Here is a 57,671-nt window from a genome sequence, read left to right as displayed (position 1 = left end):
CTGATCCTCTCCATGCAGCGGCCAGACGCAAAGATATTGGACGGGGCGCTCAAGAACAACCTTACGGTTCGAATGGCTTTCCGCCAGTCTGACGAGATCAACAGCAGAATCGCCATCGGCTCCGGCGAAGCTGCCAGCATCCGAATGTCCCAGCGTGGCAGGATGTACATGAAAGGCGAAGAACTCAAAATGATTCAGATGCCATACCTGGAGCTGGCGGAAGCCAAAAAGCTCCTCATGCCGTACAAGGAGCCCCAGGTCGCGCCGAAAGGACAGAAGCGCAAGAACGTCATCGATGCCGAGTATACGGTGTGGGAGGACGATGAACCGATCATAGGAGTGCTTTAAATGAACAAGAGAGATAAGGCCATTGTAGAGGATCTGACGCGCTTCCGTTGCCTAACCCGTGATGATGTGGCGGACCTCCACTTTGGACACGTTAAACACCCCATTACGCAAGCCAACATGGTTCTCAAGCGTCTGCGCCGGGATGGTCACATCGATTGCAGCATGGAACGGCGCATGTATATCTATTTCCCGAAGCCGAGTATAAAGAAGGACAGCGCTAAGATAAATCATTTCCTCGCCATCGCGGACTTCTACAAGCAGATCCGGGCGATCGAGGAGCCTCGGACGTTCGTCGTTGAACCGAAATACGGAAAAGGGAACCCCGAGCCAGATGTCTTTGTCATATGGCAGAGGGCCCCCTTTTTTGTAGAGATCCAGCGGTCGGTCTACTCCGAAAAAGCGATGAAGGAAAAGCTGGACCGGTACGAAGCGTACTTTCACTCGGATCTCTGGAAACTCGAAGCATGGCAGCCGGAGGAAAAAAAGGTTTTCCCTCGGCTGTGGATAATCAGTGAGAAGCCTTGGCCTGTGGATAACACTCCGTTTAAACTAATTCAGTCTCGAAACGTTGAGGAGAGCTTGTCTCTCTTCAAAAGAGCCTGAATGTTGTATAATAAAACCAGCGAAACCAAGGGGTTTCAAGGACAGATAAACAGTTAGTGTAAATGAAATCACGCTCATCGATATCCTGGGTTCCGAGCATGACGATGTCGTGGAGAAGGTGCAGCTCAAGATCGAGAAGTCGAAGATCTACAAAAATCTGGACATTCTCGACGAGCGGGAGCGGGAAGTGGTGATGGCCCGGTTCGGGCTGGAGCATGGCGGCGAGGAGCGGACGCAGCGGGAGATCGCCAAGGAGCTGGGCATCAGCCGGAGCTATGTGTCGCGGATCGAGAAGCGGGCGCTCATGAAGCTGTATCATGAGTTTTACAAGGTGAAGAAATAGGCCGAGTGGATGGATTCAGACGGCTGTCTTCATGCCGCCTAAGCTCGTCTTCTGCTTCGGATCCAGGCGGCGACCGCATGAAGGAGCAGGAGCACCACGCCGGCCTCGATCGCATGATCGGCCACGTTGAGAATGCCGCCGCCAGAGCGCACCAGGAAGTCCGTTACTCGTCCGAACAGGAGGCGGTCGATCCCATTGCCCGCCGCTCCCCCGACGAGGAATCCGAAGCTGGCTTCCTGAAGCAGGGATTTCTTCTCCAGGGTGCGGCGATGATGCAGGATGACGACGATGAACAGCAGGGCGGCGAATCCGAACAGCGTTCCATATCCCTGGAACAGGCTACCGGCCATGCCGCTGTTCTCATAACGGCTAATTTGAAGCGGCCCCCACGGGAACGATTCCCCGACCTCGACATGGCTGCGGATCAGCCACTTGGTAGCTTGATCGAGCATGAATGCCAGCACCGCAATGCCATAGAACAGCATAGCCGACCTTCTTTCGTTAGGTGTTTCTTTTATTTTAAATCAATGCCGCAAGCTTTGTCTCCATCGGCATCCAAGCGTCCGGGGAGCAACCAAAGAAACCTTGAAGCCGCGGCTGGCGGCTTCAAGGTTTTTGAGTTGGACTGATGGCTGCTCGACGCAAGAGAGGCAGAGGCTTCTCTTTATTTGGTCAGATAGATGGAGGAATCCTTGGTGTCGAAATGAACGTTCCAGCCAAGCAGCTCGGAGAGGAAGCGGATCGGGAGAACGGTGCGGTTGTCGCGGAGGACGGCCGGCGATGATAGGGCTTTGCGGGTCCCGTTCAGGTCCATTTCCTTTTTGCCGATCCAGAAGGTCAGCGTGTCCTTGCCCGACTTGACGACGACCGCTTTTGTCGAGACGCTGTAGGTTGCGTTCGCTCCGAGAGATTCGCTCAGGAACCGAAGCGGAACATAGGTCGTGTTGTTCAGGATGAACGGGCTGGTATCCAGCTGCGACTGCTTCCCATTGACGGTGACCCGCTTGCTGCCGATCTGCATTTTAATCGCCGATGCTGAAGGCGAGGACGTCGGAGCCGGAGTCGGTGCCGGCGTCGAAGGCGAAGCAGACGGAGATGGAGATGGAGCCGGCGTCGAAGGCGAGGACGTCGGAGCCGGAGTCGGTGCCGGCGTCGAAGGCGAAGCAGACGGAGATGGAGATGGAGCCGGCGTCGAAGGCGAGGACGTCGGAGCCGGAGTCGGTGCCGAAGGCGAGGACGTCGGAGCCGGAGTCGGTGTCGGCGTCGCTTCTGTCGATCCGCTCGTGACCGTGATCGAGCTTGTGGCGGTGAAGCCGCCATCGGCCGTTGTCACGGTAATGGCTGCCGTGCCCGCACCAGCCGGGGTGACGATGCCGTTCGCATCAACGGATGCCACAGCCTTGTCGCTGGTGCTCCAGGTTACGGCTTGGTTCGTCGCCCCGCTCGGATGGATCGTCGCGGTCAGAGCCTGCGGCTCTCCGCCGGTCTTGAAGCTCAAGGAGCTCTTGTCCAGCGTTACGCCCGTAACGCCTACCGGGATGTCGCCTTTCACGATGCCGAACTGATCGATGATGAACGGCTGCGCGTTGTTAAGGTTCTGGTCGATCTCGTAGGTGACGGCCGTCAGCCTGTCGCCGTCGACCGTGATGCCGACGAAGTTCTGCACCTGGCTGCGCTTCGGACGCGTGGCGTCGCTCGGATCCGGGCCGTACTTGGCGGCATGGTTCTCCTCCGCGCGCTCGAAGAGGCTGTAGTAGGCTTCGCCAAGCTGCGGCTTCGCATTTTTGTAGTACACTTTAGGGCCGGCCGTAGCCGGGATGAGGTAGATGGAGCCGTCCGGGTTGACGGTGTATTCGACCGACTGGCCGTTGAGCGTCTCGGTGATCTTGTCCGTCGCCGCCGCCGTTCCGTCCTGCTTGATCGGCTTCGTGCGGGCGTAGATATGGTCATGGCCTTGGACGACAAAGTCGATGCCGAGCTGGGCCATGAGCGGCGCGATCTGGCTGCGCACGCCGTTGGCGCCCATGATGTCGGTGTCGGTCGCATGGTTGGAGGTCGTGTACGGGCCTTTGTGGATGTTCACGATGATCCATTTGGCGCCGGCCGCCTTGGCGGCGAGCGCATCCTGCTTGAGCCATTCCACCTGCGCCACGGAGAAGTTGGCGTACTGGGCGGAGGTTTCGTTGGAGTTCAGCACGATGAAGTGGGCGTTGCTGTAATCGTACGAGTAGTATGCGCCCGTCAGCGTGGCGGAGCCGGCCGGCTGCTGCAGGTTGAAATGCTCGTAGAAGGCGTTGTTCTTGTCTTCATGGTTGCCTGCCGAAGGCGCGATGGTCGTATGGAGCAGGCTCTCCTGGGAGTGGCCGAGCAGCCAGTTCCACTGTTCTTCCTTCGTGCCGGTGTCGACGATGTCGCCGTTATGGACGACGAACTGAGCCTCGGGAACGGTGGCGAGCGCCTTGGCGAGCGTCTCCGCGGACAGCTTCGCTTCCTCTTCGTCCTTGGCCTGCGTGTCGGCCAGGTCGATGAACGTGAACGCGCCGCCGGCCGGAGCCGTGCGGAAGGTGCCGGTGCCGCTCCAGGCGTTCAGCGCTTTGTCGCCCGCGCGGAAATAATAGGAAGTGTCCGGCTTGAGGCCGGTCGCCTCGGCTTTATGTACAGCCTCTTGCGGAGAATTGGACGAGACGGCCGTGCGGCCCGTAAATTCCGCCGCGCCGGAGAAGTCGGCTGCAGCGCCTGTCTTCTCCACGACCTGAAGGTCGCTGCCGGCCGACTCGAGGTAGGTGTACCAGGTTACCCCTTTCGAGGTGGTCGGATCTCCGTTGAAGGTTACCGTGACTTTGTTGACTTCGACGGCTGAAGCTGCGGCCGCCGCCGGGGAGGCGGGAGCTGCGGCGCTCAGCGCTCCTAGAACCAATGCGGAGGATAAAGCCAAGGACAACATCTTTTTGGGAAGCAAATTCATGGTAATCTCCTTTGCACAGAAATTTGTGGAGCCGCTTGCCAAATCCAATCGACTATATCAAACCAATGTAAATCTATTGCTTTAAAAATATTTAGATCTTGTAAAAATGCGGTATAATCCTAGAATCGCGCGATTGGCGGCGGATAGGGAATGGGAAAAATCGATGCCGGCTGCCGTCCATGCCGGGGCTGGAACGGATTGCATGATGCCAGGAGAGCGGTTTGAAGCTAAAATGAGGAAATGTAAGCGTCGTCATGCTTCTGCTGAACATGTTCGACGAAGAGATACACGAAGAGTTGAAGGCCATGGCGATTTTTCCATCTGCAAAACAGCGGCCGAGATGACGTTATAGCAGCCAGAGGGACAAAAGGGATGTGAATTCAAATGAAAGCCATCGATGCAGCAAGCCGCCAAAGCCGCTTCCCCCGCTGGAACACGATCCGCAACCGGGTATTCTTCTCCATCCTCTGCTTTCTGATCGCCCCCGTGCTGCTCAGCATGTATCTGCTCGACAAGCCGCTGGAGCGGACGATCGAGCAGAAAATCGGGGAATCCAACCAGGATGCCTTGTCCCTGGTCACCTACAATGTGAAGCTGCTGCTCGACGATATGGTCCAGGCGTCGGTGGAGATGACGCTTCAGGCCGACATCCGCTCGGTTCTGAAGGATCCAGGCCAATTTTCCAAATACGAAAAGCTGCGATTGTCGGATACCGCGTTCAAGCGGGTATTCAGCTCCTACTTCACGAACACGGACGTCACCTTGATCGACCGCTACGGCGGGTGGCTCAGCACAAGCTACGTGCCGGATGCCAAGCTGAGCGCCTACGCGGGCTCCGACTGGTACTCTTCGCTCATGAGCCAGCCCTATCACCAGCTCTGGATGTCCGGAGACTCCCGGATGCTGTATCTGGAGCAGAGGCCGACGGTGACGCTGGTCAAAGCGGTGTCCGACTTTCCCGAGGGCCAGAATCTCGGCTCGATCTCCTTCAGCGTGCCCGAGACGGATGTCCGCAAAATGCTGCGGGGACTGGACGGCGCCGTTTATTTGCTGGACAAGGACGATCGGGTCGTCTCCGCCAGCGGGGGCGGCATGCAGGGTCAGCAGGCTCCGGAGGAAATTCGGCTGGCCGGAATCCACGGGAGCCGGCAAGGACAAAGCATCGTCGAAAAGGACGGGCGGAAGTGGATCGTCAGCCATGATACGATCGGCTTGAACGGCTGGACGACGGTCCAGATGGTGCCTTACGACAAAGTGTTCGAGGAGATCGTAACGATCAGGCGGACCAATATGCTCGTTCTTGCCGCGATCTTCATCGTGTTCACGATCGTGACGCTGTCGATCTCCAACGGAATGTCCAAGCCGCTGAGGCTGCTGCGCAAAAAGATGACCGAGCTGGAAAGCAAGCAGTTCCATTCGACGATCCAGGTCGCGGGCCCCCGGGAAATCGCGGCGCTCAGCCAGACGTACAACGACATGGTGCGGGAGATCAGGCATCTGCTGCTGCGGGTCAAGCAGGAATACGAGCAGAAGGAAGACATGCGCTTCCGTGCGCTCCAGTCCCAGATCGACCCCCATTTCCTGCTCAATACGCTCAACAACATCAAGTGGCTCGCTTATTTGCGCAAGGACGACGAGGTGGGGGACATGCTGTCCAGCCTCGGCGGCATTCTGGAAGGGAGCATCGGGCGCGACGGCAGTCTCGCGACGCTGCGTCAGGAGCTCGATTATATCTCCAGCTATATGAACCTGATGAAAATGAGCCTCGGCGACATCTCGCTCGAGATCGACGTTCCGGATGAGCTCCTGGATCAGGAAACGCTCAAGATGATGCTGCAGCCGGTCGTCGAGAACAGCCTCATGCATGGGCTCAAGGAAAGGGCGGCAGGCGGCGTCATCCGGGTCGAAGCCCGCCGTCATGAGGGGCAGGTCATCCTGGCCTTGAGCGACAACGGGGCCGGCATGCCGGAGGAGAAGCTGCTTCAGCTGAGGAAAGGGCTGGAGACGGACGCGGATGGCGGTCCGGCACGGCGGATCGGAATCAAAAACGTGCATGACCGGATACGGCTGCAGTACGGCGATCCGTATGGCATCGGGCTGGATAGCCGGGAAGGCGGCGGCACGAAGGTGACGGTGCTGCTGCCGGCAAGGAAAGGGAGGGAAGGACATGGCGGGGAAGCTTAAAGTGATGCTGGTCGAGGATGAGCTGCTGGTCCGGCTCGGGATCAAGTCTCTGGTCGATTGGGAGAGCCATTCCTTCGACTATATCGGCGATGCGGCCGACGGGGAGAAGGCGCTGGAGCTGATGGAGCAGGACGTGCCGGATATTCTGCTGACCGATATCGTCATGCCGCGGATGGACGGGCTGGAGCTGATCGCCAGGGTGAAGGAGAAGTACCCGGATATGATGATCATCGTGCTCAGCAGCCATGACGAATACGACTATGTGCGGAGGGCGATGAAGCTCGGCATCGAGGATTACGTCCTGAAGACTTCCATCAAGCCGTCGGTGCTGCTGGAGCTGCTGGGCGAAGCCGCGGCCAAATACGGATCCCGCCGCGGGAGCGGAGTTTCCCCGGAGCCTGCGGAACGGCGGGAGAGCCAGGCTGAGCGCATGGGGCGGCAATTGCGGGCCGAGCTTCAGGAGCCCCGGCCGACCGGGCTGGAGCCGCTGCCGCTGCCGGAAGGAATGCGGCTGCTGCATGTGCGCGCGAGGGGGTTCCGCGACGAATCCCAGCGGGATTCGGCCTTCCGCCTGCTTGACCATCTCGTCCAGACGGAGCTTCGGGATTTCCTGGGATCCGGCCTCTGCATGCCCGCGCCGCTCGAGATGGCCGCGCTGATCCGGCCGGCGGAATCCACAGCAGAGGCCGCCGCAACCGGTACCGTCGCAGCCGATACAGCGGGAGCCGATGCCATCGCAGCCGATGCTGCGGCAGCCCGGATCGAGAATCTGATCCGGGCGTCAGGATCGATGCTCGGCATGGAGCTCGAAGCCGGCCTGTCGCCGCCCTGCGCGGATTGGGAGGAGCTTCGCGGCTGTTATGCCCAGGCGCGCAGGGATGCGGAGGATGCGCCCGCTAACGCCGCATCGCGCGAGGATATCCGCGGCCTCCTGGCGTACCTGGGGGAGAACTACTCGAAGTCCTTGTCGCTGAAGGATGCCGCTGTCCGTCTGAGCATGAGCGAGGCGTACTTGAGCACCTTGTTCAAGCGCGAAACCGGAATGAATTTTACCGATTGGGTGAACCGGCTGCGGATCGAGAAGGCTTCGGAGTATTTGAAGAAAACCGATATGCCCAGTTATTTGATCTCGGAGCGGGTAGGATACGAGAACATCAATTATTTCGGCAGGATATTCAAGAAGGTCAAGGGAATAAGCCCGCAGCAGTTCAGAGGGAAATATAAAAAAGGCCTGTAATGACTTTTTATGGGAGGTTACCTCGCGCGGGCGCCTCTCTTTTTATCTGAAAAAAGTGAACAATCGGCGAAAGATAGTGAACATCGGCGATGAAAATCCATACAGGGTGAACAATTCACGCAAATCCGTTCCTGTGAGCCTGCAAAAGGCCTCGATATAATAAAGGCATAAGCCGGAAAGCTGACATTCATAAAAGGGCTTACATGAATTTCGAAGGAGGGCAGGCATGATCGCAGATGCCTTGGGCGGGAGCGGCCGCGACAGCCGTCATCTCCATCCCGTATTGCGGCAAGCGCTCGCATTTCTGATTGAAACCGATTTCACGAAGGCGGAGGACGGCCGCATCGACATCGACGGCGACCTTATCCATGCGCAGGTCATGAGCATGTCGACGGCGCCGCCGGAGGAGCGGCTTGCGGAAAAGCATGAACGGTGCATCGACATCCACTTCCTGCTCGAAGGGGAGGAAGCCATCGGCTGGAAGCCCCATGACGGCAAGGAACCGATCCATCTGCCTTATGACGCCGAGCAGGATTGCACGCTCTACCGCGGGCTGGAGCGGGAGCGGCTCATCCGGATGGAGCCGGGCATGTACATGATCCTGTTCCCGTCCGATATCCATCGTCCCGGGCTGGGAGACGGGGAGCGGGCGCGCAAGGTCGTCGTCAAGCTCCGCGCTGATCTGCTGCAAGCGTAATCCCCAACGGCCCGCATAATCCGCAACGACCAACTTGAAGGAGGAAATACCCGTGTTCAAAAAAAGAGCGATGACCGTCCTGACCGCTGTTCTGGCCTTATCCGTTGCCGCCGGCTGTTCCGGCGCGAATTCGAATTCGAACTCCGCCGGTTCGGCCGACTCGGCCGGAGGGACATCCGTTGCCGGCAAAAAGGAAAAGGTGGAGCTTTCCCTATGGCTGACTCCGCAATGGAAGGGAGTCATGGACGCCACGGAGGACGGCGCCGACTACGACAGCTTTTTCCTGTATGCCGCCGACAAATTCAAGAAGCAGTACGACAAATACGACGTGAAGGTCAATGTCCAGGTCGTCGCGGGAGACCAGCGGGATGAGCTGCTGAACGTCAACCTCAACGGCGGCACTCCGCCGGATATGTTTTTCGAGAGCGTGTTCGCAATGGGCGATTATGTGCACCGTGGAGCTCTTGCTCCTCTGACCGACATCGTGGACGATGCGGCGCGAAAGGATATCGCCCAAGGGTACTGGGACAACGTCACGTTCGGCAAGGACGTCTACTTTTATCCGTTCGCCCATAATCCGGGAACGCTTGCCTACAACGCCGATATGTTCCGGGCGGCCGGCCTGGATAGCTTCATAGGCGGAGAAAACGAGATCAGGACGTGGACGCTCGACGAGTACAACCAGATTCTGGAGACGCTGAAAACGAAGCTGCCGAAGGAAAAGTACGCCAATGCGTATCCGATGGCGCTGTATGCTCTCAACAACCAGGGGGACACGTGGAACCTGGCTTACCTGAGAATGTTCGGCAACAAGTTCTTCGATGACAAGAACAATCTTGCCGTAGACGACGCCAGCGGAATCCAAGCGGCCGAATGGCTGAAGAAGGTGTACGATTCCGGCTATTCCAATCCCGGCGCCGAATCCGTCTCCTCGAACGATGCCAACGCGATGTTCCAGAACCAGCAGTTGGGCATCAGCTTCACCAACGCCGTCCTGTACAACAACGCCAAGGCGGACATGAAGGCGGGCAAGTCTCCTTCCTTCGACATGCGCCTGGCGAATATTCCATCCGCAAGCGGCAAGCCGCTGGCCTTCACGTACGTCGTCGGCACGGCGCTGTTCAACACGGGCGACAAGGCCCGGATGGAAGCCTCCAAGGACTTCATCAAGTTCTTCTCCACCGATCCGGAGCTGGTGAAGGCATCCAAGAACAGCATTCCGGTGCGCAGCTCGGTCGCTTCCGAATTCGCCTCCCAATTTCCGCTGTTCACCGCCTATGACGCCAACGCCGCCAACATGTTCTCCTTCACCGGCAATGTCGCCGGGTACAGCGAGCTGAGGCAGGTGCTCTATCCCGAGCTGCAGGCCATGTACACGGGAGAGAAGACGCCGGCGCAGGCCGTCAAGGATTATCAGTCCAAAGGAAACGCCGTTCTGGAGAAAGCGAGAGAAAGCTCGGTCATCAAGCCCTAAGCCGATCGCGAGCAAGACACAGCGCCATCCGGCATCCGGGATGTCCCGCCTGCGGGCGGGAGTTCCGGCCAAGGGAGAAAGGTAAGCAGCCATGATACGGTACAATCGCAATGTCAAAGAAGGCCTCACCGGATATCTGTTCATCGCCCCGCAATTTCTGCTGTTCCTCATCTTTGTCGTCTATCCCATTGTCGAAGGCTTGCGTCTCAGCCTGTACAAGGTCCAGTACCGGACGGAAACGTTCGTCGGATTCGACAATTACGCCGCTCTGTTCGGCGATCCGGTCTTTTTCAAGGCGGTATGGAACACCGTCATTTTCGTCGTCGCCATCGTTTTGCTGACGGTCGCCTTTTCCTTCTTCGTCGGCTCCGCCGTCTTCGACAAAAACGCCAAGTATGTCTCGTTCATCCGGGGCAGCTATTACATCCCGGTGATGGTGTCGATGGTCGTCATGAGCATGGTGTGGAGCTTCCTGCTGAATCCGGCGAACGGCCTCATCTCGTACATGGCCCGGGAAATGGAAATGAGCACGGTGAATCTGCTCGGCAACAAAAGCACGGTGCTGCCGGTCGTCATCTTCGTCACCTTCGCCACGAATGTCGGGCAGGCGATCATCCTGTACATCGCCGCGATGATCGGCGTTCCGAAGGATCTGTTCGAAGCCGCGGAGGTGGACGGAGCGGGCCGGCTGCATGTCATCCGCCATATTCTCCTGCCGCTCGTGAAGCCCACGACGATCTACATCACCATCATCAATATCATCGCCGTGCTGAAAATCTTCGTGGTCATCCAGCTGCTTACGGGCGGCGGACCGAACAACGCTTCCGTGACCTTGATGTACTACCTCTACAACAACGCCTTCAAGTACAATCAGCTCGGCGTTGCCTCCGCGGTAGGCGTCATCATGTTCCTGCTGACGCTGTTGCTGTCCGTGCCTCAGCTCAAAGCCATGTTTAACGATAAGTGAGGGTTGGCTATGCGGCAAGAAAAAGCAAAAAAACGGGAATCATTCGATATCGCCAGCAATGCGGTCGTGCTTCTCTTCGCTCTTCTGAATCTGTTCCCGCTGTACTGGCTGTTCAGCAGCTCGGTCAAGAACAGCTCCGATGTCATCAAGATGCCGCCGGACTGGTGGCCGCGCACCTTTACCTGGTCCAACTACGCCGATGTGTTCACCAATCAGCCGGCTCTGCGCTGGACGCTGAACAGCTTGTACGTGGCCGGATTCTCGACGGCGCTGCTTATCGTCACGAGCTCCATGGCGGCCTACGCCTTCTCCAAGCTTCGGTTCAAGGGCCGCAACGTCTTTTTCATCGTCTTCATCTCCAGCCTGATGATCCCGAAGGAAGTGATGATCGTGCCTCTGTTCCGGATCTCCCAGGATCTGGGCCTGGTCAACAGCGTGTACGGCATGATCTGGCCCAATGTGGCGACGGCTTTCGGCGTCTTCCTTCTCAAAGGCTTTTTCGACACGGCGCCGGATGCGCTGAGGGAGGCGGCCCGAATCGATGGAGCCGGAGAAGTCAGAACATTCCTGCAAATCATGCTGCCGATCGTCAAGCCCGGCATCGGGGCTCTGTTCATCCTGAATTTCGTGCAGGTATGGAACGATTATCTGTGGCAGCTCGTCATCGGCCAGAACAAGGAGAGCAAAACGCTGATGGTCGGCATCGCGACGCTGATGCAGGACCTCAATCCGAACTTCGCCTACAAGATGGCGGGCGCTACGGTCGCAGCGATTCCGATGCTGCTCATCTTCATCCTGTTCCAAAGGTACTTCACCCGCGGAATCTCGATCGGAGCGGTGAAGGAATGACCGGCCGCGCCGCCCTCGACGTGGGGGGCACCGACATCAAGTTCGCCGCCCTCGACGTGGGGGGCACCGACATCAAGTACGCCGTCCTGGACGGCTCGGCGGACATACTCTTCCACGGCCGCGCCGCGACGCCTCAAGGACGCGCGAATACCGCCATACCGGAAGCGGCTGCTTCCATTATGGAGGAACTGCTGGCCATGCATCCCGGCATAGCGGGAATCGGGATCAGCACCGCAGGAGTCGTCGATCCCGGCAGCGGGGAGATTCTCTACGCCGGGGGGACGATTCCGGAGTACCGGGGCAGCAATTGGAAAACCGCTCTGGGCAGCCGGTTCGGCCTCCCCGTTTCGGTCATGAACGACGTCAATGCCGCCGCTCTGGGCGAATGGTGGAAGGGCGCAGCGCGCGGCTGCCCGCATTTCGCCTGCATCACGCTCGGCACCGGCATCGGCGGCGCGCTGTTCACCGGCGGAGCCGTTATGGCCGGGCCCCGCTTCAGAGCCGGGGAAATCGGCCATTCGCTCTATGACAAGGCTGCCGGCACGACGTACGAGCAGCGGGCGTCGACTTCGGCGCTGCTGAACCGCGCAGCCGCCGAATTGCCCGGCTTCAAAGGCTCCGGCGCCGAGCTGTTCGCAGCCGCCAGATCCGGCGACGCCGCCTACGCGGCGCTCATCGACGACTGGGCCGGAGAGGTGGCGCGCGGAATCGCGGAGCTGATCCTGCTGTTCGACCCGCTGAAGGTGCTGATCGGCGGCGGCGTGTCCGCCCAAGGCGGCGAGCTGCTCCGCAGAATCGGCCCTCATGTGCGCAGCTGCCTGCCTGCCGGGTTCGCCCCCGCCGAGCTGGCCGTCGCCGAGCTCGGCAACAGGGCGGCGCTGTATGGCGCCGTTCATGCTTACTATACGAAAGAGACGGAGACGATCTAGATGAAGATAAGCAATGTGGAAACGTTCCAAGGCATGTATGTCGCCTTGTACTCGGCTTATGACGAAGCGGGCGCCGTAAGTCCGGTCCGAGCGGCCAAGCTGGCTCGCTATTATGTCGGCAAAGGCCTTGCCGGCCTCTATGTCGGAGGCAGCTCGGGCGAAGGAATCCTTCAGAGCGTCGAGGAGCGCAAGGCGATGCTGGAAGCGGTTCTGCAGGAAGTGCGAGGCGAGCTCAAGATCATCGTACATGTCGGCGCCAATGCGACGGCGGACAGCGTGGAGCTGTCCCGCCATGCCGAAGCCTGCGGCGCCGATGCGATATCGGCGGTGCCGTCGATCTACTACCGGCTCTCCGAAGCCGCGGTGGAGAACCATTGGCAGCAGATGATCGATGCGGCTTCGCTGCCGTTCATCATCTACAACATTCCGCAGACGACCGGCTTCAGCCTGTCCCCCTCCCTATGCGCCAAGCTGGCCAAGCAGGACAAGGTCATCGGCGTCAAGATGTCCGGGGAAAGCACCTACGGCTTGCAGCAGCTCAAAGCTGCGGGCGGGGAAGACTTCCTCGTCTTCAACGGTCCCGACGAGCAGTTTCTGGCGGGACGGATGATGGGGGCGGACGGCGGCATCGGCGGAACCTACGGCGTCATGCCGGAGCTGTTCGCAGCGCTTTATAAGCTCGCGGATGAAGGAAGGATGAAGGAGGCGCGGGAGCTTCAGGTCCGGATCAATTCCGTCATCTCGCAACTGCTGGAATATCCGTCTCTGTATGGAGCCTGCAAGGCGATTTTGTCCCTGCGCGGCATCGAGACCGGACAACCTAGGCTTCCGCTCCTGCCGGCAAGCGCCGCAGACGGCGATTCCTTGAAGGCTCTCAATCGGGATATCGAGGAAGCCGTCGCGGAGTATGCGACATTTCCGGGGAAATACTGACATGCTGGAGCGGATCAGAGGCGGTCTTGTCGTTTCCTGCCAAGCGCTGGAGCAGGAGCCTCTGCACAGCCCGTTCATCATGGCCAAAATGGCGCTGGCGGCGGAGCAGGGCGGAGCTGCGGGCATCCGGGCGAATTCCAAGCCCGATATTCTCGCCATCAAAAGCGAGGTCGGCCTGCCGGTCATCGGCATCGTGAAGCGGGATTACAAGGACAGCGAAGTCTTCATAACAGCCACGAGACGGGAAATCGACGAGCTGCTGGAATCCGGCTGCGAGATGATCGCGCTGGATGCCACCTCTCGCCCGCGTCCGGGCGGCGAGACGCTGAGCGGACTGGTCGGCTACTGCCGCAGCAGAAGCGCCGCCGTGCAGCTGATGGCTGACATCTCGACGCTGGAGGAGGCGGCGGAGGCCGAGCGGCTCGGCTTCGACTGCGTGTCCACGACGCTGCACGGCTACACGCCGGGCACTTCGGGACGGCATCTGTACGATGACGATTTCCGGTTTCTGCGGGATGTCGTGGAGCGTGCAGCGATTCCGGTCGTCGCCGAGGGCAATGTGCTGACGCCGGAAATGTTCGGCCGCTGCCTGGAGCTTGGGGCGGCAGCGGCCGTCGTAGGCGGCGCCATTACGCGGCCGAAGGGGATTACGGAGCGTTTTCTCTCGGCAGCGGGAGGCAAGGAAGGCATGCAGCTGAAATAGAGGAAGCCGGTCCGATGTGGGCCGGCTTTTTTGGATGTGGAGGCACTTAGCTTTCAAAGGCTCCAAGGGTTTTAATTTTGAACTACACCGCAACACTCAGCGACATCAATCGTCTATATGTAAAAAATGGAAAGAGGTGACTCGCGCCTTGCGACGAATGATGACGAAGTTATTTCTGTGCGCCGTGTTGCTTGCTTCTATGGTCCATCCGTATAAGGTCAGCTATGCTCAAGCATCGATAGCTGAACTGCCGATCATAGAAAATGACGCGGCTGTGTTTCAATTGATTCCGCACAAAATATCGTCAAAATTGAACAAGCCAGCCTTCTCGTTGGATTCGAAGTCTCTGAAAGCTTCTCCGCTGCTCATGAAAAACGGGAACCTTTATGTTCCGGTCAAGTGGCTGGAGCTGGCGCATATCGGAAAAATCATGAAAAGCACAAAAACGGATAGTTATTGGGTCCAATTCAACTCCGAACATCCGACTGCCTTTTCAACCATGCATTTCAAGCCTGACAGCTCCAGGCTATATAGGGAATGGAACGGAAAACTTACCGTGCTCGATGACGTGCAGAAGATTTTGCCGCCGTTCATGAAAAGCAATACGCTGTATGTTCCGGTTTCAATGCTCCCGCGGATGGGCATCGACGCCAACTGGAGCCAAGGGAATTTGCAGTTGACGTGGAGCGAGAAGTCAGCGGAGGTTCTGCACCCTGCCTATACGACAGAGGCGGGCCGCATCACATTCAACGCTTTGGTTCAAAAAGAGTACGGACGCGTCTATTTGATGCAAAGCATGGGATTTGGCGGAATGACCGGCTGGACCGATTCGTCAAGAGGGACAGAGAAGACGATCGACAAGTCGATTGAAATTGGAAATCGTGAATTCAGCCGAGTCCAGTTTTCCGTTGATCTCCGTCCAGGACCGAATCCGCTGCAGGTATATTCCAACGATAATCCGTCTGCGGAAATCATCGTCAGTCGGATCGTCAAGGATCCATCCTTGATTCCTATCCGATATGTTCAGGATACGTATGCGGATAATATCGTGTTCAATAAGCCGACACAAGGCTACCTGCGGGTACAGGCTGGAGAAGGCATAGAAATCAACGGATCTGTCACTACGGAAGAGGATATTCGGAGTCAGGTTGTTGGGTTTCAATTGACGAGGTTTCAGAATGGAGATTATCAGGCAAGCGGCAAAAAAACCGTCGTGCAGATGAACGGGAATAGAGAGTTCAGCGGGTCGATCTCGATCAATGAGCCCGGCAATTATTTGATCAATATCCTTAGTCCGGACGTGTTCGCAGGGGGGATGACGTCGCCGTACGCCCCGACTAAATGGGCGGAGATTGCGGTTGAAGTTCGGCCGAAAGGCAAGTAGCGGGAAAAGCGATTAAGTCTACGCTGCAGGGTTGTCCATTTCTATATCCGGTCCCGATTGGGGACCGGCTTTTTGCTTACAGGCGGCGCTCTTGGCGGAACGGAATCCGCTTCTTCTGGAGCTTTGACGGGATAAGCCTGTTGCCGAGAGAGTGATTGCGATCCTGTCGTATACTGCCTTTTCGGCTCCTGCTCGTTGTCGGCAAGCATGAATCTCTCAACGATGGCTGATTCCGGACAGGATCTGCCTCCAGTAGACGTCGTTGTCATGGAAAATATCGGCGACCTGCGGAATCTGCAAGGCGCATGCATGGGGAATCCGCCAGCCAAGCTCCTCGATTCCGGCAGCCGGTCCATGCTGCACATAGAGGATGTTGAATTCGCCGCGCACCATCCCGCTGAGCACCTGCTGAAGCTCGTACAGCTCCGGGTAACTTCCTTCCGTCCGGATGAACAGCATCCTTTCGGCTGTGCCGATCTTATGCAGCAACCTTTCGGTGCGCCGCTTCATCTTGGACTTGAACTCCGGATAAGGGAGCAGGGCGTACGGCGTATCCGGATGGCTCGCAGGAAAATCGTGATTGGAGACGATTCCGTAGGCTTGATCCTTGACAAGATAACAGCCGGCATTGGGATCGATTCCGACGATGCTCATGTTTTCGAGCTCCATGAAATGGGCGAAGCGGTCCTGCAGAGCTTTCGATACGCCGGACAAATGGGGCGAGCCCATCCAATCGATGGGACCGGAATAAAGCCGGAGCCCCGAACGGGTCATCTGCACGCCGGGCAGGCAGTTGTGGCCAAGGCTGTAGATCGCGTCATACGAGCCTCCGAGGCCGGACAATGTAAGCACTTTCCATCCCTCCCGTTTTTCCCTCTCGTATAGTAAATGCAAGACCGATAGGGCAGGGCCGGGCAAGCAGTCCTTGAAAGGGAAAATATGCTTTTGCCCCGCAGCCTCTTTTCATGGAGGGATTGGACGCATATAGTAGAGTGAAGCGGTCATGAGCGGCAGGATGGGCGAGAGCCCGCCCGGCGCAAACGCATCAAGAAGAGCGAGGGAGAATTTCGACGGAGAGAATACCGGCAAGCGGCGGATATGCGCTGTCGGCTGAACAACGGCTTGGGGGTTCCGAATGAATGCATCAATGACACAGTCCGGCAACCCGGATCGCAGAAAAGGCATCGCGCTGGCGTTGGCCGGAGCATCCCTCTGGGGGATATCGGGTACGATGGCGCAATATTTGTTCCAACAGCAAGGCTTCGGAGTGGAGTGGCTCACGGTGGTCCGGATGCTGACGGCCGGCTTGATCATGCTCGGCATCGCCTATCGCAACGATCGGAGGCAGGTGTGGGGGATATGGAAAAGCGGGAAAGATGCGGCTTCCATCATCCTGTTCGGAATATTGGGCATGCTTGCCGTCCAGTACACGTTTTTCTCCGCCATCCATCACGGCAACGCGGCGACCGCAACGGTGCTCCAGTATACCGCCCCGGTATTGATCGTATGCTTCACGGCCATCAGAAACAGGAGGTTTCCGGGGAAGGCGCTGCAAGCGGGGGTTCTTCTCGCCATTGCCGGCACCTTCCTGCTCGTGACGGGAGGAAGCGTGACGAGCCTGTCCATATCGGCTCCTGCGATAGGATGGGGACTGGCTTCGGCCTTGGCGCTCGCCTTCTATACGCTGCAGCCGCGCCGGCTGCTGGTTCGATGGGGATCGCTGCTCGTTGTCGGCTGGGGAATGGTGATCGGAGGGGGATGCCTCGCTTTTTACCATCCTCCTTGGAAATGGGAGGGAAGCGGGTCCGTTTCATCGATCGCGGCGCTTGTTGTCGTCATCCTGTTCGGAACGATTTTCGCCTTCATCTGGTATTTGGAGAGCACCACCTATATTTCCGGCTCGGAGGCGAGCCTGTTCGCCTGCATCGAGCCGCTCACGGCAACGGCCATCTCGGTCTTGTGGCTCGGGGTTCCGTTCGGCCTCTGGGAATGGGCGGGGACGTTATGTGTCGTGGGCACCGTGACGCTCATGTCTCTGGTCAAGCAGCCTCCATCTTGATGCGCTAAAAAGCAGGCGCCTATGAAAAGGCGCCTGCTTTTGCTATTTGCCCGCCGTTCATCCAAGAGCAGAGGCGGCCTCGGCCGGTCGATTCCCGGTAGATAGGCTCGGTCCAGCTGGATCTCGATCCAGCGGGCTTCGCCGGAATGCCGGTCGTTCTCCACGATGCAAGCCGAACGGTCCAGTGGAAATAGATGCAAGACCGATAGAGCAGGGCGGGGCAAGCTGTCCGCCATCGAGGCCGATATGCTTTTGTCCCGGAGAATTTTGCGCCATGGGCATGATTCGCCAATATCGTCTCACTGGCAAGCCAGTCCGCCATTGCGGCGGGGACCGCCGCCGCCTGCGTTGTCGGAACACGCGGACGGCAACATTCGCTCAGACTGATGAGGAGCGTTTCAACTTGAGGCAGCGTTTCGCTTCTCGTTCAACGTCTTCAGGCTCAAGACTCGACCGGCGTTATTTTCAAGGAAGCTTTGCCGTTGTTGAGCGTCAACACGCCCTCGTAATACCCTCTGCCGCAGCCGGTCGTATCGCATTTGCACTCGTAGTCGCCGGAACATCCGCAGACGTAGAATTGGGTTCCGTTGAAGCCGGGGTAAATATGCGATAGGTTCTGATAGAACGTATGCGCGTGATGGGTGAAGATCGCCAGCACTTTGTCTCTGACGTTGGCCGGGATAGCGTGGAAGAAATGGGCTGTCTCTTGCGCGTCCAGCACATGCGAAGGATCGACGGTGATGCCGTTCACTTTCAGCGGCCAGTGGCAATCGATGATGTAGTAGAAATTCGGATCGAGCTTGGTCAGCAGATCGATGCTCGCGAAGCTGAATTTGCCCGGAGCGTTGTCGAGCCAGACGTACTTGACCTTGCCCTGCGTGCCGGGAAAGTCCATTTTGCCCATCACGTCGCCAAGGAATTGCTTGAACTGGGCGCGCGTGTTGTCCTCCCAGTTGCCGATCGACGCTTTGAACGGAATGTGCTTGGGCCCAAGGATGCCCGTCGCGACGTTCTTGAACGCCTTGTAGTCCGTCGTGGCTTGCGTTCCGGTCGAACCATGCTTGTTGTCGCCGCCAAAAATGCAGAAGCTCTTGTGGCCGGACTTCACGGCCTGCTGAAGCAGACGCTTATAAATGCTCAGGCTGTTCCCAAATCCGACGTGGCTGTCGCCCATGACGAGGAAGTTGACGGTTTGGATGGCGTTCAGGCGCCTTTTCTTGATTGGGCAGGCGGTCGTTTTGCGTTTCGCGACGCGCTGGACGGGTTTGACGCTTTTGATTTCCTTGGCCGGTTTGGCGTTCTTGACGCGTTTGACGGTTTTGGCGGAGGGAGCAGCGACACCGGATTTCTTGTAGAAGCGATTAAGCCGCAGCTTCAGTTGGAATCATCCTTTCGTAGAATGGAATGGACTATATATATTCTCGCCCCGTTATCATTGGAAGGCGGAGGCGGCCCAATTCGTGCTGGATCTCTCGCGTCAGGCAGAACCCATTGCGAAACGAACAAAAGCAGGCACCTATATACGTACAGGTGCCTGCTTTTGGGTGTGCTCGTTGTTCAACGGGAGACCGCAGCGGCATCGTTCCGCTGGGGGTCAAAGCCCCAGCTTATGCCCCTTCTCCAGCCGGACGATCTGCTTCTCGCCGTTGTCGGCGAGCTCGCGGAACTGCAGGATGGTGTCGCGCATCTTGGGCAGAGCCTCCTGCTTGTAGGCGCTGATGGAATCGAGAGCCGACAGCACCTCGGTGAACGCCTGCTTCAGCGTGTCCACGGAGATGCTGGCCTCCAGGGACTGCTTGTGGATCGCGGCTCCCTGAGTGTTGAGCATCCGGGAGGTGTGGGAGATGATGTCGTTGGTCGTCTGGTTGAGCAGCTCGATCTTCTTGAGCACGATTTTCTGGTTGTAGAGCGCCGAGGCGACGATGACGGAGATTTTGAGCGCCGAGATCGTGACGTTCTTGGCTCTGTCGACGCCGCGGATCAATTCCTTGTTGTTGCGGATGACGACCTCGATCGCCATGATGCCCTGCTGGTTGACGACGAGCATCTGCTGCAGGTCCATCACCCGCTGTCGCATCGGGAACAGCACCTCTTCGGTGATGAAGCGGACCTTCTCGGGATCCTCGCCGCGGACCTTGGCGGCCTCGATCTGGGCTTCGATCGATTCGTCCATGAGCCCGCCGAGCTGGATTTCCTTCTGAAGCTTCTTGGTCAGCTCCCGTAGGGTCTGCTGCTCGATCTCCAGCGTCGTGTTGTCGTTCTTCAGCGTCGACCGGCCCTTGTCGAGGGAGACGACGATATCGGAGATGACGGCGTCGGCCTTCTGGAACTTCAGGAAGTAAGCCCGGAGCGGATTGAACAGCTTGCCGAGGAAGCCGCTCTTGGCGAAGTCCACGGCGCTGGGATCGAGATCCTTGAGCTGCGTGTGCAGCTCGGACAGTCCCTTGGCCACTTGGCCGCCCTCGTCTCCCGTCTTGGAGAGATTGCCGACCGAGACTTGCAGCAGCGAGTTCTTGTCCGAGGAGGCCTTCATCGTCTTCATGCCGAAGCCGTCGATCGTCTGGAGAATCTCCCTGCGTTTGTCCAGCGACTCCGTATCGAGCTCCATGATGGCGGCGACGTTGGCGTCCGCCAGCTCCTTGAGCTTCCGGACTTCCTCCGGCACAGGCTTGACTTCTTCTTCTACCGCCGCCTTGATCTCTTCCGGGCTGGCTACCTCAAGCGAAAATGTCATGGTCATCCTCCTCCACGTTACATCTGGACATTGAACAGATTGCCGATCTTGTAGACGACATCATCCGTATCCGCATTGATGCTGGCGGCCTCGTTGATGCTCGAAATGCTTTGCAGCGCCTTGATGTTGGCATTGTAGCCGATCGTATAGATCGGAACCTTGTAGGTTTCGACGAGCGCCTTGATGTCCTTGAGCGTATGCCCTTCATTCGTCTCGCCGTCGCTGAGCACGAAGATGAGCGGCTTGACGCCGGGGTTGGCCGCCATCTCGTCCTGCAGCATCTTGAGCGCGACGATGATGCCGTCGAAGGTGGCGGTGCCGCCTCCGGCCTGCAGGCCCTCCACCGCTCCGACGAACATGGACTGCTGGTTCGTGTCGTATTTCATGATCGGAAGGTTGACCGTGACCGAACTGGAGTAGGAGACGAGTCCGATGCTGTTGTCCTTGCCGAGGTATTTCTGGCCCTTGAGCAGCGATTCCTTGAGCTGGTTCAGCGGCGCGCCGTCCATGCTGCCGGATACGTCGGCGACGAACACGGCCGCGATCGGCTTGCTGCCGTTCTTCTTCTCTTTCCAGACCTTCTGAGCGGAGCCGAGCAGGCCGCCGTCGACCGCAGGGAGCTCCGACTTGTAGTCCTGCAGGCCGTTGAAGCCTTTGTCCGCCGCGGCCTTCTGGTATTTGTCCTGGGCGGCGAACTCGGCGAATTTCTTGATGATGTCGAGCTTCTCCCGGGGGAGATCGCCAAGAGCGTACAACGGGCTGTCATGCCGCGCTCCGAATGGCGTGAACACGTATCCGCTCTTCAGGTCGGCTGCATTGACGTAGGTCTGGTATTCCAGCACGAATCCGTCCAGCATGCCCGACTTGGCCGCATCGCGCATCTGGATCGTCGTCGACGCGGTGAACGGAATGTTGGCCTGGAACTTCTCGAAGCCTTGGACCGCCTTGTCGCTGAGGATGTCGGCGCTGTCGAACGTGCTCAGCGCCGTGACGAGAAAGTTGAGTCCGGTGGAGCTTGCGAACGGATCCGTGTAGCCCATGGAGAACTCGTTGTTCGCGATCGCCTCCGTCACCGTCTTGACGTTCACCGAGCCGTATGTATCCACAAGGGAATCATACTTGGCTTTGGCGATGACGATGCCGGGAACGTTGCCGGTGAGCCGCTTCGAGATCAGCTCCGTCTTGACTCCAGCCGCTTTGACCATCTCGCCCCACAGCTCGTTGGACGGGGTGAACGCATCGGGGATGTACTTGCCGGATTTGATGTAATCGGCTGCTGTGCCGGAGGCGATGTTGCGGATCTTGACCGATGCCGGCTTGCCGTCCACGACGATGCCGGCTTTGTTGAACTCGGCCGCCGTCTCGGTCAGCCAGCCGTCCACGCCGGTTCCCGATTTCTCGGTCGACGAGAAGATCTCGACGAATTGATTCGTGGAATTGTCGACCGTGACCGGAAATTTGGAGATGTCGGGAAGCGATTCGGCGATATCCGCCGGGTTCAGGTCGATCTGTCCTTTGACCGGGGCTTCCGTCGAGACCGACAGGTCGCCGTACAGCTTGTTCAGGCGCTTGCCCGCATCCTCGGACGATACCTGGGCCTTGCTCTTGCCGAGGTTGGAGGTCAGGGAGATACCCGCATAGACGCCCGCGAACACGAGCACGACCATGACGGCGGAGAGAAGGAAAAACTTGGTTGTCTTCGGCATTCTGCACCTCTTACTGTTTGTAGAATTTGGTTTGCTTGATCAGGGAGTCCAGCTCCTGCATGCCCGGCATGTCATCGATGTCATCGGGATCGATGCCGTCGAGGCGGGAGATTTCGAGGAGCAGCCGGTCGAGCTTCATCAGCAGCTCCTCGTTGGCGGACAGGGAGCTTTTGACGAAGGCGAGGTGGTCGTTGTACATGGCCGCCTTCTCCTGGATGAGCTCGCTGGAGAAGGAGCTTCTCTTGCGGCCCGACATACTGGAGAATTCCGCCTCGTCGAACACATGCAGCCGGTTCAGCAGGCTGCGCACGTTGAGATAGAACAGCTTCTCCGCCTCCTCGGTCACGGAGGCGAACTTCTTGAAGCTCAGCTCCCCGCGGTCGAAGCGCTGCTCCAGCACGTTCTCCAGGGCGAGCTTCTTTTTCTTCAGCCGGGCGATCTGCTCCAGCGCCGTCGCGATATCGTTCTCGAGCGCCTTGACGCGCTTGTAGGGAGACAGCGCTTCCGCGTAATCGTCATAGGATCTGATCTGCCTGACGGGCAGAGCTGCGGGCTCCCGGAATACGATGGCATAACTTCCGTAGAGCAGCGCCAGCGCGCTAGCCAGCAGCAGGCTGACGCCGGCAGCCGTCGACAGCGCGCTCCCGCCGATCTCGACGTTCAGCAGTCCGGGCGACAGCACCGCGATATCGACGGCAGCCACGATGACGATCAATCCAGCCAGTCTGAACAGCTTGGAACCGTTCATTTCTCTTCCCCCTTGCCCTGTGCGCGAACAGCGGCTCTCAATCTATCTACCAATCTTTTACTAGGAAAAGTATACCATAGGTTAGGCTTCCTCTCTCTTGCAAGAAGCGAAAAAATCATCAGAGTTTTAAAATATTCCCAATCTGTCCGTTATATGTTCCGGGCTGCGCCGCCGCTCCCCGAGCCGGATTCATTGCCGGCCAAAAAAGCTGTCCCGACCGTCTCAGGACGGTCGGGACAGCTTCTTGAACGTCTTGCGGTAGTCGGCCGGGCTGCAGCCGGTCTCCTGCTTGAACAGCTTGGAAAAGTGGGAGTCGTTGGCGTATCCGACCTGATCGGCGACGGCGCGGACCGGCAGGGAGGTGTCCTGCAGCAGCCGCTTGGCCTCCGAGAGCCGCGCCTGGATGATATACGTGCCGAGGGACATGCCCGTCTCCTTCTTGAATAGCCGGGCCATGTAGTCGGGATTGAGGAAGACCGTCTCCGCCAGGCTGGTGCGGGTAAGATCATGCGCGAGATGGGCATGGATATGGCTGGCGACCTCGTCCGCGATGGATTTGGGAGGCTCGGCGAAAGGCCGGGAATGCGCCGCCGTACGGACCAGATATCGAAGATAACCCTGCATGTCTTCCACGGAATGGAGGGACTGGGCATGCAGCCTGTCTCCCTCCGAGCCCGCATACAGCTGATGGGCTTGAACTTCCCTGCTCTTCAAATGGGCATAAACGATCTGGACCATATCGTGCCGGAACGGCCGGAGCACGGAAGCGCATAAGGCGTTCTCCCGCATCAGGCGCGTCAGATACGCCTCGGTCTCCTCGAGAAAAGAGCCGTATGCCCCCTCGCCGAGCAGCCGCTCGAGCAAGCCGAGGTTGGGCGGGACATAGGCCTGCTCCCGGCCGGAGCCGCCCTCGACGAAAATCGTCTCGTTGCGGTGCTTGATCCATTCCTCGTTGACATGCAGCAGCTCCTTGACGGCTTTGCGGATCTCCCCGAGTGGCAGGGACGTCGCGATATGGCAGCTGCAGTCGCATTTCAGGAATTTGCGGCTTTGGGCTATCAGGGAATCGCAGAGCCGCCTCGGGATATCCCTGTCGGGAGCGAGCGTCCATTTTAAGACGAGCATCCAGTTGCCTTCCTTGAACTCGGAGATGGCTTCAATGGATAAGGAGGGGTGCTGGAACAGCTCGTACATGACATTGAGCAGCGCGTAGTCGAACAGCGGCTTGTCTTCGCGGCCAAGGCTGGCCTCCTGCGGAAACAGAGTCACAAGCACGGGCAGGAACAGATCGCTCAGCCGGTAGGGGAGATTCTCTTCCATGATGGCGCCTGCAGCCGCAGAAGGGCTGGAGGGGAAGGCCTTGCCTGCGATGAGCCGGGTCCAGAAATCCTCCAGCACGCTCCTGCGGCTCTTTTGCCACAGCTCCCCTTCATGGATCGCCAGCTCGTTATGCATCTGCTCGCGGGCCTTGGCGATCGCCTTCCGGATAATCAGGGTCAGCTTGTCGACCTCGATCGGCTTCAGGAAGTAATCGAAGCTTTGCAGCTCGATCGCTTTCTGCGCATAGTTGAAGTCGGCGTAGTTGGTCAGGAAGATCGCCTGGACCGGGTAATTCTCCTGTCGGACCCAGGCCAGCAGCTCGAGCCCGCTGCCCTGGGGCATTTCGATGTCGCAAATGAGGATCTGCACGGTATCTTCCAGCAGAATCTCCCTTGCCTGAGCGACATTGTAGGCGGTATGGACATGCTCGACGTTCATGGCGCGCCAATCGATTTTGCTCTCAAGCGCCTTGACGACGAAGTAATCGTCGTCCACAAGAAGGACGTTCATGGCAGGCTTCCTTTCGGGATGGAATTAGTCGCTGCCGGCGGGGAGCGCGATCGTGATGCGGGCTCCGCCGTCGATTCCATTGGCGAAATCGACCGTCGCCCGCTCGCGGTACATCAGCTTCAGCCGCTGCAGCGTGTTCATGATGCCGATCCGGTTGCCTCCAGCCTGATCGAGGCTTTCTCCGCTGTGCAGCCGCTCCAGGATGGGAGACGGGAATCCGGGGCCGCTGTCCGCGATGACGATGACGGCCATATCCTCCTCCTCCTTTCTCTGCATGGACACCGTGATGGAGATGCTGAGCTCCCGTTCTCGCGAGACCGCATATTTGACGGCATTCTCGATGAACGTCTGGATGACGAGAGGAGGAATCTTCACTCCCGAAGCATGGTCCGGCCGGGAGATGGCATAGGACAAGGCGCTCCGGTAGCGGGACCGCTGGATGTCCAGATAGATTCGGGCGTGCTCGATCTCGTCTTCGAGGAGGACCAGATTGTCTCCGTTCTGGAAGATATAGCGGAAGTAGCGCGTCGTGGCCATCGACATGTTCTCGATCTCCTCGTGCATCTCCATCTGCGCCATGCTGTATATGCTCGTCAGGCAGTTCAGGAAGAAATGCGGGTTGATCTGAAGCTTCATGTAATCCAGCTGGATCCTTCTTTTTTCCAGCTCCTGCTCGTACATTTCGATCTTGTATTTCTTGAGCTGCCTGACGAGATCCCGGAACTGCGCGTTCGCCTGCTCCAGCTCGATGATGCGGCTTCCGGCGCTTGCTCCGGAATCCCCGTCCTCGTACATGCGGGCCAGGTTGTAGGAGAAGCTCTTGACGGGCCCGAGCACCTGCTTGCGGAAGAGGAACAGGAACGCGCTGAGCGTGCAGGTGACGAGAAAGAAGAGCAGCATGATCAGCAGCTGCACGATCATGATCTTCTCGAACGCCCCGTAGTGGATGACCAGCTCGGCGGTGAAGGTGGCGTTGCTGAAGCTGCTGTCCACGACGGTCGGCGCCTGGAGCAGATCCAGCCAGAACGGCTTGCGGGCATCGGGCGGGCTGCCGCTCTGGGGAGAGGACAGGCTGCCGCCCTGCCCGTCGACCAGCGACGCGTACCCGCTGGCCCCGAGATTGATCTGCCGGAGCGGCCGGATCATAGTGTCCGCCGAGACGAGCCCGATCAGGTAGCGGTCATGGTAGGGCACGATGTTGACGATGTAGGAAATTCCTCTTACCGTAAGCGGCGTCCATTTCGAGTAATAGTTCTCATAGACCCCCTTGTCTTCCGTCAGCGATGCGATCTGCTGCTTCAGCTCGAGAAACTGCCCGTAGGATATTCCCATCGGCGCGCAGTTCCGGAACAAGTCCCGGCTCTTCAAGTAATAGAAGAAGTTGTATTCCTGCTCGTAGTTTTTCGTCAGCTCGGTGAACCGCTTATAGAGCTTCTCCTGGGCCTTCAGGAATTCGGTGCTGTTGTCCGGATAATCGTTCATGTCCGTGATCGTCTCGTCATTGGCCAGCGTCCAGCCCATGTAATGGTTGATGTAGGCGAAGTCATGGTCGATCCGGTTGACATAGAGGTCGGCCGTGTCCTGGACATTGTTCGTGGATTGCTGCTTGACCAGGGACATGGAAATGACGCTGATGACAAGGTCGAGCGCCAGAGCCAGGAACGAGAGGAATACGAGCAGCCTGACATAATGGATGATCGGATAGGGCTTTTTCCGGTTGGATGGATTCATAGGCGGGAGGCTCCAGTCCTTTCCGCGCTTCCAATTTTGAATGCGCTTTATTTCTAGTATAGTGGTTTTTGCCCAGAAAATGGATCGGCTAGCGGCGGCGCGGAATGCCAAAGTCCGGATAGCGCAAAAACAAGTCCGGATAACCGCATGGCGGCGAGGGTTGACCGCGGAGAGATTCCGCCCACGCGCTTCGGAAGTCCGGATAACGGTCCTTCAGGTCCGCCGTCCGCGCCATGGACGGAGCTATACTGGAGGAGTTCGAGAGGGACAGCGACAGAGCCGCTGCAAGGGGGAATGAAGATGGCATCCGGTCAAGCCGGAACGACGGGACGGACGGTCAGGCAGATCAGAAGGGGAGCGGGGCTGTATGTGCTGCTGCTGCCCGCGTTCATCCTGACGCTGCTCTTCGCGTACAAGCCGATGTACGGCGTCGTGATCGCGTTCAAGGATTACAGTCCTGCGCTCGGAATCATGGACAGTCCATGGGCGGGATTCAAGTACTTCGAGAAATTTTTCCAATCGTACCAGTTCGACAATACGATCCGGAATACGCTGGTCATCAGCTTGTACAGCATGGCCACGTTCCCGATCCCGATCGCGCTGGCGCTCATGGTGAACCAGATGAGGGCCAACCGGTTCAGGCGCTTCTTCCAGACGGTGACGTACATGCCGCATTTCATCTCGACGGTCGTCATGGTGGGGCTGATGCTCATCCTGTTCTCGCCAAGCACAGGACTGCTCGGCAATCTGTATGCGCTGTTCGGAGCGGAGCCTCCCGATCTGATGGGCTCCCCGGGCCTGTTCACCAGCGTCTATGTCTGGTCGGATGTGTGGCAGCATGCCGGCTGGGACAGCATCATCTATATCGCGGCGCTGTCGGCTGTCGATCCGAGCCTCTACGAGGCTGCGACTGTCGACGGAGCGAGCCGCTGGCAGAAGATCCGCTTCATCGATATTCCGATGCTGCTTCCGACTGCCGTGACGCTGCTCATATTGCGGGTCGGCGGACTGCTCGGGGTAGGCTTTGAAAAGGTATATCTGATGCAGAACGATCTCAACCTCACCTCGAGCGAGATCCTCTCCACCTATGTGTACAAGATCGGCCTGCTCAGCAGCCAGTACAGCTTCTCCTCCGCGATCAACCTGTTCAACACGGTCATCAATTTCGCCTTGCTCATCATCGTCAATCAGATCGCCAAAAAAACAAGCAGCAACAGCTTGTGGTAAGCCGGAGGAATTCATGATGGAGACACGGAATGCCGCTGTTGCGGCCAAAACGGCCGGGGGCGTCAACACCCGCTCTTCCGATGCCGTCCTGGAGGCGGTCCTGTACGGACTCGCCGTCCTGATGCTGGTCGTGCTTATGTATCCGCTTTATTTTATCGTCATCGCCTCCTTCAGCAATCCGTCCTCGGTTGCCGGCGGCAAAGTATGGCTCTGGCCGAGCGGCTTCACGCTGGACGGGTACAAGGAGCTGCTGAAGCACGCCAACATCTGGATCGGCTACCGCAACACGATCCTGTATACGGCAGCCGGCACGGCGATCGGCCTGGCGGTCAACCTGTCCGCGGCTTATGCGCTGTCGCGCAGAGACCTGCCCGGACGCAAGCTCCTGTCCCTTTACTTCATCTTCACGATGTTTTTCAGCGGCGGCCTCATTCCGATCTTCCTGACGGTCCGCGACTTCCATATGTACAACACTTTTCTCGTCATGGTGCTTCCCTTCTCCGTGTCGGCCTACAACATCATCGTAGCCCGGACGTTCTTCCAGACGAGCATTCCGGGCGATCTGTGGGAAGCGGCGCAGATCGACGGCTGCGGCAATCTGAGGTACTTCGCGCAGGTCGTGCTGCCGCTCTCCAAGGCGATTGTCGCCGTGCTTGGATTATGGATCGCCGTCGGCTATTGGAACTCCTACTTCAATGCGCTGATCTATCTGAAAAATCCCGACCTGTATCCGCTGCAGCTCATCCTGCGCAACATCCTGATCACCAATCAGATGCAGTCCGGCATGGGAAGCGGGGAGGCGGCGCAGATCGCGCTCAGGCTGGCCAGCCTGATGAGGTATTCCGTCATCATCGTCTCTACCGTTCCGATCATGCTGCTGTACCCGTTCGTGCAGAAGTATTTCAATCAGGGGGTGATGATCGGCGCCGTGAAGGAATGAGCAATCGGCTTGACCGGCATGAGATTCGAGACCACAATCAAATCGGGGGGAATGAAGGATGGGTTACCGTTCCGCATCTAGAACCATGATGGCCGCGCTGTTATCCGGAGCGCTGCTGGTCGGGCTGACCGCCTGCAGCGGCGGCGGGGGAGACAAGGCCGCAGCCGTGAAGGGCGACGAGTTCAACAAGGAAGGCCTGCCGATCGTCAAGACGCCGGTAACGCTCAAGGCGCTGACCGTCCGCTGGGGCAACATGGGCGATACGTTCACGAAGAACCAGTGGATGATCGATCTGGAGAAAAATACGAATGTGAAGATACAATGGCAGGTCATGTCTTCCAACGACTGGAACGAGCAGAAGTCGATCATGCTCGCCAGCGGCACGCTGCCGGACATCATTTTCGGCGATCTCGCGTTCTCGGACTCCGACATCGTCAACAATCTGAGCTACTTCCGCCCTTTGGACGAATACATCGATTCCTACATGCCGAACCTGAAGGCCGCGCTGCAGGAAACGCCGGAGCTGAAAAAGCTGAGCACATTCCCGGACGGCAAAATCTATTCCATGCCGGCAAGGCTGCCGTCCCGTCCGAAAACGAAGTTCCAGCCGGTCATCAACAAGACGTGGCTGGATAAGCTCGGCCTCAAGGTGCCGGATACGATCGACGACCTCTACAACGTGTTCAAGGCGTTCAAGGAGCAGGATCCGAACGGCAACGGCAAGAACGACGAGATTCCGTATACCGAGAAAGGGCTGAGCATGGACTTTCTCAATCCGTTCGGAATCACCGATCCGAACGGCAACAACATGCTCGTCAAGGACGGCAAGCCGGTCTATTACCCGGTGACAGAGGAATACAAGGAAGGACTGAAGTGGGCCAACAAGCTGTATGAGGCGGGCCTCATCGACAAGGAGATGTTCACGCAGGACGCCACGATGACCTCGGCCAAGCAGCAGAACGCGGATGCGCCGATCGTCGGCTTCTCCTACCAGTGGACTCCGGACGCCGTGTTCGGCAAATGGAAGGACCAGTACGTCACGATTCCGCCGCTCGCAGGACCGGACGGCAAGAGATATCAGTCCGGCATTCCGGTCGGCATGAGCCTGTACCGCAACGAGCTGCTCATCACGGCCTCCTGCAAGCAGCCGGAGATCGCCGCGCGCTGGGCGGACCAGTTCTACACGAACGAAGCCGGCATCCAGAACTTCTGGGGAGCGATCGGCACCGTCATCCAGAAGAACGACAACGGCACGTACACGCTGATGGACCCTCCTAGCGGCACGAGCGCCGACGCCTGGTACTGGGAGCAGTCGGTCCGCGACTTCGGACCGAAGTACGTGAGCCCTTCCTTCGAGAAGAACATCGTGCTCAATCCGAAAACCGGCGACGGCCTGAAGCTGGAGATCGACAAGCTGGGCAGCGAATACGTGACGACGCCGTTCCCGAACGTCATGTACAGCGCGGAGGAATTCCAGGAGCTGCCGACGTTGACGACCGACATCGACGGGTATGCGGCGACGATGCGCGCCCAGTGGGTGACCAAGGGCAACATCGATGCCGAATGGGATGCTTACATCAAGAAGCTGAACGACATGAAGCTGGATCAGCTGATCAAGATCCGCACAGCCGCGTATGAACGGTACATGAGCGTGAAGTAGGATCGGGCGGGCCGCGATGCGGCCCGCTTTCGATTTTCCTCGGAGAGCTGTGCCTATCCTGCTGGCCGAGGCGTTCCTGTGTCCATGGAGGAATAAGCGGAAAAACAACGCCTTGGGACCGTTTCCATGTCCCGAGGCGTTGTTTTTGCTTTGCCAGTCCACGATTACCGGCCCTTCGCCCGCTCCAGCTCCAGCAGCTTCGTCTTCATTTCCATGCCGCCCCGGTAGCCGGTAAGCGCTCCGCCCTTGCCGATGACCCTGTGGCAAGGCACGGCGATCAGCACGGGGTTGGCGCCGATCGCGGCGCCGACGGCCCGGACTGCGGAAGGCCTGCCGATGCGCTCCGCGATTCCGGAGTACGATTCGGTATCTCCATAAGGAATGCTCTTGAGCGCCTCCCAAACCGCGAGCTGGAACGACGTTCCGCTCATCGCGAACGGCAGCGTGAACGCATCGCGCCTGCCCTCCAAGTATTGAAGCAGCTCGTCCGCATAGGGATGAAGCTTCTCCTCGCTTCGAACGAGCCTCGCTCCCGGCATGCGGGCGCTTGTCCACGCCGTCATTTCGGCTTCTCCTCCGTCCTGCGAGCCGACGAATGCCAATCCTTCCGCGGTTGCGGCCAGATGAAGCTCCCAATCATCATGATGGAGCAGGGACCAGTAGACGATGGCCTCATGTTGTGTGCTCATGCATCTCTTCCTCTTTCCTATCTGCGGCATTCCGGCGGTAAGCAGCCGGAGTCAAGCCCGTCATTTTTTTGAACAAGGTCGTGAAATAAGGCGTGTTGGGCCAGCCGCAGCGCTTGCCTACGGCAGCGGCGGGCAGCTCCGTGGACAGCAGCAGCTCCTTGGCGGCTTCGGCCCGAACCTGCTGGATATATTCAACGGGCGTGACGCCCGCGATCTTATGGAACGTCCGGTGGAGGTGGAACGGGGAGCCGTGGCATGCGGCCGCGAGAGCCTCCAAAGTCAGGCGCTCGGCATAATGGGTCCGGATGTATCTTTGGGCCAGGGCAATCCAGTCCTCGTCTGGCACAAGCTCACCCGTCGGTCTGCATCGCTTGCAAGGGCGGTAGCCGGCGGCGAGCGCTTCGCCGAACGTTCGGAACATGCCGGCGTTCTCCCGGTTCGGAAGCCTGGATCGGCAGGACGGCCTGCAGAAGATGCCGGTCGTCCTGACCGCGTAGAAAAACTCCCCGTCTCTCGAGACGTCGCATGCGGCTACGGCTTCCCATTCGCTGTCGCCCAGCAGCTGCGGCTCTCCGAGGGAGCTGCCGCCGCCGTCTTCCCTTCGCCTCGATCCGATAGAATCCGTTGTCCGCATAAGAATCACCTCCTTCATCAGTATAACCGCTGCAAGCGCGTTTGTGCGGCATGCCGGATAGGTGCGCAAGATTGCGAAAGCATCCAACTAAAAAAAGTCCCCTAAGGGACTCTCGGCCAGTCTGGACAGGCGAGGCCGGCAGGCTGCATCTGAAGGGGCTGGGCGGCTGCACTCGCCAAGCTGAAGGGCTGACTGACTGCACTCGCCAAGCTGAAGGGCAGGCTCCGGCTCCCGTCAATCCCTGGCCGCTTCGTACAGGCTGGCCGCGATGCGCGCCGGGGCGGTTTTGACCGTGGACATATGGTCGCCCTCCGTTTTGATGAGCCGGAAGATACCGAGCCGTCCGGACATATGAGGATGCCAGCCGTATCCTTCGCCTTGCGGCAGCACGCCGTCTGTCGTGAGGTACAAATAGCTCCTCGGAATTTCGAGCGCATAAAATTTTTTCAGGTCCAGCTTCTCGAAAAGAGGTTTTGCCGGCTCTGGAACGATTCTGCCGTACAGATGATCCGCGAGCCTCCTGTCGGCCAGATTGGCGAAGGTTTCCCTAAACAGCGGATATGGCAGCATGATCGTATCGTCCGGAGACGATTGTCGAAGCTGCAGGAACGATTGCTGCACGGGAGGCGGCAGCTGATCCGCGAGCGATTGGCCGTCCCCCAGCACGAACGCGTTCATGAATATGATCCTGCGGATTCTGTCAGGCACGAGCTCCGCGGCTTTCTGGATGACGCTTCCCCCGAAGCTGTGGCCGACGAGCTGGATATCGGTCAGGCCGCAGCCCGTAATGTATGCCGCCACCGCCCGGGTGATGGCCTCATGGGTCACGCCCGGGCTGTAATCCGGGCCATGTCCGGGATATTCAGGCACATGAACGCGGTGGCCATGCTTCCGCAGCTCGGCGGCTACCTCGTTCCAATAGCTGGCGTCCGCCCAGGAGCCATGGATGAGAACGAAGGTCAGGCCCGGCGCAGGCTCGCTTTGCAGGCTGCCGTTACGGTACGGTGCGCGGAGGGGTGGCCAAGGGGGATAAGCGGGAATCCAGGAAGATGGATGCTGTGCGAAGAAATCGGGGCTGCCGGGGCGTTCGGAATTCATCCGATCCTCACTCCTTTTCCGGTCCCGGAACGACGGGCCATTTGACTTGCCGCAGGCAATCGATGACCTCGTCTCCGACATGGAGATTGCTCTTGACGAGCTGGCGGGGCGTCAGCGCCATCCATTGGTTCAGGGATATATCCTCGAAGCGGCTGCTGCGGAACATTTCCAGAAACCAGAGCGTGGAGGTTCCGGTGTTCTGGATGTAATGGCCGAAGGCGAAGGGGACGTAGCCGACGTCTCCAGCCCGGTAGTCGAAGGTGCGGGCTTTGCCGCCGCCGGCGAACACGGTCATTCGGCCCTGTCCGGCCAGGTAATACTGCCATTCATCCTGATTCGGATGCCAATGAAGCTCGCGCATGCCTCCCGGCTCGATCTCGACCAGCGCGGCCGCGATCGTCTTGGATGCCTGGAAGTTCGCCGAGTCTGCGATTCTCACGCTGCCGCCCGGTGTCGCGAGAGGAGTCTGCGCCAGCAGCGAATGCTTGAATGGAAACGGCACGGTGCCGTAAGGCGATTGGATTTCCTGGCTTTGGACGGGGCCCGGCACCTGATCGCGGTAGATGTAGACCTGTCCGGGCGGAATGGAATCGAACGCGCTCGCCGGAACGCCGAAGTTCTCGGCCAGCACGTCCTTGGGCGTATGGGCGAACCAATCGGAGATGGAAAGGGTGTTGAGATCCGAGAAATGGCCGTCGTCGAAGACGAGCAGGAATTCGCAGCCTTCCTCCAGCCCTTGGATGGAATGGGGCAGCCCCGGCGGAAAGTACCACAGATCTCCGGGGCCGACGTCCGCGATGAAATTGCGGCCCTGCCAATCGATTGCGGTTATCCGGGCTCTTCCGAGGAGCATGTAGGCCCATTCGGCCTGCTGATGCCAGTGGAGCTCGCGGACTCCTCCCGGAATGAGGCTCATATTGACCCCTGCAAGCGTTGTCGCTGTGGGGAGCTCCCGAATGGTCACCTCGCGCGACCAGCCGCCCTGGTTCAGCTGCATATGCGCATCCGAGAAGGAGAATCTCAGATTCGGGATGAGGCCGTTGTCCGTCGGCGGGGGGACGAGCAGATCGGGATTTTGCCTATCGCGCATGATATTACGGGGTCCTTTGTCGGGACCGCCGGCTCCATCCGGGCGCATCGGCTCGGGAACAGGCAGGGAATGCTGCTCATTCTTCATGGCATGGACTCCTTTTCCGATGGCAGGCTCGGGTTCAGCCGTTATGTGCTACCTTACGCCTGCATTCCTCTGGATATGTATCTGGCGGCAAAAGACGAATGGAGTTAAAATGGAAGGATGTTGGAAATAGACAACCTATAGTAGAGGAGTGGTGGACCCTTTGTGGAAGGAATTCAAGGCATTCGCGCTTAAAGGCAACATTCTGGATCTCGCTATCGCCGTCATCATCGGGGCGGCCTTCGGCAAGATCGTCAGCTCGCTCGTGGCGGACATCCTGACGCCGCTGATCGGCATGCTGTTCGGAGGCGTCGACGTGTCCGGGCTCAAGGCGACGTTCGGAGATACGACGCTCTCGTACGGATTGTTCCTGCAGAGCGTGATCGATTTCTTCATCGTTTCGTTCTCGATCTTCCTGTTCATCCGCCTGCTCACCGGCCTCAAGCGCAAGCGGCATCACGAGGAAGAGATGCCCAAGAGGCAGGATCCCGTCCTGACGGGAGAAGAGAAACTGCTGATCGAGATCCGCGATCTGCTGAAGGACAGGCAGGGCAGGCTCTAGCAGGACGGAAGCGCGAGCAAGACGGCGGAAGCTCCGCAAGACGGAGACTTCAGCAAGAAGGAAGCTCCAGAGGCTCTTGCAGCGAATGGGACGGCGCATGGACGGTCCGAAAGGTCGGGCCGCTGTCGGTTCCACAACATGTATGGGAGGCGAAGTCTGCATGCAGAAACGGATGCTGGGAAAAGAAGGTTTGGAAGTATCGACGCTGGGGCTCGGCTGCATGGGCATGTCGGATTTCTACGGCGGCCGCGATGATGTCGAGTCGATCTCCACGATCCACCGCGCGCTGGAGCTTGGCGTCACGCTGCTGGACACGGCGGACATGTACGGCGTCGGAGCCAATGAAGAGCTGGTCGGACAAGCCCTCAAAGGCAGACGGTACGACGCGGCCGTCGCGACCAAGTTCGGCATCCGCAGAGCGGAGGACGGCGCAAGGCTCGGGATCAGCGGCCGTCCCGACTATGTCCGTGCGGCCTGCGAGGCCAGCCTGCGGCGTCTTGGAACCGATCATATCGACTTGTACTACCAGCATCGGGTCGATCCCGATACGCCGATCGAGGACACGGTCGGAGCGATGGCTGAGCTGGTCAAGGAGGGCAAGGTCCGCTTCCTCGGCCTGTCGGAAGCCGCTCCGGATACGATCCGCCGCGCCAGCGCCGTGCATCCCATCTCTGCGCTTCAGACGGAATATTCCCTATGGAGCCGGGATGTCGAGGATGAGATCCTCCCGCTTTGCCGCGAGCTCGGCATCGGCTTCGTCCCCTATTCGCCTCTGGGCAGAGGGTTCCTGACCGGCCAGATCCAAGCGTTCGACGATCTGCCGCAGGACGATTACCGCCGCCACTCTCCCCGCTTCCAGGGAGAGAACTTCGGCAGGAATCTGGAGCTGGTGGATCGGGTCCGCGACATCGCGGCGGCGAAAGGCTGCAAGCCTTCCCAGCTGGCGCTCGCCTGGCTGCTGTCGCAGGGCGGCGACATCGTGCCGATCCCGGGAACGAAGCGCCGCAGCTATCTGGAGGAGAACGTCGGAGCGGTCCATATCGGGCTGACGGACGAGGAGCGGAGCCGGATCGGGGAGGTCGCCCCGCGCGGAGCGGCCCATGGCGAGCGGTACGCCGAGGACGGCATGAAAACCGTCCATCTCTAGGCATGGGAATGGACAAGAGATTGTAGGATGAACAGTAGATTGCGACTATGAGCAAGAGATCGCGAATGCGCGGGAGCCCGTGCCTCCGCCATCCAATCCTGCCGGCGAGCGAGGGTCTGATATGTGGGTATTCATGATTCGCAGAACGCTTCAATCCGTTCTCGTCCTGTTGATTGTGTCCGCTTCATGCTTTTATCTGATTCATAGAATGCCGGGCGACATGTGGTCGACGATCGGAATGACGCTGGAGCAGAAGCAGCTCGTGGATGCCCAGAAGCATGCGCTCGGACTCGATCTGCCCTTTTTGCAGCAGTATTGGGCCTGGCTCAAAGGTCTCCGCCATGGAGCGCTCGGCCTGGATTACCAGCTGTACCCGATCAGCGGCTACATCTGGAAGTATGCGAAGAACAGCCTGATCCTGATCGGCACCGCTTGGCTTCTTGCGCTCAGTATCGCGTTTCCGCTGGCGGTCTACAACAGCCGCCGGCCAGGCGGCCTGTCGGACCGGGCGGCGGTCATGCTCGCGATGGCCGGCTTCGCCTTGCCCGCCAGCGCCGCCGGCATCTGGCTGCGCCAGCTGTTCGCCATGGATCTGCTCTGGCTTCCTCCAAGCAGCATGCATACTCCCGGGATGGAAGGAGACCTGCCGGATCTGCTCCAGCATATGGTTCTGCCCGTCGCGACGCTGATGCTGGGCATCGTCGCCGTGTATCTCAACTTCATCCGCTCCAGCCTGCAGGAGGTGCTTCCTTTGGACTATCTGCAGACCGCCCGGGCCAAAGGTCTTCCCGAAAGGCGGATCATCCTGGTCCATGCGCTGAAAAACGCCATGATCCCCGTCGTTACTCTGGCCGCGATCGATCTGCCGATGCTGGTCAGCGCCTCGGCCATCGTCGAGAACGTGTTCAATTGGAGAGGGCTCGGCTCTCTGATGGTTTACGCCGCTCTATCGCGCAACCATCCGCTGCTGATCGCCGTCATCATCATCGTCACCGGTCTCGTCGTCCTGTTCTCCTGGATCGCCGATATGATCTATCTGCTGCTGGATCCGCGGATCCGGCTCGGCAGGAAGACGGGATAGGCTCAAGCGGCTCCCTCCCGGTCGATGCCGTTCATTTGATTCTATCGCCCCGGCCATGCCGGGTTTTTTTGTCTGCTATCGCGCCGTCCGCCGTTTTGTTGTCGCAGGATTGCATTGACATAAGAGCGTTTCCATGAAAAAATGTACACGCGTACATGAGAATATGGCTGAGGCAAATGAGGCTGAGGAATGACAAAAAGAACGGAAGTCGCCAAGCTGGCTGGCGTATCCGAGGCGACCGTGTCGCGGGTGCTGAGCGGGACGGGACCGATCAAGGAGGCGACGCGGCTCAAGGTGCTGGAGGCGGCGGACGCGCTGGGCTATGTGCCTAGCGACATCGCCCGGCAGTTCGCGAAGAAGCGGAGCGGGAATCTGGGCGTCGTCCTGCCGTTCATGCCGAACGTGCCGCTCTTCTCCACCTTCTACTTCTCGCAGCTGCTCGGCGGTATCGGTCTTGCGGCCGGCGAGCGGGGGCTCAATCTGCTGCTGATCTTCCGGCAGCCGGGAGACGCCAGTCCATATGCCGGCTTGTTCCGATCCCGCAAGGCGGATGCCTGCATCGTGCTCGGCTCGAGCGAGGTTCCAGGGGAGAGGGAGGCGCTGCTGGAGCTGGAGTCGGCGGGTTATCCCTACGCCGTCGCAGGCCAGCGGTTCGAAGGGCTGGAGCATCGGACGGCAGACGGTGATCATGCCGCAGGAAGCAGGCAGACGGTAGCCCATCTGCACGGACTCGGCTGCCGCAGCATCGCCTTCGTCGGCGGTCCTGCGCAGTATTCCAACAGCGGAGACCGGTATGCCGGTTATGTGGAGGGATTGGCGCAGGCGGATCTGCCGCTGCGGCAGGAGATCGTTCTAGAAGGCAAGTACAGCCGCAAGAGCGGCCTGGCGCTTGCCTCTCAGGTAGAGGAGCTGCTGCGCAGCGGACAGGCGGACAGCGTGTATGCCGGCAACGACCGGATGGCGATCGGCATCATGCAAGGGCTGCTGGAGAAAGGGATCCAGGCCGGAAAAGACTACGCGCTCGCCGGATATGACGGCTCCGACGGAGCTTCCATGACGAGCCCGCAGCTGACTTCCGTCGCGGTCCCTTTCGATGAAGTCGGCCGGCAGGCGGCGCTGCGGGCGATCGGCGAGGCGGAGGGCGGCATCGTTCCTCCCAAGGAGCTCATGCTGGCTACGAGGCTGGCGGCGAGGGATTCGACGCTGCTGTACCGCCCCGGCCGGCCATGAGGCGGAGGTTGAAGCAGACAACAGAATCCATTGAAGGAGATGATGTCGGTGAAGAAGATCAAGGTTGGGATGGTTGGCTACAAGTTCATGGGCAAGGCGCACAGCAATGCCTATCGCGCGCTGCCAATGTTTTTCCCGGATGCCCCTGCGGGTCCGGAGCTGAAGGTTCTCTGCGGCCGCGATGCCGCAGCCGTCGAGCAGGCCCGCGTCCAGTTCGGCTGGGAAGAGGCCGAGACGGATTGGAGGCGGCTCGTCGAGCGGGATGATCTCGACCTGATCGACATCAACGCTCCGAGCGATGCGCATAAGGAAATCGCGCTGGCCGCAGCGGCAGCCGGCAAGCATCTGTTCTGCGAGAAGCCGCTGGCCTTGTCCTTGCCGGATGCGAGGGAGATGCTGGAGGCGGCCCGCCAAGCCGGAATCAAGCATATGGTCGGCTTCAACTACCGGTTCTCGCCGGCCGTGCAGCTCGTCAAGAAGCTGATCGACGAAGGACGGCTCGGCCAAATCTATCATTTCCGCGCCTGGTTCCTCCAGGACTGGATTCTGGATCCGGACTTCCCGCTCGTCTGGAGGCTGCAGAAGGACATCGCCGGCTCCGGATCGCATGGCGATCTCGGCGCCCACCTGATCGACATGGCCCGTTACCTGGTTGGAGAGTTCAGCGAGGTGATCGGCATGAGCGAGACTTTCGTCAAGGACCGGCCCATCGCCGCCGAGATGACGGGACTGAGCGCCAAGGGCGACAAGAATGCTCCGCGCGGTCCGGTCACGGTCGACGACGCGACGCTGTTCCTGGCCCGCTTCGAGGGCGGCGCGCTCGGCAGCTTCGAGGCGACCCGCTTCGCGGCGGGGCATCGGAGCACCAATTCCTTCGAGATCAACGGCAGCAAAGGCAGCGTCATCTTCGATTTCGAGCGGATGAACGAGCTGCAGGTGTATTTCACCGACGATGCGGACGATGTGCAGGGCTTCCGCCGGGTGCTCGTCACCGATGCGCCGCATGCGTACATCAATGCCTGGTGGCCGGCAGGGCACACGATCGGATTCGAGCATACATTCACCCATGAGATGCTGGAGCTGTTCACCGCCATTCATGAAGACCGCCAGCCATCGCCGAATTTCGTGGACGGCGTCAAATGCCAGGAGGTGCTGGAGGCGGTCGACCGGTCGATCGCGGAGCGCCGCTGGGTAGGGCTGGAGGAAATGCAGGAAGCTTGAAGCGCGAATTCGATATGAGGAGAAAGGCGGGTGCACCGTGAGAAAAGCATTGATCGTGCAGGGCGGATGGGACGGCCATCAGCCGAAAGAGGTGGCCGCGATTTTCGCGGAGCTGCTGGGCAAGGAACAATTCGGCGTTGTCGTCTCGGACACGCTGGACAGCTTCAAGGACGAGGAGCTGATGGCCTCGCTCGATCTGATCGTCCCGATCTGGACAATGGGCAGCATCGCACAGGAGCAGCTCCGCCCGCTGCTGGATGCCGTGCAGGCGGGCTGCGGCATCGCCGGCTGCCACGGAGGGATGAGCGACGCCTTCCGCAACGAAGTCGAATATCAGCATATGGTCGGCGGACAGTGGGTCGCTCATCCCGGCAACGACGGCGTGAGATACGAGGTGAGCATGAGCCGCCCGGACGATCCTTTGACAGAGGGAATCGGAGATTTCGAGGTTTCCTCGGAAAAATACTACATGCACGTAGATCCAGCCATCACCGTTCATGCCACGACGGATTTCGATGCCGTCAAGATGCCGGTCGTCTGGACCAAAACCTGGGGCAAGGGACGGGTCTACCACAATACGCTCGGCCATCAGGCCGATATTGTCGCGATGCCGCAGGTGCTCGAGCTGATGAGACGGGGGTTCCTCTGGGCCGCCCGTCCGCAAGCCTAGAACAACGATAGCCTAAGGAGGCCCGAATGCATGACCCCCATTAAAGTCGGCGTCATCGGCTGCGGCAACATCAGCCGCATCTATTTCACGAACCTGAAGCAGTATCCCGAGGTGGAGCTGGCGGCCTGCGCCGACATGGATCTCTCCAGAGCCCGCGCGATGGCGGAGGAGTACGGCATTCCTCATGCGTATTCGGTCGAGGAGCTGCTCGCGGATCCGGAGATCGGGATCGTCGTCAACCTGACGATTCCGCAGGCGCATGCCCCTGTCTGCCTGGCGGCGCTGGAGGCCGGCAAGCATGTGTATGTGGAGAAGCCTCTCGCCGTCACGCGCGAGGAGGGCCGCCAGGTTCTTGAGCTGGCGGCGGGCAAGGGCCTTCGGGTCGCAAGCGCTCCCGAAACCTTCCTCGGCGGGGCCATTCAGACCTGCCGCAAGCTGATCGACGACGGAGCGATCGGTCGTCCGATCGCCGCAGTCGGCTTCATGCTGAGCGGCGGCCACGAGGGCTGGCATCCCGATCCGGCCTTCTATTACAAGAAGGGCGGCGGACCGATGTTCGACATGGGCCCGTACTATCTGACCGCTCTCGTCAATCTGCTGGGTCCGATCCGCAGGGTGACCGGCTCCGCAGTCGTCTCGCATCCGCAGCGGACCGTCCGCAGCGAGCCCAAGCGCGGAGAAGTGATCGACGTCGAGGTTCCGACCCATATCGCCGGTGTGATCGACTTCGAGAACGGCACGGTCGGCACGCTCATTACGAGCTTTGATACCCCGGTCGGGGGAACGCTGCCGAATATCGAGATTTACGGCACGGCAGGCACGCTGCTCGTTCCGGACCCGAACAATTTCGGCGGCGTCGTAAGGCTGCGCCGGCAAGGTGCGGGAGCGGCGGAGGAGATTCCGCTCACGCATGGCTTCACGGACAACAACCGCGGCATCGGCGTGGCCGATCTGGCACGCTCCATCGCGGAGGGCATCCCGCATCGCGCCAGCGGCGAGATGGCCTATCATGTGCTGGAGGCGATGCACGGCTTCCATGACGCCTCTGCGGAGGGCAGGCATTACGAGATGGCCAGCAGCTGCTCCCGTCCGGAAGCGATGCCGGAGACGGCGTCAGCCAAGTAGGGATGGAAGCGCGGACTGCCGCTGCCTGTATGCATGCGGCCGATTCATCCGCCGAACAGGGCCGGCTTCAGTTCCAAACGCCGCTGAAAAACAAAAAAGCAATCCGGAAGCCAATCTTCCGGATTGCTTTTTTTAGTTTCCCACATGCTGCATCGGCCTCATAGGGCGGCTTTTCCTTGAACCTAGAGAGCCCAGTTGCCGGCGCGGAAGATCGGCTCGATCCTGCCGTCCTGCGTAATGCCGTCGATGTCCATCGCCGGCGAGCCGATCATGAAGTCCTCATGGACGAGGCTGCGGTTGGAGCCGCGGGCAGCCAGCTCCTCGGCGGACAGGCCGGTGCCGCCTTCCAGGTTGACCGGATAGGCCTGGCCGAGAGCGAGATGGCAGGATGCGTTCTCGTCGTACAGGGTGTTGAAGAAGGTGATGCCGGAATTCGAGATCGGGGAATCGTTCGGCACCAGCGCGACTTCGCCGAGCTGCACGGCGCCTTCGTCGGTCGCGAGCAGCTTGGACAGCGTCTCGTAGCCTTGCTCGGCGGAAAACTCGACGACCTTGCCGTCCTTGAACGTCAAGGAGAAGCCGTCGATGACCTGTCCGTTGTAGTTCAGCGGCTTCGTGCTGCGAACGGTTCCGTTCACCCGGTCCTTGTGCGGCATCGTGAACACTTCCTCCGTCGGCATGTTCGGATTGAACATGACGCCGCGCGCATTCTTCTTGCCGCCTCCGAGCCAGAGATGTCCTTCCGGCAGCCCGATCGTAAGCTCCGTGCCCGGAGCCGTATAGCGGAGCTCCGCGTAATTCTTGGCGTTGAGCCGGTCGACCATCGACAGCAGAGTGGCATTATGCCGCTCCCATGCCGCGACCGGATCTTCAAGGCCGATCCGGGTCGCGTCGATGATTCTTTCCCACAGCTTCTGGACCGCTTCGTCAGCCGGAATACCCGGGAATACTTTGGCCGACCATTCCGGAGTGGCGTAGGATACGAGCGTCCAGGCGTTCTCGTGATTCATCAGCGCATTGCGGTAAGGAGCGAGAGCGGTGGATGCCGTCTTGGAGTTGGCCGCCATCCGTTCCGGATCGATATCGTTCAGCAGGTCCGGGTTCGGGGAGTAGATCTGGATGAAGGCGGCGCCTTCGTCGGCGAACCCTTTCATGGCTCTGGCTCTCCATGCCGGATACTCCGAGAAGCTTTCCTCCGGCGCCTGCTTGAAGCGGATGCGGGTCAGCTCCTCGTCGTTGTACTCGACGTGGACATCGCGGGCACCGGCCGCATACGCTCTGGACGACACCAGACGGACGAGAGGCGCTGCAGGGATCGGAGCCATGACAACGACTTTTTGATTCGGCTGCACGTTCACGCCGACGCGGACGATGATGTCGGCGTAGTTTTCCAGCTGCTGTTGAGTAGGTAGCATAGGAACCCCCATAGAAATAGAGTGGTTGAATAGGAAAGCTATTCTATTATAGTCGGTATGGGCCAAGGTTCCAATCGGGGACCGGTGGAGCGGCGTCGGATTTAAAGCGTTTCCATCCTATTCGCAGCTTCAGGCCTCGCATCGCCGATAGGCAAATGTTGGAATCGAGATGATTCCATGTAGACGGTCGGCCGAGCGGACGCGCACAAGGGACGAGGCCGAGAAGGATTCTCGGCTTCGTCCCTTGTTCCTTTTCTTGCAATCCTCGCTTGCGCCGCAGCAGGAGGAAGACGGCCGCGTCAGCGGCGCCTGCCCTATTCTTATCCCGCGACGCTCGCGGCGGTAAGATCCAGCCAGTCCAGCTCGGCGCGAGTCAGCTTGATGGAGGTCCCTTCCTGGCAAGAGCGGAGCTCTTGCGCGTTCTGGGCGCCGATCAGCGCGCAGGTCGGGAAGGGCTGGTTCAGCACATAAGCCAGAGCGATCTGAATGACCGTGACCTCCTTCTCCTTGGCCAGCTGCTCCGCTCGGCGCAGGCGCTCCCAGTTGCCGTCGCTGTAGAAGACGCGGACGATATCGTCGTTGTCGCGCACCTCGGGGGAGAAGCGGCCGGTGAAGAAACCGCGCGCCTGAGAGGACCAGGACAGCAGAGGCAGCTGCTTCTGCTCATGCCACCGAAGCGTCTCCGCGTCGGCCGAAACGCAGCCGTGCCAGAACGGCTCGTTGACCTTGGCGAGGCTCAGGTTCGGGCTGCTGAAGGTGAAGCCGGCAAGGCCGTGTGCGGCCGCATATTCGTTGGCTTCCTGCAGCCGCTGCCAGGTCCAGTTGGAGCCGCCGATCGCGCCGATGCGTCCGGCTTCGATATGCTCGTTGAGGACTTCGATGATTTCGCCGACAGGCGTGGAGGGATCGTCCCGGTGAAGCGCATACAGCTCCACGTGATCCGTGCGCAGCCGCTCGAGGCTCGTCATCAGATCGCTGTTGATCGCCTGGCGGTTCACGCGGGGACCGGTATGGTCATGATGCGCGCCCTTCGTCAGGATGACGAGGTCATCGCGGTTGCCGCGCTCCTCCATGTATCGGCCCAGAACCTCTTCGCTCTGGCCTCCGCAATAGATGTGCGCCGTATCCACGGCATTTCCGCCGATGGCGAGGAAGGCGTCGAGATTGGCCGCCGCTTTCTCGTACTGTTCGTGCGTAAAGTAATCGGAGCCCTTCATCAGAATCGAGACGGGCTTGTCGGTTCCTTGGATGAGGATCGTTTTCATGTCGTTTCCTCCTTATTGGTGGGCTGCAACCGGTTGCAGGACGATGCGCTTGCTCTCCCGGGCGGATTGCAGGCAGGCTTCCAGAACGCGCATGTTGCGGACCGCGTCCTGCGGCGGGAATTTCTGCGGCTCTCCATGCAGCACCGATCGGGCAAAATCATCGCATTCCAGCGAAAAATGGTTGATATGGGGAACTTCCACTTCTTCCCTCTGTCCATTGACGTTGACGTAGAAATGAGCTCCGCTGTCCTCCGGGGCGATGAAAGCGGAAGGAACCTCGATGATGCCCTCGGTGCCGAGCACCTCGAGCGTATTGCGGAAGGCGCCCCACATGCCGCAGTCGAACGTAACGCCCAGGCCGCCCGGGAATTCCAGCAGTCCGGAAGCCATCATGTCGACATCGCCGTGCTGCGGCGAGAACAATGCCCTCGCGGTGACGGCCTCCGGCTCTTGGCCGAGCAGGAGCCTGGCTGCGGTAATGGGATAACAGCCGACGTCGTAGAGGCCGCCGCCTCCCCAGTCCTTGTTGAATCGGACGTTGCCGGAGCTGCTGGAGCTGTTGAACGTGAACGTGCCGTGGATGCTTCTCAGATCGCCGATTTTGCCGGAATCGATGATGCTGCGGATCGTATCGTAGCGGGGATGATGGCGGTACATGAACGCTTCCGCGAGAATGACGCCGTTCGCGGCCGCCGCTGCAGCCATTTCTTCCGCTTCGGCCGAGGTCAGCGCGATCGGCTTCTCGCACAGCACATGCTTGCCGGCCGCCATGGCGCGGATCGCCCATTCGCGGTGCAGATGGTTGGGCAGCGGAATGTAGACCGCCTGGACTTCATCGTCGGCAAGCAGCTCCTCATAGCTGCCGTACGATCCGGGAATTCCGAATTCATCCGCCGTCTCGCGGGCTTTGCCTTCATCGCGGCTTGCAATGGCAATGACTTCATTAAGCTCGGATTTCATCAAGCCCGGAATGACCGAGCCCCTTGCGATCGATGCGGTGCTCAAAATGCCCCATTTCAGCTTCCCGTTCATGGCCAAAACATCTCCTCCTTCAACAACTACGATTATATTGTCATTATATGAAATGAAAGATAGAATAAAAATAATAATATTTTGAAGGTCATTAGAACAATATTGTCATGGAGGAGATTTCAATGGAGCGGCAGGCCCATTTATTGACCTGGCCGGATCTTCCGTACTTCGTCTTTCCGGAATCGGTCGGCAGATACACCGAATATCCCACGCACTCGGTGCTGAGGGAAGCGGGCGCCCTGAACAATTTCAACATCCATTATGTCGCTTCCGGACGGGGATATGTGGAGGTGGAGGGCAAGCTCCATGAGCTGGAACGTGGCGAGGCGGTTCTGTATTTTCCGCTGCAGCGCCAGCGGTACTACAGCAGCAGCGAGGAGCCGTGGGACGTGCGCTGGATCCATTTCTACGGCGGCACGCTGCATGATTATATGATCGAAAGGGGCTTCCACAAAAACAAGCTGTGGAAGCTGCGCCAGCCCGCTGCTTGGGAGGAGGCGCATCTCGCTCTGCTCCAGGAAGCCGAAGCGAACAGCATGACCCGGCCGGCGCTGCTGTCCACTCTGGCGTATGCGGTGCTCGCGGAGTTCGTGCAGCAGGCGGTCAGCCTGACTTCCGGGCGCACGAGCCCGGCGGAGAGCCGCGTCATCGGCCTGCTGCCGCTCATGCAGCAGGAGGCGGCGAAGCCGTTCATCCTTCAGGAATGGGCGGACCGCGCGGAGGTGAGCCCGCATTATTTCTGCAAGCTGTTCAAAAGCGCCATGCAGATGACGCCATCGGACTTCGTGACGCGCGCCCGGCTGCAGATGGCGAAGCAGCAGCTGCTGGAGCGGAAGGACGACAACATCGGAGACATCGCCGTACGGGCCGGATATCCGAGCGCCAGCTATTTCAACAAGCGCTTTCAGGAGCATGAAGGCATGACGCCGACGGAGTATCGGAATTTGTTCAACAACTGACTCATGCTCGGGTATGGTCCAGACAGGAATACCAGACGAGGGTGCCCTATTAGGACAGGGTGCTCTTTAAACTTGTGATATGTGGGTCAAACCGCCCTTCGTACGCGGATTAACCTTCTTGATCACCTGAATTGGGCTCCGCTTCAACTGTTACACGACGATTTGAAACAGTCCAAGCGGTTTGAACGAGGGTTCAAGATCTTCTGCAGCTCCCCTAATACGGGAAGTGTGGAATCAGAAATATAATTCAATAGTCCTATAATAAATGTATTATATTGGTAGTTTATGTTCATGAAATACTATCTTTATTTTACTATATTTGGAATGTATCAAATAATTTGAAATCGGTTACAGGAGGAATGATTGTGAAGAAAAAGCTGTCTTTATGGACATCGGTATTTGTTCTTTGTGCAGGAATTCAAAGTTCTTCCGTTTTTGCTGAATCATCTCCACCCGTTTTACCCGTCAGTCAAGCCGACTCGCTTATTGCCACGATGCTCAAAGAACGTGCGGATCTTATTCTGCAAGAAAAGATGAGTGACGAGCATGACGAAGCCCTTTACTTGATTGCACTTGCAGAAGATAACGGGAGTGTATTGTCGGATTACAGCGCCGACTTCACCCTTCAAGATATAAGCAAGACAGCGGATGGAAATATGTTGATTAAAGGATATCTGGAACAAAGGTTCTACTGGAAGAACTCATCTCAGGCGAGCGGAATGGGGGATATCGTTTCGTTTACAATCAGCCCAAAGGGAGAGTTTCTAAAAAATAGCCTTCCAAAAGTGAAAGCAGATTTAGGCGATGTCCTAAACTTGAATAAAACGCAAAAAGCAGATATGGACAAGCTGAAATTATCTAATGATACTACGGTGACTCCTTATGCGTCTGGCTCATGGACCCCCTATACATTTAACGGAATTTTGGCGGCTCAATATGCCTACAAGCATGCGCTTAGCAATAATACATCCTATTATGCCTTCGACAACGATTGCACGAATTTTGCCTCACAAGCCTTGCTCAACGGCAAAATACCGATGCGCAACAGTGCCGGAGGCACGGCAAGGCCGAATTGGTGGATCCAATCGGGAAGCGCGGGACAGTGGTTATATGCCGTGCCATGGGTAAATGCGGAAGAATTTTTCATGTTGATCCGCGGATCGGACACGATTGACGGCGTAGCGGAATCCGATGTAAAAAAACTGGAACTCGGAGATATCATCAGCTATGACAAATATAACGATGGGGATAAAAACCATACCGCTATTGTCACCGGATATGACATCAATACAGGTTATCCTCTCGTCTGCTACCACACCACTAATAGGCAAAATGTTCCGTGGAATTATTACATTCTGAACACAGATGCAGTCGTAACGGCTCAGTATACCCACATCACCTGATTTTTATTGGGAGCTCCGCAACCATGCGGGGCTCCATTGCGTTTTTTTAACAAGGAGGAATGATCGTGATGAAAAAGAAGCTCCCGCTGCTCCTTGTCTTGCTGCTCCTATTCCTGTCCGCATATACCGCGGGCTTCATCTGGATAAGGAACGGCGTCCAAAAAATAATGACGATTGGAATGCAAACGAATATAAACTTCGCTCCCTACATGAACGAGCAGGCCTACGACAAGCTGAATCCGCTGAAGCGCGGGTTGGTGCAGTCGCCTTACCGCTATGAGCCGAACAAACATGAGATCATTTCCATCGTTCCGGTTCATTATTTTTTTGGAGCCGCTGTTTATGCCAAGCAGAGCTTTTCCTTCCAAGCCGGCGACCATCGGTTCGGATCGGTGGAGAACATCAAGATGAGCGTGAAATGGAGAAATGGACACTGGTTTGCGGAAAAGGTGGAGATCAAACCTTGAACCGGTGGATGCAAGTAGTTCTTGATCCACATGTTCGTCTTCGGATCGCTCGCGCGGCTGCCCTGCGGAAGCTCTTGTCCGAGCCGGTACTTGCCGGTCAGCATGCCTTGGGCGAGAGGGGAGAACACACATTGGCGGTGTCGATGAAGTTGATGCCGAGCTCGAAGACGCGGTCGACCGGCTTCGCTCCCGTATTTTCGCCAACCGTATGTCCGTACGTCATCCAGCTGCCGAGACTGATCTCGCTGACCTTGAGGCCGGAGCGGCCAAGCTTCCTGTATATCATTTCGCTGTCTCTCCTGACATGAGGGAATGGGTTCCATGGGGTTCCGCGCACAGGATGAAGGATGTGAACGCGTGTTTGCAACGCTTATCACGACTCGGCCATCCTCACAATAGAGCGTTCTCATTGCAGAAGCCGAAAGAGGGATGAAACCGTATCGGTTTGCCCTGGGAAAGATAAATCCGCCCTATGGATGGAAGGAGATTCCATCGCTAAACTGGAGAAAGCAAGCCTGCCGATTTATGAAAGCGCTTGCTGAAACGGGGTCGAGGAGGTGGAAAGGGCTGCCGAATCAGCGGCAGCACACGCAGCAGCGGTTGCAGCCAGAGGATGCCGCAATTCATGATCCGATCGAGATCAAAAGGAGGAACTTATGAACAAATCCCATCGTCTCACCCGTCGCCGCCTGCTCTCTCTGCTCGTCGCCATCGCCATGCTGGCCACGGGGATGTCCCTGTCCGCCAGCCAGGCATCCGCCGCATCGGCGTTCGCCCAGACGGCCGCTTCCGGCTACAGCAGCCAGTCCGGCATCCAGCTCGAAGCCTCGAGCGAGGGAGGCCAGAACGTCGCCTTCATCGACAACGGCGACTACATCGCGTTCACGGGAGTCGACTTCGGCAGCGGAGCATCGTCGCTCGACGTCCGCGTCGCCAGCAACAACAGCGGCGGCAGCATCGAGGCGCGCCTCGACAGCGCGGGCGGCACGCTCATCGGCACCTGCGCCGTCCCGGGCACGGGAGGCTGGCAGAGCTGGCAGACGAAGTCATGCTCCGTTTCCGGAGCAAGCGGCGTCCACACGCTTTATCTCAAATTCACCGGAGGCGCCGGCAACCTGTTCAACATTTTATGGTTCAAGTTCAATCAGGCATCGGCGCCTAGCGGCGGAGACGTCGTCGGCAAGCTGTTTGCGGGCTATCAGGGCTGGTTCAACGCCGCCGGCGACGGCTCGCCGAACGGAGGCTGGGTGCACTGGTCCAAGAACAGCAGCGCTCCGGCGGCGACCGGCAACGTCAACTTCGAGCTGTATCCCGACATGAGGGAATACACGAAGTCGTACCAGACCGGACTCGGCAGCTTCGGCAACGGCTCCGCGGCCAAGCTGTTCTCCTCCTATGACCAGGAGACGGTGAGCAAGCATTTCGAATGGATGAAGACGTACAATATCGACGGAGCCGCCCTCCAGCGCTTCGGCGCGGATGAGAGCGACACGCCGAACAACTGGAAGACGAACCGCGACAGCGTCGCCGTCAAGGTGAAGAACGCGGCGGAGGCGAACAGCCGCAAGTTCTACGTCATGTATGACATCACCGGCATGAACGCCTCCAACTGGGTCAATGCCGTCAAGCATGACTGGACGACGAACGTCGTGAACGCGATGGGCCTTCCCTCGTCCAGCGCCTACGCCAAGCAGAACGGCAAAACCGTCGTCTGCATCTGGGGCATCGGCTTCACCGACCGTCCCGGCACGGCTGCCGAGTCGGCGGGCCTGATCAGCTGGTTCAAGCAGCAGGGCGTCTACGTCATCGGCGGCGTGCCGGCCTACTGGCGCACGGGCGTCAACGACTCCAAGGCCGGATTCCTCGACGTGTACAAGTCGCTGGACATGATCTCCCCGTGGTTCGTCGGCCGCTTCCACGACATGAACGACGCGGACAGCTGGAAGACCAACGTCTGGCAGCCGGACTACACGTTCACGCAGCAGAACAATATCGCCTACCAGCCGGTCATCTGGCCGGGCTCGGCCTGGTCCAACATGACCGGAGGCCCGCGCAACGAGAATCCGCGCATGCACGGCGATTTCATGTGGAGGCAGGCTTACGACATGAAGTCGGTCGGCATCAACACCGGCTACGTGGCGATGTTCGACGAATACGATGAAGGAACGGCCATCGCCAAAATCGCCGAGAACAGCTCCATGATTCCGACGAATCAATACTTCCTGACGCTCGACGCGGACGGCGTGTCGGTATCGTCTGACTTCTACCTGAGGCTTGCGGGAGACATCAACCGCATGTTCAAGGGAGAGCTGCCGGTCACGGCGACCCATCCGACAAGCCATCGCTGAGCCGCCAAAGCCCCCATGGGACGATATCGTCCCATGGGGGCTTTTTCGCGTGGACTCCGACAAAGCCAAGATCGGCCTGCAAAAGCCAATACCGCCTCCTGTAAGCTCTGCCGTCTCCTGCGCTACGATGAAAAGGCGAGGCGGACAGCCGCCGCAAGAAAAGACTCCAAGCTGAATACAGAAAAGGTGGTTGGCCATGAACAGAAAAGCAGGTTTCATCCTATCGACGATGACGGCATCCGCTCTCTTGCTGAGCGCTTGCTCGGGCGGCGGAGGCAACGATAACGCAGCGGGCTCCGGCAAGGAGCTGACGATGTGGACATGGAAGGTGGCGTACACGCCGGGCTTCGAGGCGGCGGCCAAGCTGTACGAGCAGAAGACGGGCGTGAAGGTCAAGATCGACACGTTCACTCCGGACGACACGTACCGGCAGAAGTTCCAGGCGGCGGCCAACTCCAAGAACCTGCCGGATGTCATCAACTGGTGGGCGACGGCGGGCGACTCCATCGAAGGCTCCGTGCTGGAGCTGTCCGGCGAGATCAAGGACGACGTCCTTGGGAAATACGTCGGCACCGCGATGGACCCGATCCGCATCACGCAGAGCCAGGCGGACTCCTGGAAGACCGACAAAAATGCCACGACGGTCCAGAAAGGGCTGAAGGTCGGCGAATTCTACGGCCTGCCGCTCGACATCGGAGGCTTCTTCACCTTCTACGGCAACAAGAAGCTGCTGGAGGACGCCGGGGTGAAGGCGGAAGCGCCGAAAACGTGGGAGGAATTCACTGCGATGATGGAAGCCGTCAAGGCGAAGAGCGGCACGCCGGGCCTCGTGTTCGGAGCGAAAATTCCGGACCTGTGGGAAAACTGGGCCGGCTCGGCGCTCTCCATCATGCATGGCGGACCACAGGGCTACATCGACCTGCTGGAGCGCAAGGCCAAAATGAGCGATCCCGCCAACCTGCCGGTCGTCAAGGCGATGGAGACGCTGGCGGGCAAGGATCTGCTCATGCCGGGCATCCTGTCGACCGACATCGACGGCGCCGATCAGGCGTTCGCGGCAGGCAAGGCGGCGTTCGATCTCGGAGGCTCCTTCACGATGTCGACGCTGCTCGCCATGGGCATGAAGCCGGAGGATATCATCACGTTCCCGGTGCCGCCGCTGGAAGGCTCCAAAATCCAGGCCTGGACGACCGATCCGTTCACGCTGACGCAGCTGTCGGTGAACAAGGATTCCAAAAACCGCGATGCGGCGCTTGATTTCATCACCTTCATGACAACCGATCCCGATGCGGCCGTTGCGTTCGCCAATGGAGCCTATACGGTGCCGGCTGTCAATCTCGGCGAGCATGCCGCCAAGCTCGACCCGAATCTGAAGTCCATCTCGGACGCGTTCGCCAAGGAGCCGGGACCTTATTCCGAGGCTTCCCCGGCGATCAACTCCTTCCGCGGCAAGCACAAGGAATGGGAAGTGTTCGCCCAGTCCCTGCAGTCGGTCATCGAGAAGAAGATGACGGCGGAGCAGGCGGCGAAGAAATTCGACGACACGATGGCGAAGCTTGAGGCGAGCGGCAACTAAGTCCCGATCCATCCGGCCGGCCGGCGCATCCAGCGCCTGCCGGCCGTTACTCCAAGAGCCTGAAGGTGATGTTTGAGATGGTAACGACAAAAAACAAATGGGTTCCGTATCTGTTCCTGCTGCCCGGCGTGCTGCTGTTTCTCGGCGTCGGGGTGTATTCGGTCGGATTCTCCATCATGCTCAGCTTCTACAACTGGTCGGGCATCGACTTCTCGACGGCCCGCTTTGAAGGGCTGGCGAACTTCCGCCAGTTCCTGCTCGGCGACGATCCGATCGTCACGCAGAACTTCTACAAGGCGCTGCTGCACAACGCGCTGATCGCCGTCTTCCAGGTGATCATCGTCGTGCCGGTGTCGCTCGTGCTGGCGTTCACCCTGCAGAACACGAAGATGGCCGCGATGTACCGCACCGTCTATTTCCTGCCCATGATCGCGTCCGGGGTAGCGATCTTCTACGTGTGGAAAGGGCTGTTCGAGCCTGCCGGCGCGCTCAATTCGCTGTTCCAATGGATCGGCCTGGACTTCCTGGTCATTCCCGGAGGCATGCTCGGCAGCTCGTCGACCTCGCTCACGGGCATCATCCTGACGACGATCTGGGGCGGGCTTCCGGGCACGCTCATCCTGTATTATGCGGGACTTACGTCCATCGACCCAACTCTCTACGAGGCGGCCAGCGTGGACGGAGCGAGCAAGACGACCCTCATCCGCAAGATCACATGGCCGCTGCTCAAGCCGATCACGCTGATCGCCGTCATCCAGATGATCAACGGGGCGTTCCAGACGTTCGAGAACGTGTTCATCATGACCGGCGGGGGTCCGGGCGGAAGCTCCGAGGTCATCGGAACTCTCGTGTACCGCACCGCATTCCTCGACAACGACTACGGCTTGGCAAGCGCCATCGGATGGGTGTCCTTCCTCGTAACGGGAGTCATCGCCATCTTCAGCATCCGATCCTTCCAGGCGGACATATAGGAGGGTACCCGCATGGTCAAATACTTGAAGCATCTACTACTTGTCGTGTACGGCGTCACCTGCGTGTACCCGTTTCTGTGGATGATCGGGACGTCTCTCAAGACGACCCAGGACTCGCTCGCGAATCCGCAATCCCCCTTTCCCAAGGCGGCGCCGCTCTGGTCCAACTTCGGAGAGGTATGGAACAAGCTGAACTTCTACCAGTTCTTCGTCAACAGCGTCGTCGTCAGCCTCTTCGTCATCATCGGCGTCGTCGTCATCTACACGATGATGGGGTATTCGTTCGCCAAGTTCAGGTACCGCGGCAAAAAAATCTTCTATTACACGTTCATCGCCCTGCTGCTCGTGCCGGGCGTGACGACGCTGATTCCGCTCTATATCAACATGACGAATCTCGGCCTGCAGAACTCGTACATCGGCATGATCCTGCCGATGATCAACGGCGCGGCTCCGTTCGCGATCTTCCTGTTCACGAGCTACTTCCGGACGATCTCGCATGAGCTGTACGAGAGCGCCGTGCTCGACGGCTGCGGCAGCTTCAAGATCTACTGGCGCATCTACCTGCCGCTGGCGCTGCCGGCGATCGGCACGATCGCGATCCTCAACTTCATCGGCAGCTGGAACAACATCCTCTGGCCGATGATCATCGTCGACAAGCAAAGCATGTTCACGCTCCCGATGGGGCTCATGTACCTGGACTCCTCGTCGTTCAAGAAGTGGAACGAGCTCATGGCCGGCGCGCTGATCACGGTCATTCCGATCCTGATGGCGTTCCCGTTCATGCAGAAGATGTATGTCAAGGGCATGACGGTCGGCTCGGTCAAGATGTAAGGCAGGGCATCGGCCCGCGAATATACTGAGATAGGATGATCGGCAAAATGAAGACGAAAACGGCGCATGTCATCGCGCATTCGCATTGGGACCGGGAGTGGTATCTCCCGTTCGAGACTCATCGGCTCCAGCTCGTTAAGCTGATGGACGACCTCATCGAGACGTTCCGGGACGATCCGGACTTCGGCAGCTTCCATCTCGACGGGCAGTACATCGTGCTGGAGGATTATTTGGCCGTGAGGCCCGAGCGGGAGGCGGAGGTGCTGAAGCTCGTCCGGCAGGGCAAGCTCGTCGTCGGTCCGTGGTACATTCTCCAGGACGAGTTCCTCGTGAGCAGCGAGGCCAACGCCCGCAACCTGCTCATCGGCATCAAGGCTTCGGAGAAGATCGGCGGCGTCGCGAGGATCGGCTATTTCCCGGATTCCTTCGGCAACATGGGTCAAGCTCCGCAGCTCATCCGCCAGGCCGGCATCACGACGGCCGTATACGGGCGCGGAGTCAAGCCGGTCGGCTTCAACAACGAGGTGCAGGAGGGCGGCGAGCATACGTCCCGGTATTCCGAGATGCACTGGGAGTCGCCGGACGGCACGCGGGTGCTGGCGATTCTGTTCGCGGGCTGGTACAACAACGGGGCGGAGATTCCGGCGGAGCCGGAGGCGGCTCGCGAATACTGGCAGCGCAAGCTGGCGGACGCCGAGGCGTTCGCCTCGACGGACCAGCTGCTGTTCATGAACGGCTGCGACCATCAGCCGCTGCAGAAGGATCTGTCCGAGGCGCTGCGCGCCGCGGCGGAAGTCAGGCCGGATGTCGAGTTCCGGCAGTCGAGCTTCCCCGAGTATGTCGCGGCGCTGGAGGCGGAGCTGCCCCGGAATCTGGACGTCGTCAAGGGCGAGCTGCGCAGCCAGTTCACGGACGGCTGGATCACGCTCGTGAACACGGCTTCGGCGAGGGTGTACATCAAGCAGGCCAACGTGTCGGTTCAGACGCTGCTGGAGAAGGTGGCGGAGCCGCTGTCGGCGATGGCGACGCTCGCGGGTGCCGCATATCCGCGCGAAGAGCTGCTCTACGCCTGGAAAACGCTGCTGCAGAACCATCCGCATGACAGCATCTGCGGCTGCAGCGTGGACGAGGTGCATCGCGAGATGATGACCCGCTTCGCCAAGGCGCGGCAGGTGGCGGAAGCTCTCGCTCTCAGGGGCGCGGAGCGGCTGGCTGCGCGCGTGGACACTTCCGGCTTCGGCGAGGGCTCGCGTCCGTTCGTCGTGTTCAACACCTCGGGCCATGCGCGGGGCGGCGTCGTAAAAGCGGCCGTCGACCTGGAGCGGTTTTACTTCGACCATCGCCAGCCGCATGAGCGGTACGACGAGCTGGCGCCGGCGTTCGATTCGCTAGGTGTCGACAATTGGATCGTCGTCGACGAAGAGGGGCGGCAGGTTCCGGCCGTGCTGCGCAAGGTCGGACTGGAATTCGGCTATGACCTGCCGGAGGACCGCTTCCGCCAGCCGTACTGGGCTTATCGCATCGAGGCCGAGCTGCATGCCGAGCCGATGCCTGGCATCGGGTATCGGACGTATGCGCTCGTGCTTGCCGGGAGAGAGACGCGGGCTTTGTCTGACGGAGACGCGGGTTGGGTTGCAGCGCCGCTCGGCAGCAGAGGCGAGGCGTCATCGGCCGTGTCGACGGCGGCCGAGGAGCCGGAGGGAAATCCGCTGAAGGCGTCGGGACGCGTCATCGGGAACGGACAGGTGTCTGTCGAGGCGGCCGAGGACGGCTCCTTCACGCTGACGGACAAGGAGAACGGCCGCGTTTATGCCGGGCTCGGCGCCTACGAGGATACGGGAGACATCGGCAACGAGTACATGTACCGGCAGCCTGACGGCGAAGAGCCGCTGACGACACGCGGACTTCGGGCGGAGGTTCGGATTGCGGAGCATACGGCCGTGCAGGCCGTTCTGGAAATCGTCCACCGCTGGCAGCTGCCGGTCGGAGCGGACGGGACGCTGGACCGGGAGGTCGCGTCCATGGTTCCGTTCCGCTGCCGCAAGTCTCGGCGCACAGCGGAGACGGCCGAGGTGAAGATCGTCACGAGACTGACGCTGGAGCGGGATTCGCGCTCGGTCGCGATCTCAAGCACGATCGACAACACGGTCCGCGACCACCGGATCCGCATGCTGTTCCCGACGGGACTTGCGGCGGATGCCGTGACGGCGGATTCCATCTACGAGCTGGCCCGGCGGCCGATCAGGCCGGAGGCGGCCTGGACCAATCCGAGCAACGCCCAGCATCAGAACGCGTTCGTCAGCATCAGCGACGGCAAGGCGGGGCTGACCGTCGCCAACCTCGGGCTGAACGAGTACGAGGCGCTGGAGGAGGGCTCGACGCTGGCCGTCACGCTGCTGCGCGGGACGCGGGAGCTCGGCGATTGGGGCGTCTTTCCGACTCCGGAAGCTCAGTGCCTGGGCGTCCACACGCTGGAAATGAAGCTCATCGCCCATGACGGCGATGTCGCGGATTCGAGAGCCTTCGTCGAGGCGTACCAGTTCCCGGTGCCGTGGACGGCGGTCCAGACCGGCGTGCATGGCGGAGCGCTTCCGGCTTCGCGGGAGATGGTCGCTTGGCAGGGCGAAGGACTCGCGTTCAGCGCGCTCAAGGCGGGCGAGGACAGCGACGACCTGTTCCTGCGCGTGTTCAACGTGACGGGAGAGGAAACCTCGCTGAAGGTGAGGCCGGTGCTGCCTGCGGAAGCGGATTGGTACGAGGATTTGGATGGTACGAGAACTCAAATGGATGAGAGCACGATCTGGAATGATCCGGGAACCCAGATGGATGAGAGCACGATCATGAACGGTTCGGGAACCCAGATGTATGAGAGCTCGATCATGGAAGAGGCCGGCGCGGCTCTGGAGGGCTCCCAAGGCGAGTTCGTCCAGGCTGTCGGACCGGCCAAGATCGTCACGGTCGGCATCCGCCGTCCGTAAGGAGGGATAGCAATGGCCAAGATCAAGGATATCCAGTGCATCCGCACGAGAGAGAACGGCTGCTGGACGATTGTGAAGGTCGTCACCGACCAGGACGGGCTGTACGGACTGGGCTCCGCCTCGGATCTGTACAACCCGGAGGCGGTCGTGCAGGTGATCGAGCAGCTGCTCAGGCCGCTGCTGATCGGCAAGGACGCCGCCAACATCGAGGATCTGTGGAACGTGATGAGCCTCAGCGCCTACTGGCGAAGCGGCGGCATCCTGCAGACGGCTGTCGGCGGCATCGACATGGCGCTGTGGGACATCAAGGGCAAGGAAGCGGGCCTGCCGGTGTACCAGCTGCTCGGAGGAGCGGCCCGTGCGGCCGTTCCTTGTTACGGGCATGCGGGCGGCCGCGACCTGGCTGAGCTCAAGGAGGATGTGCAGCGCTTCATCGAGGAGGGCTACACTGTCATCCGGGTGCAGATGGGCGGTTACGGCGGAGGCGGCTTCATCGACAGCTCGCGGGCCCGGCTGCCGGAGAATGCATGGTCGCGGAATCAGGTCTTCGACGAACAGGCCTATGTGTCCGCCATTCCCCGGATGTTCGAGGGGCTGCGGCTGGAGTTCGGGCCGGATGTGCAGTTCACGCATGACGTGCATGAGCATCTGTCTCCGGTGCAGGCGATCCAGCTGGCGCGGAACCTGGATCCATATCGGCTGTTCTTCCTGGAGGACGCGCTTCCTCCCGAGCAGCTCGGCTGGTACCGCCATCTGCGGGCTTCGTGCTCAACGCCTCAGGCGGTAGGCGAGCAGTTCACGAATGTGCAGGAGTGGCTGCCGCTGATCTCGGAGCGGCTGATCGACTTCATCCGCGTCCGCGTGTCCAAGGCGGGCGGCATCAGCGCCTGCCGCAAGATCGCGGCGGTCGCCGAGGCGTTCGGCGTCCGCACCGCCTGGCAGGAGGGCGGGGAGAACGATCCCGTCAACCAAGCGGCGGCGGTGCATCTGGACATGGCGCTGTGGAACTTCGGCATCCAGGAAGTGAACCATTTCCGGCCGGAGGAGCGGGAAGCTTTTCCGGGATTGATACAGCGTAAAGGCGGTTACCTGTATCCGAACAACAAGCCGGGACTCGGCATCGAGCTGGATGAAGTCAAAGCTGCAGGCCTGCTGCGCAAAGGCTGGGACAGCTCGAAGTACCATCATCCTTATGCGCTGGACCGCAAGGCGGATGGGACGCTGGTTCGGCCTTGATGGCGGCTGTTCCTTGGAATAGGAGCGATCCAGTACGGCGAAGATCGTCGGGCAGCCAGGCAGAACCGCTCTACACAATGGTTTTTGCGCTGGGGAACGGATCTTATTGAAGCAGCGGGGACAAGCGAAGAGGAGGCGGCACATGAAAACAGTTGCGGTTACGGGCGGCAGCGGCAAGCTGGGATCGGAGGTCGTGCGCCAGTTGAAGGAAGCCGGATTCGACGTCGTTTCGCTGGATAGCCGCATCTCGGACAAGCTGCCTTGCAGGCAGCTTCAGGTGGACATGAACGATTTGGGGCAGGTGATGA

Annotated in this window: 49 protein-coding genes and 2 pseudogenes (2 of these 51 only partly in view); 34 read left to right on the top strand and 17 right to left on the bottom strand. The window is 59.4% G+C overall.

Annotated features, from left to right (window positions below):
* The 3 genes and pseudogenes from CIC07_RS16820 to CIC07_RS16810 form a co-directional block, all read left to right on the top strand.
* On the top strand, nt 1-348 hold the 3' portion of the coding sequence (locus CIC07_RS16820; RefSeq protein WP_094248064.1) for an FtsK/SpoIIIE domain-containing protein. The gene continues 750 nt to the left of window position 1, outside the view; only the last 348 of its 1,098 coding nucleotides appear in the window; its start codon lies off the left edge, out of view; the stop codon is at nt 346-348.
* Nucleotides 349-951 (top strand): replication-relaxation family protein, encoded by a 603-nt coding sequence (locus CIC07_RS16815; protein WP_094248063.1) that lies wholly within the window; start codon nt 349-351, stop codon nt 949-951.
* Between the two features lie 61 nt (nt 952-1,012).
* A pseudogene (locus tag CIC07_RS16810) lies at nt 1,013-1,294 on the top strand (sigma-70 family RNA polymerase sigma factor); the annotation flags it as partial.
* Between the two features lie 38 nt (nt 1,295-1,332).
* Here CIC07_RS16810 and lspA read toward each other — a convergent pair.
* Together lspA and CIC07_RS16800 are read right to left on the bottom strand one after the other, a co-directional pair.
* Nucleotides 1,333-1,779, bottom strand: a complete 447-nt coding sequence (lspA, locus tag CIC07_RS16805) for a signal peptidase II (protein WP_076354433.1) — start codon at nt 1,777-1,779, stop codon at nt 1,333-1,335.
* Nucleotides 1,780-1,958: 179 nt separating this feature from the next.
* Nucleotides 1,959-4,259 carry a stalk domain-containing protein gene (locus CIC07_RS16800; RefSeq protein ID WP_139334404.1) on the bottom strand — a complete coding sequence of 767 codons (2,301 nt, stop codon included), beginning with the start codon at nt 4,257-4,259 and terminating at the stop codon, nt 1,959-1,961.
* A 384-nt stretch (nt 4,260-4,643) separates the two neighbouring features.
* Here CIC07_RS16800 and CIC07_RS16795 point away from each other — a divergent pair, with 384 nt between their 5' ends.
* The 10 genes from CIC07_RS16795 (at nt 4,644) to CIC07_RS16750 (ending at nt 15,616) form a co-directional block, all read left to right on the top strand.
* Complete coding sequence (locus tag CIC07_RS16795; RefSeq protein WP_076354435.1) at nt 4,644-6,443, top strand: sensor histidine kinase; 1,800 nt, start codon at nt 4,644-4,646, stop codon at nt 6,441-6,443.
* Complete coding sequence (locus CIC07_RS16790) at nt 6,427-7,680, top strand: response regulator transcription factor (protein ID WP_076354437.1); 1,254 nt, start codon at nt 6,427-6,429, stop codon at nt 7,678-7,680. Before CIC07_RS16795 ends, CIC07_RS16790 begins: the two co-directional genes overlap by 17 nt.
* 226 nt (nt 7,681-7,906) lie before the next feature.
* Nucleotides 7,907-8,377 carry a NanQ anomerase/TabA/YiaL family protein gene (locus CIC07_RS16785; RefSeq protein ID WP_076354439.1) on the top strand — a complete coding sequence of 157 codons (471 nt, stop codon included), beginning with the start codon at nt 7,907-7,909 and terminating at the stop codon, nt 8,375-8,377.
* A 52-nt stretch (nt 8,378-8,429) separates the two neighbouring features.
* Nucleotides 8,430-9,851 carry an ABC transporter substrate-binding protein gene (locus CIC07_RS16780; RefSeq protein ID WP_094248061.1) on the top strand — a complete coding sequence of 474 codons (1,422 nt, stop codon included), beginning with the start codon at nt 8,430-8,432 and terminating at the stop codon, nt 9,849-9,851.
* Nucleotides 9,852-9,942: 91 nt separating this feature from the next.
* Complete coding sequence (locus CIC07_RS16775) at nt 9,943-10,818, top strand: carbohydrate ABC transporter permease (protein ID WP_021877881.1); 876 nt, start codon at nt 9,943-9,945, stop codon at nt 10,816-10,818.
* Between the two features lie 9 nt (nt 10,819-10,827).
* Nucleotides 10,828-11,667 (top strand): carbohydrate ABC transporter permease, encoded by an 840-nt coding sequence (locus CIC07_RS16770; RefSeq protein WP_076354441.1) that lies wholly within the window; start codon nt 10,828-10,830, stop codon nt 11,665-11,667.
* A complete protein-coding gene (locus CIC07_RS16765) occupies nt 11,664-12,596 on the top strand; it encodes an ROK family protein (protein WP_076354443.1) in 933 nt (310 codons plus the stop codon). Before CIC07_RS16770 ends, CIC07_RS16765 begins: the two co-directional genes overlap by 4 nt.
* On the top strand, nt 12,597-13,529 hold the full coding sequence (locus tag CIC07_RS16760; RefSeq protein WP_076354445.1) for a dihydrodipicolinate synthase family protein: 933 nt from the start codon (nt 12,597-12,599) through the stop codon (nt 13,527-13,529). It abuts the gene before it with no gap.
* A 1-nt stretch (nt 13,530) separates the two neighbouring features.
* Nucleotides 13,531-14,232 carry an N-acetylmannosamine-6-phosphate 2-epimerase gene (locus CIC07_RS16755; protein WP_076354447.1) on the top strand — a complete coding sequence of 234 codons (702 nt, stop codon included), beginning with the start codon at nt 13,531-13,533 and terminating at the stop codon, nt 14,230-14,232.
* 148 nt (nt 14,233-14,380) lie between these two features.
* On the top strand, nt 14,381-15,616 hold the full coding sequence (locus CIC07_RS16750) for a hypothetical protein (protein ID WP_076356828.1): 1,236 nt from the start codon (nt 14,381-14,383) through the stop codon (nt 15,614-15,616).
* 216 nt (nt 15,617-15,832) lie between these two features.
* On the opposite strand, the gene CIC07_RS16745 is transcribed toward CIC07_RS16750, so the two are convergent.
* Complete coding sequence (locus CIC07_RS16745) at nt 15,833-16,468, bottom strand: DUF1796 family putative cysteine peptidase (RefSeq protein WP_076354449.1); 636 nt, start codon at nt 16,466-16,468, stop codon at nt 15,833-15,835.
* 283 nt (nt 16,469-16,751) lie between these two features.
* Between CIC07_RS16745 and CIC07_RS16740 the strand changes: the two genes are divergently transcribed.
* Nucleotides 16,752-17,675 carry a DMT family transporter gene (locus CIC07_RS16740; RefSeq protein WP_076354451.1) on the top strand — a complete coding sequence of 308 codons (924 nt, stop codon included), beginning with the start codon at nt 16,752-16,754 and terminating at the stop codon, nt 17,673-17,675.
* Nucleotides 17,676-18,117: 442 nt separating this feature from the next.
* Here the strand turns inward: CIC07_RS16740 and CIC07_RS16735 are convergent, their stop codons facing one another.
* From CIC07_RS16735 to CIC07_RS16710, 6 genes are all read right to left on the bottom strand, one after another.
* Nucleotides 18,118-18,783: a metallophosphoesterase gene (locus CIC07_RS16735; RefSeq protein WP_240923481.1), complete on the bottom strand. Its 666-nt coding sequence runs from the start codon at nt 18,781-18,783 to the stop codon at nt 18,118-18,120.
* Between the two features lie 486 nt (nt 18,784-19,269).
* Nucleotides 19,270-20,409 carry a toxic anion resistance protein gene (locus CIC07_RS16730; RefSeq protein WP_076354455.1) on the bottom strand — a complete coding sequence of 380 codons (1,140 nt, stop codon included), beginning with the start codon at nt 20,407-20,409 and terminating at the stop codon, nt 19,270-19,272.
* Nucleotides 20,410-20,426: 17 nt separating this feature from the next.
* The gene (locus CIC07_RS16725; protein WP_076354457.1) at nt 20,427-22,115 is read right to left on the bottom strand and encodes a vWA domain-containing protein; all 1,689 of its coding nucleotides are present in this window, start codon (nt 22,113-22,115) and stop codon (nt 20,427-20,429) included.
* A gap of 10 nt (nt 22,116-22,125) precedes the next feature.
* A complete protein-coding gene (locus tag CIC07_RS16720; RefSeq protein ID WP_076354459.1) occupies nt 22,126-22,863 on the bottom strand; it encodes a hypothetical protein in 738 nt (245 codons plus the stop codon).
* 222 nt (nt 22,864-23,085) lie between these two features.
* Nucleotides 23,086-24,693: a helix-turn-helix domain-containing protein gene (locus tag CIC07_RS16715; RefSeq protein WP_076354461.1), complete on the bottom strand. Its 1,608-nt coding sequence runs from the start codon at nt 24,691-24,693 to the stop codon at nt 23,086-23,088.
* Nucleotides 24,694-24,717: 24 nt separating this feature from the next.
* Nucleotides 24,718-26,424 carry a sensor histidine kinase gene (locus CIC07_RS16710; RefSeq protein ID WP_076354463.1) on the bottom strand — a complete coding sequence of 569 codons (1,707 nt, stop codon included), beginning with the start codon at nt 26,422-26,424 and terminating at the stop codon, nt 24,718-24,720.
* A 300-nt stretch (nt 26,425-26,724) separates the two neighbouring features.
* Between CIC07_RS16710 and CIC07_RS16705 the strand changes: the two genes are divergently transcribed.
* The 3 genes from CIC07_RS16705 to CIC07_RS16695 are packed head-to-tail and all read left to right on the top strand — an operon-like array spanning nt 26,725 to nt 30,251.
* Entirely contained in the window at nt 26,725-27,651 is a 927-nt protein-coding gene (locus CIC07_RS16705) for an ABC transporter permease (protein ID WP_076354465.1), read from the top strand.
* A gap of 13 nt (nt 27,652-27,664) precedes the next feature.
* On the top strand, nt 27,665-28,591 hold the full coding sequence (locus tag CIC07_RS16700; protein ID WP_234992879.1) for a carbohydrate ABC transporter permease: 927 nt from the start codon (nt 27,665-27,667) through the stop codon (nt 28,589-28,591).
* Nucleotides 28,592-28,649: 58 nt separating this feature from the next.
* Entirely contained in the window at nt 28,650-30,251 is a 1,602-nt protein-coding gene (locus CIC07_RS16695; protein WP_076354469.1) for a type 2 periplasmic-binding domain-containing protein, read from the top strand.
* Nucleotides 30,252-30,415: 164 nt separating this feature from the next.
* Here the strand turns inward: CIC07_RS16695 and CIC07_RS16690 are convergent, their stop codons facing one another.
* The 4 genes from CIC07_RS16690 to CIC07_RS16675 all read right to left on the bottom strand — a co-directional run bounded on the left by CIC07_RS16690 (nt 30,416) and on the right by CIC07_RS16675 (nt 33,849).
* Nucleotides 30,416-30,940, bottom strand: a complete 525-nt coding sequence (locus CIC07_RS16690) for a methylated-DNA--[protein]-cysteine S-methyltransferase (protein WP_076354471.1) — start codon at nt 30,938-30,940, stop codon at nt 30,416-30,418.
* On the bottom strand, nt 30,924-31,574 hold the full coding sequence (locus CIC07_RS16685) for a bifunctional transcriptional activator/DNA repair enzyme AdaA (RefSeq protein WP_083687893.1): 651 nt from the start codon (nt 31,572-31,574) through the stop codon (nt 30,924-30,926). Before CIC07_RS16685 ends, CIC07_RS16690 begins: the two co-directional genes overlap by 17 nt.
* Before the next feature lie 234 nt (nt 31,575-31,808).
* On the bottom strand, nt 31,809-32,672 hold the full coding sequence (locus CIC07_RS16680) for an alpha/beta fold hydrolase (RefSeq protein ID WP_083687894.1): 864 nt from the start codon (nt 32,670-32,672) through the stop codon (nt 31,809-31,811).
* A 7-nt stretch (nt 32,673-32,679) separates the two neighbouring features.
* On the bottom strand, nt 32,680-33,849 hold the full coding sequence (locus tag CIC07_RS16675) for an oxalate decarboxylase family bicupin (RefSeq protein WP_076354473.1): 1,170 nt from the start codon (nt 33,847-33,849) through the stop codon (nt 32,680-32,682).
* Nucleotides 33,850-34,009: 160 nt separating this feature from the next.
* On the opposite strand from CIC07_RS16675, the gene mscL reads away from it, so the two are divergent.
* From mscL to CIC07_RS16640, 7 genes are all read left to right on the top strand, one after another.
* Nucleotides 34,010-34,408 carry a large conductance mechanosensitive channel protein MscL gene (gene mscL, locus CIC07_RS16670; protein WP_076354475.1) on the top strand — a complete coding sequence of 133 codons (399 nt, stop codon included), beginning with the start codon at nt 34,010-34,012 and terminating at the stop codon, nt 34,406-34,408.
* Nucleotides 34,409-34,568: 160 nt separating this feature from the next.
* Nucleotides 34,569-35,555 (top strand): aldo/keto reductase, encoded by a 987-nt coding sequence (locus tag CIC07_RS16665; protein ID WP_076354477.1) that lies wholly within the window; start codon nt 34,569-34,571, stop codon nt 35,553-35,555.
* 121 nt (nt 35,556-35,676) lie between these two features.
* Nucleotides 35,677-36,636 carry an ABC transporter permease gene (locus tag CIC07_RS16660; RefSeq protein WP_076354479.1) on the top strand — a complete coding sequence of 320 codons (960 nt, stop codon included), beginning with the start codon at nt 35,677-35,679 and terminating at the stop codon, nt 36,634-36,636.
* Between the two features lie 189 nt (nt 36,637-36,825).
* Entirely contained in the window at nt 36,826-37,866 is a 1,041-nt protein-coding gene (locus CIC07_RS16655) for a LacI family DNA-binding transcriptional regulator (RefSeq protein ID WP_076354481.1), read from the top strand.
* A 69-nt stretch (nt 37,867-37,935) separates the two neighbouring features.
* Nucleotides 37,936-39,087, top strand: coding sequence for a Gfo/Idh/MocA family protein (locus tag CIC07_RS16650; protein WP_442953339.1), 1,152 nt, complete (start codon nt 37,936-37,938; stop codon nt 39,085-39,087).
* 37 nt (nt 39,088-39,124) lie between these two features.
* Nucleotides 39,125-39,757 (top strand): ThuA domain-containing protein, encoded by a 633-nt coding sequence (locus CIC07_RS16645; protein WP_076354483.1) that lies wholly within the window; start codon nt 39,125-39,127, stop codon nt 39,755-39,757.
* A 30-nt stretch (nt 39,758-39,787) separates the two neighbouring features.
* Nucleotides 39,788-40,882, top strand: a complete 1,095-nt coding sequence (locus tag CIC07_RS16640; RefSeq protein WP_076354485.1) for a Gfo/Idh/MocA family protein — start codon at nt 39,788-39,790, stop codon at nt 40,880-40,882.
* Between the two features lie 182 nt (nt 40,883-41,064).
* Here CIC07_RS16640 and CIC07_RS16635 read toward each other — a convergent pair whose 3' ends face one another.
* From CIC07_RS16635 to CIC07_RS16625, 3 genes are all read right to left on the bottom strand, one after another.
* Complete coding sequence (locus CIC07_RS16635) at nt 41,065-42,297, bottom strand: aminopeptidase (protein WP_076354488.1); 1,233 nt, start codon at nt 42,295-42,297, stop codon at nt 41,065-41,067.
* A gap of 320 nt (nt 42,298-42,617) precedes the next feature.
* Nucleotides 42,618-43,562, bottom strand: a complete 945-nt coding sequence (locus tag CIC07_RS16630; RefSeq protein ID WP_076354490.1) for an aldo/keto reductase — start codon at nt 43,560-43,562, stop codon at nt 42,618-42,620.
* A gap of 12 nt (nt 43,563-43,574) precedes the next feature.
* Nucleotides 43,575-44,594, bottom strand: coding sequence for a Gfo/Idh/MocA family protein (locus tag CIC07_RS16625; protein WP_076356836.1), 1,020 nt, complete (start codon nt 44,592-44,594; stop codon nt 43,575-43,577).
* Between the two features lie 122 nt (nt 44,595-44,716).
* Between CIC07_RS16625 and CIC07_RS16620 the strand changes: the two genes are divergently transcribed.
* The 3 genes from CIC07_RS16620 (at nt 44,717) to CIC07_RS16610 (ending at nt 47,423) form a co-directional block, all read left to right on the top strand.
* Nucleotides 44,717-45,553, top strand: coding sequence for a helix-turn-helix transcriptional regulator (locus CIC07_RS16620; protein WP_076354492.1), 837 nt, complete (start codon nt 44,717-44,719; stop codon nt 45,551-45,553).
* Nucleotides 45,554-45,918: 365 nt separating this feature from the next.
* Complete coding sequence (locus CIC07_RS16615) at nt 45,919-46,956, top strand: amidase domain-containing protein (RefSeq protein WP_157741923.1); 1,038 nt, start codon at nt 45,919-45,921, stop codon at nt 46,954-46,956.
* Between the two features lie 68 nt (nt 46,957-47,024).
* A complete protein-coding gene (locus CIC07_RS16610; RefSeq protein WP_076354496.1) occupies nt 47,025-47,423 on the top strand; it encodes a hypothetical protein in 399 nt (132 codons plus the stop codon).
* A gap of 127 nt (nt 47,424-47,550) precedes the next feature.
* On the opposite strand, the pseudogene CIC07_RS16605 reads toward CIC07_RS16610, so the two are convergent.
* Nucleotides 47,551-47,709 (bottom strand): annotated as a pseudogene (locus tag CIC07_RS16605) (aldo/keto reductase); the annotation flags it as partial.
* 370 nt (nt 47,710-48,079) lie between these two features.
* On the opposite strand from CIC07_RS16605, the gene CIC07_RS16600 reads away from it, so the two are divergent.
* From CIC07_RS16600 to CIC07_RS16570, 7 genes are all read left to right on the top strand, one after another.
* The gene (locus tag CIC07_RS16600; protein ID WP_083687895.1) at nt 48,080-49,771 is read left to right on the top strand and encodes a carbohydrate-binding protein; all 1,692 of its coding nucleotides are present in this window, start codon (nt 48,080-48,082) and stop codon (nt 49,769-49,771) included.
* Between the two features lie 196 nt (nt 49,772-49,967).
* Nucleotides 49,968-51,347 carry an ABC transporter substrate-binding protein gene (locus CIC07_RS16595; protein ID WP_076354502.1) on the top strand — a complete coding sequence of 460 codons (1,380 nt, stop codon included), beginning with the start codon at nt 49,968-49,970 and terminating at the stop codon, nt 51,345-51,347.
* Nucleotides 51,348-51,424: 77 nt separating this feature from the next.
* Entirely contained in the window at nt 51,425-52,318 is an 894-nt protein-coding gene (locus CIC07_RS16590; RefSeq protein WP_076552899.1) for a carbohydrate ABC transporter permease, read from the top strand.
* Nucleotides 52,319-52,330: 12 nt separating this feature from the next.
* Nucleotides 52,331-53,149, top strand: coding sequence for a carbohydrate ABC transporter permease (locus CIC07_RS16585; protein ID WP_076354506.1), 819 nt, complete (start codon nt 52,331-52,333; stop codon nt 53,147-53,149).
* A 47-nt stretch (nt 53,150-53,196) separates the two neighbouring features.
* Entirely contained in the window at nt 53,197-56,127 is a 2,931-nt protein-coding gene (locus CIC07_RS16580) for an alpha-mannosidase (RefSeq protein ID WP_076354508.1), read from the top strand.
* Nucleotides 56,128-56,139: 12 nt separating this feature from the next.
* Nucleotides 56,140-57,363: an enolase C-terminal domain-like protein gene (locus CIC07_RS16575; protein WP_076354510.1), complete on the top strand. Its 1,224-nt coding sequence runs from the start codon at nt 56,140-56,142 to the stop codon at nt 57,361-57,363.
* Between the two features lie 142 nt (nt 57,364-57,505).
* Nucleotides 57,506-57,671, top strand: partial view of an NAD-dependent epimerase/dehydratase family protein gene (locus CIC07_RS16570; protein ID WP_076354512.1) — the 5' end (the start) only. It continues 689 nt past the right edge of the window; the window shows 166 of its 855 coding nt (coding positions 1-166); it begins with the start codon at nt 57,506-57,508; the stop codon falls past the right edge of the window.

It is taken from the genome of Paenibacillus sp. RUD330, from assembly GCF_002243345.2.
Lineage (GTDB): Bacteria > Bacillota > Bacilli > Paenibacillales > Paenibacillaceae > Paenibacillus_O.
The sequence above is the reverse complement of the archived record's forward strand: the minus strand, read 5'-3'. Positions and strand labels throughout refer to the sequence as shown.

Coding starts and splice junctions, on each gene's coding strand:
- CIC07_RS16815 (WP_094248063.1), top strand. CDS start 349: ATGAACAAGAGAGATAAGGCCATTGTAGAGGATCTGACGCGCTTCCGT.
- lspA (WP_076354433.1), bottom strand. CDS start 1,779: ATGCTGTTCTATGGCATTGCGGTGCTGGCATTCATGCTCGATCAAGCT.
- CIC07_RS16800 (WP_139334404.1), bottom strand. CDS start 4,259: ATGAATTTGCTTCCCAAAAAGATGTTGTCCTTGGCTTTATCCTCCGCA.
- CIC07_RS16795 (WP_076354435.1), top strand. CDS start 4,644: ATGAAAGCCATCGATGCAGCAAGCCGCCAAAGCCGCTTCCCCCGCTGG.
- CIC07_RS16790 (WP_076354437.1), top strand. CDS start 6,427: ATGGCGGGGAAGCTTAAAGTGATGCTGGTCGAGGATGAGCTGCTGGTC.
- CIC07_RS16785 (WP_076354439.1), top strand. CDS start 7,907: ATGATCGCAGATGCCTTGGGCGGGAGCGGCCGCGACAGCCGTCATCTC.
- CIC07_RS16775 (WP_021877881.1), top strand. CDS start 9,943: ATGATACGGTACAATCGCAATGTCAAAGAAGGCCTCACCGGATATCTG.
- CIC07_RS16770 (WP_076354441.1), top strand. CDS start 10,828: ATGCGGCAAGAAAAAGCAAAAAAACGGGAATCATTCGATATCGCCAGC.
- CIC07_RS16765 (WP_076354443.1), top strand. CDS start 11,664: ATGACCGGCCGCGCCGCCCTCGACGTGGGGGGCACCGACATCAAGTTC.
- CIC07_RS16760 (WP_076354445.1), top strand. CDS start 12,597: ATGAAGATAAGCAATGTGGAAACGTTCCAAGGCATGTATGTCGCCTTG.
- CIC07_RS16755 (WP_076354447.1), top strand. CDS start 13,531: ATGCTGGAGCGGATCAGAGGCGGTCTTGTCGTTTCCTGCCAAGCGCTG.
- CIC07_RS16740 (WP_076354451.1), top strand. CDS start 16,752: ATGAATGCATCAATGACACAGTCCGGCAACCCGGATCGCAGAAAAGGC.
- CIC07_RS16730 (WP_076354455.1), bottom strand. CDS start 20,409: ATGACATTTTCGCTTGAGGTAGCCAGCCCGGAAGAGATCAAGGCGGCG.
- CIC07_RS16725 (WP_076354457.1), bottom strand. CDS start 22,115: ATGCCGAAGACAACCAAGTTTTTCCTTCTCTCCGCCGTCATGGTCGTG.
- CIC07_RS16720 (WP_076354459.1), bottom strand. CDS start 22,863: ATGAACGGTTCCAAGCTGTTCAGACTGGCTGGATTGATCGTCATCGTG.
- CIC07_RS16715 (WP_076354461.1), bottom strand. CDS start 24,693: ATGAACGTCCTTCTTGTGGACGACGATTACTTCGTCGTCAAGGCGCTT.
- CIC07_RS16710 (WP_076354463.1), bottom strand. CDS start 26,424: ATGAATCCATCCAACCGGAAAAAGCCCTATCCGATCATCCATTATGTC.
- CIC07_RS16705 (WP_076354465.1), top strand. CDS start 26,725: ATGGCATCCGGTCAAGCCGGAACGACGGGACGGACGGTCAGGCAGATC.
- CIC07_RS16700 (WP_234992879.1), top strand. CDS start 27,665: ATGATGGAGACACGGAATGCCGCTGTTGCGGCCAAAACGGCCGGGGGC.
- CIC07_RS16695 (WP_076354469.1), top strand. CDS start 28,650: ATGGGTTACCGTTCCGCATCTAGAACCATGATGGCCGCGCTGTTATCC.
- CIC07_RS16690 (WP_076354471.1), bottom strand. CDS start 30,940: ATGAGCACACAACATGAGGCCATCGTCTACTGGTCCCTGCTCCATCAT.
- CIC07_RS16685 (WP_083687893.1), bottom strand. CDS start 31,574: ATGCGGACAACGGATTCTATCGGATCGAGGCGAAGGGAAGACGGCGGC.
- CIC07_RS16680 (WP_083687894.1), bottom strand. CDS start 32,672: ATGAATTCCGAACGCCCCGGCAGCCCCGATTTCTTCGCACAGCATCCA.
- CIC07_RS16675 (WP_076354473.1), bottom strand. CDS start 33,849: ATGAAGAATGAGCAGCATTCCCTGCCTGTTCCCGAGCCGATGCGCCCG.
- CIC07_RS16665 (WP_076354477.1), top strand. CDS start 34,569: ATGCAGAAACGGATGCTGGGAAAAGAAGGTTTGGAAGTATCGACGCTG.
- CIC07_RS16660 (WP_076354479.1), top strand. CDS start 35,677: ATGTGGGTATTCATGATTCGCAGAACGCTTCAATCCGTTCTCGTCCTG.
- CIC07_RS16655 (WP_076354481.1), top strand. CDS start 36,826: ATGACAAAAAGAACGGAAGTCGCCAAGCTGGCTGGCGTATCCGAGGCG.
- CIC07_RS16650 (WP_442953339.1), top strand. CDS start 37,936: ATGGTTGGCTACAAGTTCATGGGCAAGGCGCACAGCAATGCCTATCGC.
- CIC07_RS16640 (WP_076354485.1), top strand. CDS start 39,788: ATGACCCCCATTAAAGTCGGCGTCATCGGCTGCGGCAACATCAGCCGC.
- CIC07_RS16635 (WP_076354488.1), bottom strand. CDS start 42,297: ATGCTACCTACTCAACAGCAGCTGGAAAACTACGCCGACATCATCGTC.
- CIC07_RS16630 (WP_076354490.1), bottom strand. CDS start 43,562: ATGAAAACGATCCTCATCCAAGGAACCGACAAGCCCGTCTCGATTCTG.
- CIC07_RS16625 (WP_076356836.1), bottom strand. CDS start 44,594: ATGAACGGGAAGCTGAAATGGGGCATTTTGAGCACCGCATCGATCGCA.
- CIC07_RS16620 (WP_076354492.1), top strand. CDS start 44,717: ATGGAGCGGCAGGCCCATTTATTGACCTGGCCGGATCTTCCGTACTTC.
- CIC07_RS16610 (WP_076354496.1), top strand. CDS start 47,025: ATGAAAAAGAAGCTCCCGCTGCTCCTTGTCTTGCTGCTCCTATTCCTG.
- CIC07_RS16600 (WP_083687895.1), top strand. CDS start 48,080: ATGAACAAATCCCATCGTCTCACCCGTCGCCGCCTGCTCTCTCTGCTC.
- CIC07_RS16595 (WP_076354502.1), top strand. CDS start 49,968: ATGAACAGAAAAGCAGGTTTCATCCTATCGACGATGACGGCATCCGCT.
- CIC07_RS16590 (WP_076552899.1), top strand. CDS start 51,425: ATGGTAACGACAAAAAACAAATGGGTTCCGTATCTGTTCCTGCTGCCC.
- CIC07_RS16585 (WP_076354506.1), top strand. CDS start 52,331: ATGGTCAAATACTTGAAGCATCTACTACTTGTCGTGTACGGCGTCACC.
- CIC07_RS16580 (WP_076354508.1), top strand. CDS start 53,197: ATGAAGACGAAAACGGCGCATGTCATCGCGCATTCGCATTGGGACCGG.
- CIC07_RS16575 (WP_076354510.1), top strand. CDS start 56,140: ATGGCCAAGATCAAGGATATCCAGTGCATCCGCACGAGAGAGAACGGC.